The sequence below is a fragment of the Terrabacter ginsenosidimutans genome (assembly GCF_039539425.1).
In the GTDB taxonomy this organism is placed as follows: Bacteria; Actinomycetota; Actinomycetes; order Actinomycetales; family Dermatophilaceae; genus Terrabacter; species Terrabacter ginsenosidimutans.
Map to the genome: position 1 here is coordinate 506,521 of NZ_BAABDC010000003.1, position 49,571 is coordinate 556,091.

43 protein-coding genes (1 of these 43 running past the window's edge) are annotated in these 49,571 nt (G+C 72.2%); 19 read left to right on the forward strand and 24 right to left on the reverse strand.

Going from position 1 to position 49,571, the window contains the following annotated elements; genetic code table 11:
• On the forward strand, positions 1-441 hold the 3' end of the coding sequence (locus ABD831_RS12615; protein WP_344946771.1) for an alkaline phosphatase D family protein. 1,251 nt of this gene lie to the left of the window's left edge; 441 of the gene's 1,692 nt are visible here — the last part of the coding sequence; the start codon falls outside the window, past its left edge; it ends in the stop codon at positions 439-441.
• A 40-nt stretch (positions 442-481) separates the two neighbouring features.
• A complete protein-coding gene (locus ABD831_RS12620; protein ID WP_344946774.1) occupies positions 482-1,306 on the forward strand; it encodes a lysophospholipid acyltransferase family protein in 825 nt (274 codons plus the stop codon).
• Here the strand turns inward: ABD831_RS12620 and trpS are convergent.
• Positions 1,300-2,460, reverse strand: coding sequence for a tryptophan--tRNA ligase (gene trpS / locus ABD831_RS12625; RefSeq protein ID WP_344946777.1), 1,161 nt, complete (start codon positions 2,458-2,460; stop codon positions 1,300-1,302). The genes ABD831_RS12620 and trpS overlap by 7 nt on opposite strands.
• 172 nt (positions 2,461-2,632) lie before the next feature.
• A complete protein-coding gene (locus ABD831_RS12630; RefSeq protein ID WP_344946780.1) occupies positions 2,633-3,562 on the reverse strand; it encodes a hypothetical protein in 930 nt (309 codons plus the stop codon).
• A 53-nt stretch (positions 3,563-3,615) separates the two neighbouring features.
• On the opposite strand from ABD831_RS12630, the gene ABD831_RS12635 reads away from it, so the two are divergent.
• The 8 genes from ABD831_RS12635 to ABD831_RS12670 all read left to right on the forward strand — a co-directional run bounded on the left by ABD831_RS12635 (position 3,616) and on the right by ABD831_RS12670 (position 10,216).
• Positions 3,616-4,494, forward strand: a complete 879-nt coding sequence (locus tag ABD831_RS12635) for a Fic family protein (protein WP_344946783.1) — start codon at positions 3,616-3,618, stop codon at positions 4,492-4,494.
• Between the two features lie 695 nt (positions 4,495-5,189).
• Entirely contained in the window at positions 5,190-6,026 is an 837-nt protein-coding gene (locus tag ABD831_RS12640; RefSeq protein WP_344946786.1) for a nucleotide-binding protein, read from the forward strand.
• Positions 6,023-7,219, forward strand: coding sequence for a TadA family conjugal transfer-associated ATPase (locus ABD831_RS12645; protein ID WP_344946789.1), 1,197 nt, complete (start codon positions 6,023-6,025; stop codon positions 7,217-7,219). The genes ABD831_RS12640 and ABD831_RS12645 overlap by 4 nt, the downstream gene beginning before the upstream one ends.
• 31 nt (positions 7,220-7,250) lie before the next feature.
• Positions 7,251-8,231 (forward strand): hypothetical protein, encoded by a 981-nt coding sequence (locus ABD831_RS12650; protein WP_344946792.1) that lies wholly within the window; start codon positions 7,251-7,253, stop codon positions 8,229-8,231.
• Positions 8,228-9,010 carry a type II secretion system F family protein gene (locus ABD831_RS12655; RefSeq protein ID WP_344946795.1) on the forward strand — a complete coding sequence of 261 codons (783 nt, stop codon included), beginning with the start codon at positions 8,228-8,230 and terminating at the stop codon, positions 9,008-9,010. The genes ABD831_RS12650 and ABD831_RS12655 overlap by 4 nt, the downstream gene beginning before the upstream one ends.
• 203 nt (positions 9,011-9,213) lie before the next feature.
• Entirely contained in the window at positions 9,214-9,417 is a 204-nt protein-coding gene (locus tag ABD831_RS12660; RefSeq protein ID WP_344946798.1) for a DUF4244 domain-containing protein, read from the forward strand.
• A gap of 86 nt (positions 9,418-9,503) precedes the next feature.
• Entirely contained in the window at positions 9,504-9,863 is a 360-nt protein-coding gene (locus tag ABD831_RS12665; protein ID WP_344946801.1) for a TadE family type IV pilus minor pilin, read from the forward strand.
• On the forward strand, positions 9,860-10,216 hold the full coding sequence (locus ABD831_RS12670) for an Rv3654c family TadE-like protein (RefSeq protein ID WP_344946804.1): 357 nt from the start codon (positions 9,860-9,862) through the stop codon (positions 10,214-10,216). The genes ABD831_RS12665 and ABD831_RS12670 overlap by 4 nt, the downstream gene beginning before the upstream one ends.
• Positions 10,217-10,250: 34 nt before the next feature.
• On the opposite strand, the gene ABD831_RS12675 is transcribed toward ABD831_RS12670, so the two are convergent.
• The 6 genes from ABD831_RS12675 to ABD831_RS12700 all read right to left on the reverse strand — a co-directional run bounded on the left by ABD831_RS12675 (position 10,251) and on the right by ABD831_RS12700 (position 17,338).
• The gene (locus ABD831_RS12675) at positions 10,251-10,715 is read right to left on the reverse strand and encodes an RrF2 family transcriptional regulator (RefSeq protein WP_344946808.1); all 465 of its coding nucleotides are present in this window, start codon (positions 10,713-10,715) and stop codon (positions 10,251-10,253) included.
• A gap of 345 nt (positions 10,716-11,060) precedes the next feature.
• Positions 11,061-12,071: a sulfate/molybdate ABC transporter ATP-binding protein gene (locus tag ABD831_RS12680; RefSeq protein WP_344946811.1), complete on the reverse strand. Its 1,011-nt coding sequence runs from the start codon at positions 12,069-12,071 to the stop codon at positions 11,061-11,063.
• Positions 12,068-12,874: a sulfate ABC transporter permease subunit CysW gene (gene cysW / locus ABD831_RS12685; RefSeq protein WP_344946815.1), complete on the reverse strand. Its 807-nt coding sequence runs from the start codon at positions 12,872-12,874 to the stop codon at positions 12,068-12,070. The genes ABD831_RS12680 and cysW overlap by 4 nt, the downstream gene beginning before the upstream one ends.
• On the reverse strand, positions 12,871-13,809 hold the full coding sequence (gene cysT, locus ABD831_RS12690) for a sulfate ABC transporter permease subunit CysT (RefSeq protein WP_344946818.1): 939 nt from the start codon (positions 13,807-13,809) through the stop codon (positions 12,871-12,873). The genes cysW and cysT overlap by 4 nt, the downstream gene beginning before the upstream one ends.
• The gene (locus ABD831_RS12695; RefSeq protein ID WP_344946822.1) at positions 13,806-14,849 is read right to left on the reverse strand and encodes a sulfate ABC transporter substrate-binding protein; all 1,044 of its coding nucleotides are present in this window, start codon (positions 14,847-14,849) and stop codon (positions 13,806-13,808) included. The genes cysT and ABD831_RS12695 overlap by 4 nt, the downstream gene beginning before the upstream one ends.
• A gap of 152 nt (positions 14,850-15,001) precedes the next feature.
• A complete protein-coding gene (locus ABD831_RS12700) occupies positions 15,002-17,338 on the reverse strand; it encodes a DEAD/DEAH box helicase (protein WP_425582817.1) in 2,337 nt (778 codons plus the stop codon).
• Positions 17,339-17,533: 195 nt separating this feature from the next.
• On the opposite strand from ABD831_RS12700, the gene ABD831_RS12705 reads away from it, so the two are divergent.
• The 5 genes from ABD831_RS12705 (at position 17,534) to ABD831_RS12725 (ending at position 24,192) form a co-directional block, all read left to right on the forward strand.
• The gene (locus ABD831_RS12705) at positions 17,534-17,905 is read left to right on the forward strand and encodes an anti-sigma factor antagonist (protein WP_344946825.1); all 372 of its coding nucleotides are present in this window, start codon (positions 17,534-17,536) and stop codon (positions 17,903-17,905) included.
• Complete coding sequence (locus tag ABD831_RS12710) at positions 17,902-19,533, forward strand: DUF7059 domain-containing protein (protein WP_425582820.1); 1,632 nt, start codon at positions 17,902-17,904, stop codon at positions 19,531-19,533. Before ABD831_RS12705 ends, ABD831_RS12710 begins: the two co-directional genes overlap by 4 nt.
• Before the next feature lie 51 nt (positions 19,534-19,584).
• Positions 19,585-20,262, forward strand: coding sequence for a TetR/AcrR family transcriptional regulator (locus tag ABD831_RS12715; protein ID WP_344946831.1), 678 nt, complete (start codon positions 19,585-19,587; stop codon positions 20,260-20,262).
• Positions 20,263-20,332: 70 nt separating this feature from the next.
• The gene (locus ABD831_RS12720) at positions 20,333-22,063 is read left to right on the forward strand and encodes an ABC transporter ATP-binding protein (RefSeq protein WP_344946834.1); all 1,731 of its coding nucleotides are present in this window, start codon (positions 20,333-20,335) and stop codon (positions 22,061-22,063) included.
• Complete coding sequence (locus ABD831_RS12725; RefSeq protein WP_344946837.1) at positions 22,063-24,192, forward strand: ABC transporter ATP-binding protein; 2,130 nt, start codon at positions 22,063-22,065, stop codon at positions 24,190-24,192. The genes ABD831_RS12720 and ABD831_RS12725 overlap by 1 nt, the downstream gene beginning before the upstream one ends.
• An 88-nt stretch (positions 24,193-24,280) precedes the next feature.
• Here the strand turns inward: ABD831_RS12725 and ABD831_RS12730 are convergent, their stop codons facing one another.
• Together ABD831_RS12730 and ABD831_RS12735 are read right to left on the reverse strand one after the other, a co-directional pair.
• A complete protein-coding gene (locus ABD831_RS12730) occupies positions 24,281-24,430 on the reverse strand; it encodes a hypothetical protein (RefSeq protein WP_344946840.1) in 150 nt (49 codons plus the stop codon).
• 104 nt (positions 24,431-24,534) lie between these two features.
• Positions 24,535-27,717 (reverse strand): AfsR/SARP family transcriptional regulator, encoded by a 3,183-nt coding sequence (locus ABD831_RS12735; protein ID WP_344946843.1) that lies wholly within the window; start codon positions 27,715-27,717, stop codon positions 24,535-24,537.
• Positions 27,718-27,988: 271 nt separating this feature from the next.
• Here ABD831_RS12735 and ABD831_RS12740 point away from each other — a divergent pair, with 271 nt between their 5' ends.
• Both ABD831_RS12740 and ABD831_RS12745 read left to right on the forward strand, forming a co-directional pair.
• Positions 27,989-28,534, forward strand: coding sequence for a peptidoglycan DD-metalloendopeptidase family protein (locus tag ABD831_RS12740; RefSeq protein ID WP_185744785.1), 546 nt, complete (start codon positions 27,989-27,991; stop codon positions 28,532-28,534).
• A gap of 261 nt (positions 28,535-28,795) precedes the next feature.
• Positions 28,796-29,326 (forward strand): NlpC/P60 family protein, encoded by a 531-nt coding sequence (locus tag ABD831_RS12745; protein ID WP_344946848.1) that lies wholly within the window; start codon positions 28,796-28,798, stop codon positions 29,324-29,326.
• Positions 29,327-29,444: 118 nt separating this feature from the next.
• On the opposite strand, the gene ABD831_RS12750 is transcribed toward ABD831_RS12745, so the two are convergent.
• The 14 genes from ABD831_RS12750 to ABD831_RS12815 form a co-directional block, all read right to left on the reverse strand.
• Entirely contained in the window at positions 29,445-30,122 is a 678-nt protein-coding gene (locus ABD831_RS12750) for a peptidoglycan recognition protein family protein (RefSeq protein WP_344946851.1), read from the reverse strand.
• 149 nt (positions 30,123-30,271) lie between these two features.
• Positions 30,272-30,703 carry a redox-sensitive transcriptional activator SoxR gene (soxR, locus tag ABD831_RS12755; protein ID WP_142179120.1) on the reverse strand — a complete coding sequence of 144 codons (432 nt, stop codon included), beginning with the start codon at positions 30,701-30,703 and terminating at the stop codon, positions 30,272-30,274.
• Positions 30,704-31,264, reverse strand: coding sequence for an AAA family ATPase (locus tag ABD831_RS12760; protein ID WP_344946860.1), 561 nt, complete (start codon positions 31,262-31,264; stop codon positions 30,704-30,706).
• A 136-nt stretch (positions 31,265-31,400) separates the two neighbouring features.
• Positions 31,401-32,297: a double zinc ribbon and FHA domain-containing protein gene (locus ABD831_RS12765; RefSeq protein ID WP_344946863.1), complete on the reverse strand. Its 897-nt coding sequence runs from the start codon at positions 32,295-32,297 to the stop codon at positions 31,401-31,403.
• Positions 32,294-33,583, reverse strand: a complete 1,290-nt coding sequence (locus tag ABD831_RS12770; RefSeq protein WP_344946865.1) for a VWA domain-containing protein — start codon at positions 33,581-33,583, stop codon at positions 32,294-32,296. Before ABD831_RS12770 ends, ABD831_RS12765 begins: the two co-directional genes overlap by 4 nt.
• Positions 33,576-34,925 carry a protein phosphatase 2C domain-containing protein gene (locus ABD831_RS12775; protein WP_344946867.1) on the reverse strand — a complete coding sequence of 450 codons (1,350 nt, stop codon included), beginning with the start codon at positions 34,923-34,925 and terminating at the stop codon, positions 33,576-33,578. The genes ABD831_RS12770 and ABD831_RS12775 overlap by 8 nt, the downstream gene beginning before the upstream one ends.
• A complete protein-coding gene (locus tag ABD831_RS12780) occupies positions 34,922-37,378 on the reverse strand; it encodes a serine/threonine-protein kinase (RefSeq protein ID WP_344946871.1) in 2,457 nt (818 codons plus the stop codon). The genes ABD831_RS12775 and ABD831_RS12780 overlap by 4 nt, the downstream gene beginning before the upstream one ends.
• Positions 37,375-38,649, reverse strand: coding sequence for a hypothetical protein (locus ABD831_RS12785; protein ID WP_344946874.1), 1,275 nt, complete (start codon positions 38,647-38,649; stop codon positions 37,375-37,377). Before ABD831_RS12785 ends, ABD831_RS12780 begins: the two co-directional genes overlap by 4 nt.
• A 5-nt stretch (positions 38,650-38,654) precedes the next feature.
• Positions 38,655-39,641: a glutamate ABC transporter substrate-binding protein gene (locus tag ABD831_RS12790; protein WP_344946878.1), complete on the reverse strand. Its 987-nt coding sequence runs from the start codon at positions 39,639-39,641 to the stop codon at positions 38,655-38,657.
• A complete protein-coding gene (locus tag ABD831_RS12795; RefSeq protein ID WP_344946881.1) occupies positions 39,638-40,972 on the reverse strand; it encodes a hypothetical protein in 1,335 nt (444 codons plus the stop codon). Before ABD831_RS12795 ends, ABD831_RS12790 begins: the two co-directional genes overlap by 4 nt.
• Positions 40,969-42,651 carry an AAA family ATPase gene (locus tag ABD831_RS12800; protein ID WP_344946884.1) on the reverse strand — a complete coding sequence of 561 codons (1,683 nt, stop codon included), beginning with the start codon at positions 42,649-42,651 and terminating at the stop codon, positions 40,969-40,971. The genes ABD831_RS12795 and ABD831_RS12800 overlap by 4 nt, the downstream gene beginning before the upstream one ends.
• 13 nt (positions 42,652-42,664) lie before the next feature.
• The gene (locus ABD831_RS12805; RefSeq protein WP_142179111.1) at positions 42,665-43,234 is read right to left on the reverse strand and encodes a hypothetical protein; all 570 of its coding nucleotides are present in this window, start codon (positions 43,232-43,234) and stop codon (positions 42,665-42,667) included.
• A 151-nt stretch (positions 43,235-43,385) separates the two neighbouring features.
• Entirely contained in the window at positions 43,386-44,654 is a 1,269-nt protein-coding gene (locus ABD831_RS12810; RefSeq protein WP_142179110.1) for a toxic anion resistance protein, read from the reverse strand.
• A gap of 396 nt (positions 44,655-45,050) precedes the next feature.
• Positions 45,051-45,830, reverse strand: a complete 780-nt coding sequence (locus ABD831_RS12815; RefSeq protein ID WP_344946894.1) for a dioxygenase family protein — start codon at positions 45,828-45,830, stop codon at positions 45,051-45,053.
• Between the two features lie 176 nt (positions 45,831-46,006).
• Between ABD831_RS12815 and ABD831_RS12820 the strand changes: the two genes are divergently transcribed.
• Together ABD831_RS12820 and topA are read left to right on the forward strand one after the other, a co-directional pair.
• On the forward strand, positions 46,007-46,465 hold the full coding sequence (locus tag ABD831_RS12820) for a GyrI-like domain-containing protein (protein WP_344946896.1): 459 nt from the start codon (positions 46,007-46,009) through the stop codon (positions 46,463-46,465).
• A 156-nt stretch (positions 46,466-46,621) separates the two neighbouring features.
• Positions 46,622-49,393 carry a type I DNA topoisomerase gene (gene topA, locus ABD831_RS12825; RefSeq protein ID WP_344946899.1) on the forward strand — a complete coding sequence of 924 codons (2,772 nt, stop codon included), beginning with the start codon at positions 46,622-46,624 and terminating at the stop codon, positions 49,391-49,393.
• Positions 49,394-49,571 lie beyond the last annotated feature (178 nt).

A 49,571-nucleotide genomic window follows, 5' to 3' on the forward strand; every position in this document is an offset into this window, starting at 1 on the left:
GTCGTGCTCACGGGCGACGTCCACGCGCACTGGGCCTCGGACCTCTACCTCGACTACGACAACCCCGGTGACGTCGTCGGCTCCGAGCTCGTCACGAGCTCCATCACCTCCGGCGGCAACGGCTACGACAGCCCGACCGGGCAGCACCCGTGGGCGGCGTGGAACCCCAACCTGCGCTTCTGGACCAACCTGCGCGGCTACGTCTCGACGACCATCACGCCGTCCGAGCTAACGGCCAGGTTCCGCTGCGTCCCGGCCGTCACGACGCCGGGGGCCGAGGCCTTCACGCGCGCCGAGTTCGTCATCGACGACGGCGTGCGCGGGCTGCGCCAGAGCGCCGACCACCCGCTGCCGACGACGTCCTCGCTGCGACGCTCGGGCCCGACGGACGAGCAGATCGTCGCCGACACCATCCGTGAGGAGACCCACGGCTCGGAGTGAGCGGGCCATCCGAACGGCACGGCTGTGACGAAGATGGGGTGTGACCGACCGGACCTACAGCCTCGTCATCCGTGCTGCGCTCGGAGTCTTCGCAGGGCTCGGGCTGCGCATCGACGTGCGCGGCGCCGAGCACCTGCCGAGCACAGGGGGAGCGGTGCTGGCCAGCAACCACGTGGGCTTCCTCGACTTCCTCTTCGTCGGGCTCGTCGGTCGCGAGCAGGGGCGCTTCGTGCGGTTCCTCGCCAAGCAGGGCGTCTTCACCCCACCCGTCGTCGGCCACGCCATGCGCGCCATGGGACACGTGGCCGTCGACCGGGCGCACGGTGAGGTCGCCCTGCGGCACGCCGTCGCGCGGGCGGGTGCCGGCGAGGTCGTCGGGATCTTCCCCGAGGCGACCATCTCGCACTCGTGGGAGCTGCGGCCCTTCCGGCCGGGTGCCGCGGCCGTCGCGACCTGGTGCACCGTGCCGCTCGTCCCGGTCGCCGTCTGGGGCAGCCAGCGCCTCCTCACCGTCGGTGGTCGCTTCAGCCTGCGTCGCGGCGCCGCCGTCACGATCGTCGTCGGCGAGCCGCTCACCCCCGCGCCCGACGCCGACCCGTATGCCGTCACGGAGCAGCTGCGTGATCGGCTGGACACGCTGCTCGGCGAGGCCATCGCGACCCACCCCGACCAGCCGCGCGACGACGCCGACCGCTGGTGGCTGCCGGCCTCCCGCGGCGGCACGGCGCCCGACCCGGAGGAGGGGCTCCGGCTCGACGAGGAGGGCATGCGCAGGACCGACCTCGCGGCCGAGGCGCGAAACCGTCGCTCCCGCAAGCGATCTCGGGTGCGACGCTGGTCGCTCACGGGTCCTTCCGCTCAGTAGCTCATCCCCATCACCGCACGCACCGTCGCGAGCGTGCGGTCCGCGACGTCGTTGGCCCGGGCGTTCCCCTCGTGGAGCACCGAGGTGACGTATGCCGGGTCGCGGGCGAGGTCGGCCCGGCGGGCCCGGTGCCCCGCCAGCGACTCGTTGACCGCGTCGGTGACGACGCGCTTGAGGGCCTGCGCGCCGCCGTCCCCGATGCGTTCGGCGACCGACTCCGGTGCCTCCTCGAGGAGGAGGCCCGCGATGGTCAGCAGGTTGGCGACGGCGGGACGACCGTTGGGGTCGAACGTGATTCGGCGCTCGGAGTCCGTCCGCGCTGCACGGATGCGGTCGGCCGTCTCGTCAGCGGTGTCGCGCAGGTTGATGACGTTGCCCTTGCTCTTGCTCATCTTCGTCCCGTCCGTGCCGAGCAGCAGCGGGACCTCGCTGAGCAGGGCCTCCGGCTCGGGGAACACGCTGTGCCCCGCGGCATACCTGCTGTTGAAGCGTCGCGCGACGGCGCGGGTCAGTTCGAGGTGGGGCAGCTGGTCGCGACCGACCGGCACGATCCGGCTGTGGCAGAAGAGGATGTCGGCAGCCTGGTGCACCGGGTAGGTCAGCAACAGCCCGGACAGCGGCCGCCCGTCGGAGAGGGTCAGCTCGTCCTTCACCGTGGGGTTGCGCCTCAGCTCGGCGTCGGTGACGAGCGACAGGAAGGGCAGCATCAGCTGATTGAGTGCCGGCACGGCGCTGTGGGTGAAGATCGTCGTCCGCTCCGGGTCGAGGCCCGCGGCGAGGTAGTCCAGCACGAGACCCCGCACGTTGGCGCCGATCTCGCCGACGGAGTCGCGGTCGGTGATCACCTGAAAGTCAGCGATGACGACGAAGGTCTCGACTCCCTTGTCCTGCAACCGGACCCGGTTGCGCAGGCTGGCGAGGTAGTGGCCGATGTGGAGCGGCCCAGTCGGTCGGTCGCCGGTCAGCATCCGGAACCGCGCCGGGTCCTCGGCGGCGTGCTCGTCGATGAGCGCGTCGAGGACGGCACTGCGGTCACGGGCCACGGCATACGTGCCGCACTCGTCGTCGTGCACGGTCGCGGCCGACGGTGTGGTCACCGGCGCCGTCGTGACGGCGGTGCTGGTGGTGATGGCGGTGGGGGTGGTGGTGCTCATGTGGTCTCTCCTGTCGTGGTGGAGGCCCACGGGAGAGACCTGGTCGCACGCCCTGTCGCCAGGGGACATGCGAGAAGCCGCCCGTGGGCGGCTCCGGATCTCGGGTTGGTTCGACGGGCCGCCTCAGCTGGGCAGCCACCACGCGCGGATCGGTGCGACGGTCGAACTCATGTCACTCAGGGTACGCGACGAGGACGCGCTCGGCGATCGCCGTCACCCACCGGCTCGGCTGCCCGGCAGGGTCGTCGGGCACATGGGTCACGCCGGGGTAGGCGCGGTTCGCGTTCCACCGTCCGTCGGGGCGCCGCCGCCTGCGCAGCAGCGCCAGGGCCTCGCCCATGCGGTCGTCACGTGGAACGTTCCCCGCAGCAAGGGAATCCAGCCCCCGGAGGATGTCGTAGTGCCAACGCGCCGGGACGTGCAGTCGCGTGAAGTCCGGGCTGATGACCTCCCCAGTGGTCTCGCTCCGCAGGAGCCGGTGCCGCAGGAGGAACTCCGCCGACGACGCATACGCCTCCTCCAGCTCGTCGCGGCGGTAGTGCGCCCCCGACCTCACGTAGTCCGTGATGCCCTCCATGACGCAGACGGTGGTGTGCACGGAGGAGTGCGTGACCCGGGCGCCGGGACGGTTGTGACGGCAGTTGAACCCGCCGTCGACGACCCGCTCACGCAGCAGGAAGTCGACGACGCTGCGCAGCTCGTCCTCCGCGGCGCCGAACCAGCTCGCGTAGCCCAGCGCCATGCCGTTGACGCAGGCATCGCTCGGCTTCGACGGGGGAGACGGGCTGACTCCGCCGTCAGTGGCCTTCTCGGTCTCGAGGATCAGCTGCACGGTGGCCACCGCCGCAGGGTGGGTGCGGGACAGGCCCATCCCGCGCAGCTGCAACAGCGTGTAGTGGCTCGAGGTCCACTTCGGCTGGTAGAAACCGCGGCCCCAATGACCGTTCGCGCCGCGCGCCGCCAGGATCGCCGCACCGGCCCCCTCGGTCGCGATCCGTGCCTGGAGCTCCGGGTCGTCCCGCCCCAGCAGGTCGCGCGTCGCGACATAGGCCACCGCCGCATCACCGGCCAGCAGCCAGGCGAGCACCTCCGACGTGGCCACCATCTCATCGTGGCAGGCCGGGCGACCCCGCGGGCGACCCTAGGCTGAAGGGCGTGCCAGACCCGACGCGTCCGACCCAGCAGACCGCCCTGATCGACCAGCTCGTCGCCCTGACCGACCTGCCCGACGTGCGCGAGCGCGCCGACGCCGCCCGCCAGGCCTGCACGCAGCTGCGGTTCCACGAGGCGCTGCGCCGCCGCATCCCCGAGGCGGCCGCCGAGTCGCGGGTCCGGGGCGCGCAGGCCAGCGCGGCCCTCGACGGCGCGGAGTTCCCCGTCGACGTCGTGCGCGAGCTGATGAGCGGCGCCCGCGACTGGCCCGAGGACCTCGACCCCGGGCTGCGCACGCTCAAGGGCGCCGTCGCAGCGACGGCAGAGAGCGAGCGGGTCGTCTCGCTCGTGCGCACCGCCCCGCTCCAGGCCCTGGCGCGGCTGCACGTCGCGGCCGCCTCACCCGTCGTCCGTGGTGACGCGCTGGGACGCCCTCGCACCGGCGACGAGGACTGCACCGAGCTCGTCGACCTCGGCGCGGCGCCCCCACCCACCGTCGTCGCCGCCCGCCTCGCCTCCCTGTCCGACGTCATCGTCGCCGCGGCCGGCAGCAACCGCGTCCCGGCCGCCGTCGTGGCCGCCCTCGTCCACGCCGAGATCGCAGCCGTCCGCCCCTTCGTCCACGGCAACGGCCTCGTCGCGCGCGCCATGGAGCGCGCTCTCGTCCAGGCACTCGGACTGGACCCCACCGGCGTCGCCGTCCCGGAGGCCGGCCACGTCGGAAACGGTGGGCCGGCCTACCTCGGTGCGCTCACGGCATACGCAAGTGGTGGCGCCGCGGGCGTGGGTCTCTGGCTGTCCCAGGCCGGCGAGGCGATCGTCCGCGGGGCCGCCGAAGGCCAGCGGATCAGCGACGCGGTGCGGGCGGGCCGTCTCACCTGAACCTCGGCTGGACGCCCGATGTGGCGATTCGTGCGGGATGTCCACGGGGGTGGACAGTTTCTTGGTCGGCCGGGCAGGTGGGGGGTGTCGCCGGGCCGCGGGTCTGGAGTAGAACGGACTCAGGAACCACATCGCCGAGAGGCGTAGATCCGGATCCACGTAGGACAGAAGTCTCGAGAAGAGGCCGAGTACCCACGCGAGAGCAGTTCACTTGGAACCGTCCACCCCCGGGCGCACAACCGGGGCGACACTTTGAGAATGCACGCCTGGTAGCCCGGAACTTCTCTGGAGGCCCCCCGACCATCTGGTCGGGGGGCCTCCGCCCTGTATGCGAAAATGTCCCGTCGCGAGGCCCGTTCCCAACGAATTTGCCGTGTCGTGACATAGCGCGAGAAATCACCGCGTGTCGTGACATCCCGGTTTGCAATCCGGGGTCAGAAGGCCCAACATTGTTGGTGGTGCTCCCCTCAGGGGTCGAGCACCGACGCGATCTGGCTCCTCCCCCCCGGCGCCAGTCTCGTGAGGTGGCCTTCGTCTTCCCCCGGACGAGGGCCACCACTATTTTCCGGGCACGTCGGCTCCGGTTCCGGGGGCTACGGGCGCGTTGTCCACACCTCCCCGGCGCCCACCGCGTCTGTCCACCGACGGGCGTAGGCCGCTGGGCGGGCCTGCGTGGGTGCACGACGGTGGGGCGCATGGGAAACGTCATCGCCTTCGTGCCGACCTCCGGTGGGGTCGGCTCCTCGACCCTCGCGGCCGCCGTGGCCGTCCGCGCCGCCGCAGCAGGGCGCGCGGTCGTGGCCGTCGACCTCGACCCGCTCGCCGGCTGCCTGGACGTCGTGTTCGGCCTGGAGCAGGAGCCGGGCTGGCGCTGGCCCGAGCTCGCTGACGTCGCCGGCGTGGTCGACGGGCAAGGCCTGGCCGACGAGCTGCCCGTGTCATGCGGCGTGCCGGTGCTCTCCGGGCGCCGCGACGCGCGCTGGGACCCGAGGTCCGCCAGCGGGTCCGGGCTCGCGTCAGACAGCAGATCCGACAGCACGTCCGACAGCACGTCCGACGGGTGGCTTGACACCCTGCCCGACGTCGTGGCCGGGCTGGCCGACGCGCACGACCTGACCGTCCTCGACCTGCCCCGCGACCCAGCCGTGCTCGACGCCGTCGCGTCCCTCATCGACGCGCTCGTGGTGGTGGTCGGCACCCAGGTGCCCCAGCTCGCGGCCGCCTCTGCGGTGGTGTCGGGCACGCGTGGGCTGCTGCGACGGCTGCGCGACGCGGGCCGTCCTTGGGAGGCCGAACCGCTGCTCCCGATCGAGCCCTGGGTCGTGCTGCGTGGCCGCCGCGTTGAGGCCGACCTCGAGGACCTCGTCATGGACGACCTCGACGTCCCCCTCGTCGCCACCATCGGAGACGACCGGCGCCTCATCGCCGAGGTCGCAGAGGGTCTGCCACCCGGCGCTCGCGGGCGCGGCGAGGTGGTGCGCGCTGCCGACGAGCTGCTGCTGCGGCTCACCGACCAGGCCGTCGCCGCATGAGCGCCGAGCCCCGCTCCGGCGGGACCCTCACCCCCGCCGTGTGGCAGCGCGTCCGGGCCGGGGTCGGGCCCGACGGGGCCGCCGTCGGGGCCGTGGCCGAGCAGGAGCGCGGCGCCCTCGGAGCGCACCGAGTGGCCGAGACGCGGTCTGCGCTCGCCTCACGGGTGCTCGGCGCCGGACCTCTCGACCCGTGGTTGGCCGAGGCGGGGGTCACCGACGTCGCCGTCAACGGCGACGGGCGCATCTGGGTCGACCGCGGCCGAGGCATGGAGATGGTGGGGGAGCGGCTCGACCCCGACGACGCCCGTGGCCTGGCCGTCCGCCTGGCCGGCATCGCCGGGCGACGCCTCGATGAGGCAAGTCCCTGGGTGGACGGGCAGCTTCCCTCGGGCGCCCGACTCCACGCGATGCTGCCGCCCCTCGTCGAGGGCGGCCCGCACATCACCATCCGCGTGCCACCGAGCGAGCCCGTGCCGCTGTCCGAGCTGTGCGCGCGGCAGATGCTGCCGACCGAGTGGGAGCCGGTGCTCCGGGCGCTCGTCGGTCAGAAGCTCGCGTTCGTCGTCTCCGGCGGCACCGGCGCGGGCAAGACCACGCTGCTGGCCGCCCTGCTCGGGTGCAGCGATCCTGTCGAACGCCTTCTCGTCGTCGAGGACGTCCGCGAGCTGACGGTCGACCACCCGCACCTGGTGCGACTCGAGGCGAGGCCGGCCAACGTCGAGGGCGCCGGCGAGGTCACCTTGACGACGCTCGTGCGCCAGGCCCTGCGCATGCGTCCCGACCGCATCGTCGTGGGAGAGGTCCGCGGAGCCGAGGTGCGAGAGCTCCTGGCCGCCCTGAACACCGGGCACGAGGGTGGGTGCGGCACGGTGCACGCCAACGCGCCGGCCGACGTCGTGGCCCGGTTCGAGGCGCTGGGAGCCCTGGCCGGACTGACCCCTGAGGCGGTCCGCGCCCAGCTGGCCGCGGCCATCGACGTCGTCGTCCATGTGACCCGTGACCGGGGCCTGCGCCGGGTCGCCTCGGTGGCGGCGCTCTTCCGGCGCGACGGCAACCCCTGCATCGTGCCGGCGCTCGAGTGGGACGGTCCCGGGCATGCGCCCCGGTTCGCCGCCGGGTGGACGGCGCTGGCCGCACGCCTCGGGCTGGATGTGGACCTCACGGGGTCGGTCCCTCTGGCGGACGCGTCATGAGCGAACAGCAGATCTGTGGGACGGGGCCGTCGTGAGCTGGGTCTGCTCGAACGCAGCCGTCGCGGACGCGGTCGGTGCGACCTTGGGGGTCGCGGGCCCGGGTGTGGCGGACGGCGCCCCCGCGAACATGGCCGTGGCGAACGTCGGCGCCGCTGGGGCCGTCGCGGCAGTGCTTCTCGGAGTCGCCGTCCTGGTGTGGCCCCGGCGGACGTCGGCGCGGTCGCCGATCGCGGGGCTTCGGCCCGTCGACGTCCTCCAGGCCGGCTCGGGCTCGGCGCCCGGCGCGCGTGGTGACGTCGGCCCGGACAGCGCCACCTCGAGCCTCTGGCAGCAGGATCCGGTCGACCTCTACCGGCAGTGGCGCCTGCGGCGTCGACCGGGTGACCTCGTCGACGACGTGCTCGACCTCCTGCGCGGGATCGGGCCGGCGCTCGGTGCCGGTCTGACCCCGGCCCGTGCCATCGAGCTGGCTGCGACCTCCACCCTCGGCGTCGAACGCGTGCGCCTCGCGCGGGAGTCGACGCGCCGGCAGGGCCGGCGGGGTGACCGCAACCGTGTCGATCTCCGAGCCGCGCGCGCCGACATCGACCAGCTCGTCGGCGCCCTGCTCGACGTGAGCGACCGCGCCGAGCCCACCTCGCCGGTCTGGGCGACGTGGGCCGACCGAAGCGCGTCCGCGGAGCTCGCCCTCGTCGCCGCAGCCTGGCGCCTCTCCGAGAGCACCGGTGCGCCGCTGGCCTCGGCGGTCGACCGCGCTGTCCGGGGCCTGCTCGACGCCCGCGCCCGACGCGGCAAGGTCGCCGTTGCCGTCGCAGGCCCGCGCGCCACGGTCACCGTGCTCACCCTGCTTCCGCTCACAGGTCCCCTCTTCGGGCTCGCCTGCGGCATCGACCCGGCCACGCTCTACCTCGGGTCACCCGTCGCGACGGCCAGCGCCGCGCTCGGTCTCGTCCTCGTGTGGGCGGGTCGGGTCTGGTGCACGCGGATGGTCCGCCGGGCGGTGCGGCCATGAGCCCTCTCGCCCCGTCCCACGCCCCGTCCGACGCGTTGGCCGTGGTCACGCAGGGCTCGATGCTCGCTGGGCTCGTCGCCGCCGGTCTGGCAGCCGCAGCCGTGCTCGTGCTCCTCGGCGGGCGCCACGAGGCCGACGGATCGAGCGGTTCGGTCTCCGCCGCCCATCCCGACGTCGGCGCTGAGGGCACTGGTGGCGCTGACACCGTGCCGAGCTCGCCACCATCATCCGCCCGCCGGCAGGACAGCCCAGTCAGCCCAGTCAGCCCAGACGGGCAGGGGCGAGAGGCAACCCGCGGGCGCGGCCTCCGGTTCCTTCGCCGTGGCCAGGATGACCAGGCTGAGGCGGACGACGCCCAGGTCTCCTCGGCGCTGGCCCTGCTGGCGCTGGCCTACCGCTCGGGCCTGCCCACGTGGGACGTCCTCGAGGCCGTCGCGGCAGGGCTCACCGGCCGGGCTTCGACGGACCTGCGACAGGTCGCCACCGCGCTCCGATGGGGAGCGAGCGAGGCAGAGGCCTGGGCATCGGTCGGGCACGTGTGGGCACCTGCCGCACGGGCCGTCGCCATCGCCCATCAGGCGGGTGTGCCGCCGGGAGCCATGCTCCTCGCTGCCTCCGACGACCTGCGCGAGGCCGAGCTCGAACGGCTGGAGATCTCGGCAGCCAAGGTCGGGGTGCGACTCGTCGCCCCACTCGGGCTCGTGCTCCTGCCGGCGTTCTGCCTCAACACGGTCGCCCCGCTCGTCATCGCTCTGGCCGGTGACCTCATGAGCGGGTGACCCGACGCAACGGGGGCAGAGGTGCTCGACACCGGTGCCCACAGCAGCCCGCGAGATCGCCCCAGCCCCACGACAGCTGCGACAGCCACGGGGCCGGCGACCTCGCTCGGCCCGCGACCGCCCAGCCCCCGTCATCCCTCGGACCCACGAGGACCACAGCCTCCCGGGCACTTCGGCCCGGGCGAGGAGAGAAGGAGACTCGCATGACTCACCGACTGACCCGCAAGCTCACCCATTTCGTGGCGCCACGGCCGCGCCCGGACAGAGGGATGACGACGGCGGAGTATGCCGTCGGCATCATGGCCGCCTGCACCTTCGCCCTGGTGCTGCTCGGCGTCGTCAAGTCCGACGCCGTGCGCAGCGCCCTGGCCGGAATCGTCCAGAGCGCGCTGGGGATAGCGGGGTGAGGTCACGCCGCCCTCGGCCCTCACCTGGTAGCGATCGCGGGGTGAGGTCATGCCGGTCTCGGTCCTCACCAGATCGGGATCGCGGGATGGTGACGGCCGAGCTCGCCGTCGCCATCCCGTCCGTCGTGCTCGTGCTGGCCCTGTGCCTCGTCGCTGCCAAGGCCGGTGTCGACCAGATCCGCTGCGTCGATGCGGCACGCGTCGCGAGCCGAGCAGCCGCGCGGGGAGATGATCCTGCGCGGGTCAGGGCGCTCGCGGCGGCGGCGGCACCGGACGGGGCGAGCGTCCAGGTCGACGGCGTGGACGGGGCCGCGGGCGGGGGACCGGGTGGCGGAGCCGGCGGCGCGGTCCGCGTCACCGTCTCGGTGCGCACGGGCGGATGGGGTGTGTTGCCGGCGTGGGACCTCTCCGCGTCCGCGGTCACTCCGGTCGAGTCGGCCTCGTGAGCGGGCGAGCCCGGTCAGCGCCGGAGGACGGGGCGGCCACCGTGCTGGTGCTGTCCCTCGTGGGTCTGGTCCTTGCGCTGACGGTCGGTGCCCTGGTCGTCGCGTCAGCCGTCGTCGCCAGCCAGCGAGCTCGACTCGCCGCAGACCTCGGCGCCCTGACGGGCGCCTCGGCCCTCCAGGACGAAGCGTCACCCGCGAGTGCGTGCGCGGCGGCACGACAGGTGGTCGGCGGGAACGGGGCTGCGACACAGAGCTGTTCGTCGGACGGTTCGGTCGTCGACGTGCGCGTCATGGTGCCTGTGGGGCTGTGGCCCGAGCCCGCCGTCGCGCGTGCTCGCGCCGGCCCAGAGTGATCAGGCGGCTCCCATGGGTGGGGCCGACCGGTGCTCAGCGGTTCTGCCAGGCGTCCGGCGCCGTGAGCAGCTGCCGCACCCGGCTGGGCAGGTCGCCGGTGCGGAGGTCCTCGATCGAGGTCTCGTCGAGCACCTCGCGCAGGCTCGCGCGCACCGCCACCCAGAGGCTCGGCAGGTGCGTGGCGACTCCGTGGTACTCCGTCTCGTGCGGCCGCAGACCGCGCACCTCGGCGAGGGGTCCGTCCACCGCACGGAAGATGTCTCCCACGCTGATCTCGTTGCGCGGGCGGCCCAGGACATAGCCGCCGCGCGCGCCGCGGCGGGACAGCACGAGGTTGCCGCGGCGCAGGTCCGCGAAGATCGCCTCGAGGAACTTGCGCGGCAGCTCCTGCCGGGTCGCGAGGCTGTCGATGCTGATCGGGCCCGAGCCCTCCGCGTCCGCCTCGGCGAGGATGAGCATCGCGCGGACCGCGTAGTCGACTCGTGCCGAGATGTCCACGCGTGCAGTCTGCCGCACCCGATGGATCCACCGCGCCAAAGGCTGTTTCCCGGACCTTCCCCTTGTCGACTGCCCAGTTCTCGGCGTGGGAACTGGGCACTCGACCGGTGGGCGGGCGGGGACCCGTCGGGACGTGGGCACTCGACCGGGGTGGGGCGGGTGTGACTGAGGCGGCGAGGTGTCGTCCCCTCGCCGCCTCAGTTCGTTCGGGTGTCCCGGTCTCCCGAGCCACCCACCCACGCCGCGTGGCGGCGAGGGAAGCTTCACGCAATAGGTTAGGCCGTCGCCCCTCGTGAGGGGGAGTCGTGTCTCACCTTGGGGGTGCCGCGGTCTGGACGCTCCGGCTCAGATCGCGAGCGCGGGGTCGTGCTCGACGACGCTCGACCGGGCGACGGCGCGCGCGTGGATCGTCTCGCCCTCGCGTAGCTGCAGCTCGGCTGCGTCGCGCCGGGTGATCTGGGCCGCGAACCGCTCGCCGGAGTCGGCGCGCAGGTCGACGCGCACCTCGAAGCCGAGCGGCACGACGCGTTCGACGACGGCGTCGATGACACCGGGGGAGTCGGCGATCTTGGCGTCGAGCGCGAGGGCCGTCGCGCGGTCCCGCTCCAGCACGATGTCGTGCGGCCGCACGAGCTGGCCGCCGAGCCGAGACACCGATCCGAGGAAGCCCATGACGAAGTCGTTGGCGGGGCGCTCGTAGAGCGTGACCGGGTCGCCGACCTGCTCGATGCGGCCCTTGTTGAGCACCGCGATCCGGTCGGCGACGTCGAGCGCCTCCTCCTGGTCGTGCGTCACGAGCACCGTCGTCACGTGGACCTCGTCGTGCAGCCGTCGCAGCCACTGGCGCAGGTCGGTGCGCACCTTCGCGTCGAGCGCTCCGAACGGCTCGTCGAGGAGCAGCACCTGCGGGTCGACCGCGAGGGCACGCGCCAGGGCCATGCGCTGACGCTGCCCGCCGGAGAGCTGCGCCGGGTAGCGGTGCTGGAAGCCCTCGAGTCCGACGATCTCGAGCAGCTCGTCGACCTTCTTGTTCGCCTCCGCCTTGGGCCGCTTGCGGATCGTCAGCCCGAAGGCGACGTTGTCGCGGACCGTCATGTGCTTGAACGCGGCGTAGTGCTGGAAGACGAAGCCGATGCCGCGCCGCTGCGGCGGCTCGGCCGTCACGTCGCGACCCTGGATCGTCACGGTCCCCGAGTCCAGGCCCTCGAGCCCGGCGATGGAGCGCAGCAGCGTCGACTTGCCCGACCCGCTCGGCCCCAGCAGCGCGGTCAGCGAGCCGCTCGGGATGTCGAGGCTCACGTCGTCGAGCGCGGCGAACGAGCCGTAGTTCTTCCGGGCGCTGTTCACGGTGATCATCGGTCGCTCCTCTTGCGGTCGAGCACGGTCATGAGCAGCAGCACGACGAGCGCGATGCCCATGAGGAGGGTGGCGGCGGCATACGCGCCGTAGGTGTTGTGGTCGTCGATGTAGCGCGAGTGGACGAGCAGCGTCAGGGTCTGCGAGACGCCGGGGAAGCCCGAGCTGACCATGATGACCGCGCCGAACTCACCGAGCGCACGCGCGACGGTCAGGACGACGCCGTAGCTCAGGCCCCACCGGATCGCCGGAAGGGTGATGCGCCAGAAGGTCTGCCACCCGCCGGCGCCGAGGGTCGAGGCGGCCTGCTCCTGCTCCGTGCCGATCTCGTGGAGCACCGGCTCCACCTCGCGCACGACGAAGGGCAGCGTCACGAAGATCGTCGCGAGCACCATGCCGGGAATGCCGAAGATGACCTGGAAGCCGGACCGGTCGACGGCTCCGAACCAGCCGCCCGCGCCCCACAGCATGATCAGCGAGACACCGACGACGATGGGCGACACCGCGAAAGGCAGGTCGACGACGGCCTGCAGCAGTCCGCGGCCGCGGAATCGCCCGCGCACCAGTGCGATCGCGGTCGCGACCCCGAAGACGACGTTGATCGGCACGGTGATCGCGACGATGAGCAGCGACAGGTTGAGGGCCGACCTGGCGGCCGGGGTCGAGATCGACGCGACGAACTCCGAGAGACCGGGCTCGAAGGTGCGCCAGAGGATCACGCCGATCGGCACCGCGAGCAGGAAGAAGAGGTAGCCGAGGGCGAGCACGCGCAGCGACAGGCGCGTGCCGCGGGAGACCCTCATGCGTCACGCTCCTCTCGTCGCTGGGTGCGGCTCGACACGACCCGGAGCACGAGCAGCGTGAGGAACGCGATGGCGAGCAGCGCGACCGAGACCGCGGCGGCGGCCTGCGGACGGTCGATCTCGATCTGCTGCTGGATGTACTGCGACGCCACCTGCGTCTCGCGCGGGATGTTGCCGCCGATGAGCACCACCGAGCCGTACTCGCCGATGGCGCGCGCGAAGGCGAGCCCGGTGCCGCTGAGGATCGCCGGAGCCAGCGTCGGCAGCACGATCCGGCGGAACGTCGTCCAGCCCGAGGCGCCGAGCGAGGCGGCGGCCTCCTCGACCTCGTGGTCGGCCTCGATGAGCACCGGCTGGACCGAACGCACGACGAACGGCAGCGTGACGAAGAGCAGCGCGACGACGAGGCCCCAGCGCGTCGCGTTGAGCTCGACACCGATGGGGCTGTTGGGGCCGTAGAGCGCGAGCAGCACGATGCTCGCGACGATCGTCGGCAGGGCGAAGGGGAGGTCGATGACGGCGTTCACGACGCGCTTGCCGCGGAACTCGTCGCGGACGAGCACCCATGCGACGAGCGTGCCGAGGACCGCGTTGAGAAGGGCCACGACCGCCGAGACGAGGACGGTGACCCAGAGCGCCGCCAGGGCCGTCGGCGCGGTCACTGCCTCCCAGAAGCCGGCGAGTCCGTCGTCGAACGCGGCGACCGTCAGCGCGGCGAGCGGCAGCAGCACGATGACGCTGAGCCACAGCGTGACGACGCCGACGCCGAGCGGGCGACGCAGGCCACCACGTCGCGTCCACGGTCCACGCCGCTGGTCCTGACGCTCGCCTGGTCGTATGCCGTCCGGCGCGGTCGTGTCCGGACGCGCCGGCAGGGGCGCCGCGTCCGTCTCCGGACGCGGGCCCCTGCGGTGCTGGTCGGTGTCCGTGGTCACTGCGTCGCCTGGTCGTAGATCTTGGCGATGTCACCGACGTCCTTCTTGAAGAGCGTGCTGTCGACCGTCTTCCAGCCGCCGAGGTCGGCGATCGTCCAGAGCTTCGACGGCGTCGGGAACTTCGACGCGTAGTCCTTGGCGACCGTCTCGTCGACGGGGCGGAAACCGGCCTCGGCGAGCAGCTTCTGTGCCTCGGGCGTGTAGAGGTAGTCGTCGAACGCCGTCGCAGCCGCGAGGCTCTTGGTGCCCTTGAGCACGGCCGCCGGGTTCTCGATCTTGAAGGTCGTCGGCGGCGTCACGTGCTCGACCGGGTCGCCCTTCTTCTCCACGAAGAGGGCCTCGTTCTCGTAGCTGAGGAGCGCGTCGCCGCTGCCCTGCAGGAACGTCTCGGTCGCCTCACGGCCGGACTTCGGCTGGACCTTGACGTGGTCCTTGACGAGCGCCGACACGTAGGCGAGACCGGCGGCCTTGTCGGCGCCCCCGTTGCTCTTCGCGGCATACGGCGCGAGGAGGTTCCACTTGGCCGAGCCGGACGAGAAGGGGTTGGGCGTGACGACCTCGACGCCGGGCCTGAGCAGGTCGTCCCAGTCCTTGATGCCCTTGGGGTTGCCCTTGCGGACGACGATCGTCACGACGGAGCCGAAGGGGATCCCCTTGTGCTCGTTGGCGTTCCAGCTGGGATCGACGAGCCCGGCGTCGACGAGTCGGGTGATGTCGGGCTCGACGGAGAAGTTGACGAAGTCGGCCTCGGCCCCCGCGGCGACCTTGCGGCTCTGGTCGCCGGACGCGCCGTAGCTCTGCTGGAACTGCACGCCCTTGCCGGCTGCGGTCCTCTGGAAGGCGGGGATGACGACGTCGAACCCGACCTTCGGCACGGCGTAGGCATAGAGGTTGACGGTGGTCGTCGTGGCGCCACCGGCGGCGGTCCCGGCGGCCGCGACGCTGTCGCTGGCCCCGCCACCGGCGCACGCCGTCAGGCCGAGGGTCGCGGTGACGGCGATGGCGGCGAGGGCGCTGTGGGTGAGGGACGGGCGGCGCATGTCGGCTCCTGAGGGGTGTCGTCCGGATGGGTCCTTTCCCTATCCGTTGCATGGGAGTTTCGAATAGCGCGACGTTACCGGTCAAATAACTCGACATTATGTCTCAGAGTGTGGGCGGCGCCCCGGGGCGCCGCACGGCGCGGCCGTCAGGGTCAGGGCGTCGCGGGACCTGTGGGCCCGGCCGGGCCGGCCGCGCGCAGTGCGAGGTCGAGCAGCGCGACCGCTCCACGCTTGTCGAGGGGCTCGTTGCCGTTGCCGCACTTCGGCGACTGGATGCACGACGGGCAGCCGCTGGCGCACTCGCACGACGCGATGGCCTCGCGGGTTGCGCTGAGCCACGGTCGGATTCGCCGGTAGCCACGTTCGGCGAAGCCGGCACCGCCGGGGTGTCCGTCGTAGATGAGGATCGTCGGCAGCCCCGTGTCCGGGTGCAGCGCCGTGGAGACACCCCCGATATCCCAGCGGTCAGCGGTCGCGAAGAGGGGCAGCATGCCGATCGCCGCGTGCTCGGCGGCGTGCGCCGCTCCGGGTATGCCGTCCTCCGCGACCCCGACGGCGGCGAGCTCCGCGACGGGCATCGTCCACCACACGGCCTTGGTCGCGAGCGTGCGTGGCGGCAGCTCGAGCGGGTGCTCCCCGAGCACCTCGCCGCCCGGGAGCCGGCGCAGGAACGAGGTGACCTGGTGGCGCACGCTGACGTGGCCGAACGAGCAGCGGAGGGCGCCCCACTCCTCGTGCTCGACCTCGTGGACGATCTGGAAGTCGCTGACCGACTGCGCCTGGGTCGTCCAGCCGGGGTCGCCGCGCACGGCGAAGGCGGCGTGGTCGTCGAGGTCGAGCTCGGTGATGACCCACGTCTGGCCCTGGTGCAGGTGCACCGCCCCGGTGTGCGCCTGAGAGTGCGCGGCGGCGTCGTCGACGGTGCCGACGACCCGACCGGTCCGGGTCTCGATGATGCGCACGGGCTCGCCCGCGCCGCGCAGCGAGAGGTGGTCGGCGGGACGGTCCTCCCGCCCCCAGAACCAGCCGCGGGGCCGCTTCTTGAGGATGCCGCGGGCCACGAGGGCGTCGAGCAGCACCCGCGTCTGCGGGCCGAAGATCTCGATGTCGGCCTCGGTGACCGGCAGCTCGGCCGCCGCCGCGGCGAGGTGGGGGGCGAGCACGTGCGGGTTGTCGGGGTCGACGACGGTCGCCTCGATGCCGCGGCCGAAGATGGCCTCGGGGTGGTGCACGACGAACGTGTCGAGCGGGTCGTCGGCGGCGACGAGCACCGCGAGCGACCGCTCCCCGGACCGGCCGGCCCGCCCGGCCTGCTGCCACAGCGACGACAGCGTGCCGGGCCAGCCCGCGAGCAGCACGGCGTCGAGCCCGCTGACGTCGACACCGAGCTCGAGGGCGTTCGTCGCGGCGAGGCCGAGCAGCTCCTTGGAGCGCAGCGACCGCTCGAGCTCGCGGCGCTCCTCGGGCAGGAACCCGCCCCGGTAGGCAGCGACGCGCCCCTCGTCGGTGACGGAGACCCGCTCCTTGGCGATGCGGGCCACCACCTCGACGCCGGCCCGGGACCGGGCGAAGGCGACGGTCTGCACGTGCTCGCGCACGCACCCGGCCAGCAGCTCACCGGTCTCGGTGATGGTGCTGACCCGCTGCGGCTGCCCGTTCTCGCCGACGAGCAGCGGCGGCTCCCAGAGGGCGAAGGTCATCGACGCACGAGGTGACCCGTCGCGCGTCACCGGGGTCACCGGCATACCGAGGAGCCGCGAGGCGTGCTCCTCAGGGTCGGCGACCGTCGCGGACGCGAAGACGAAGGTCGGCTCGGCGCGGTAGCGCGCGGCCACTCGCCGCAGGCGGCGCAGGACCGCGGCCATGTGGGCGCCGAAGACGCCCTTGTAGACGTGGCACTCGTCGACGACGACGTAGCGCAGCGCCCGCAGGAACGAGCTCCACCGCTCGTGTCCGGGCAGGAGCGAGTGGTGCAGCAGGTCCGGGTTGGTCAGCACGAGGTTGGCGTGGTCGCGGATCCAGCGGCGCTCGTCGGTGGGGGTGTCCCCGTCGTAGGTCGCCGGGCGCACCGACGGCAGCGCGAGCCGGTCGATGCGGCTCAGCTGGTCGGCCGCGAGGGCCTTGGTGGGGGAGAGGTAGAGGGCCGTCGCGCCGCGGCCGCTCGGGGCGCTCGCTCCCGACACGAGGTCGCTGAGCATGGGCAGGTGGTAGCCGAGGCTCTTGCCCGACGCCGTCCCCGTGCTGACGACGACGTGCCGTCCCGCGTGGGCGGCCTGCGCGACCTCGACCTGGTGCGACCACGGCGCCTCGATGCCCGACGCGAGCAGGGCCCCGAGGAGCGTCGGGTCGACCCACTCCGGCCAGTCCGCGTGGACGGCCTGCCGCGCCGGCACCTCGTGCACGTGCACGAGACGCTCGGGGTGGTCGCCGACGAGCGTGCGCAGGAGGTCCTCCGGCACGGGTCCCATGGGCGCTGGCTCCCCGTTCATGTGGAGCAACCGTATGCCGTCGGGGTACGGTAACCGTCGTGCGGGGCAGGTTACCGCGCAGTCGGTCAACCAGGGGAACGTGACTGGCGAGAACCCCCTCAGGTCTCGTCAGGAGTCGACCGGCCCGTGGCGCGGCAGCATCCTCGACCGAGGCAACCGGAAGCTTTTTGGCGTGTGGCACAGGAAGGGGCACAGGTGGATCTCTCGATCACCAGAGCCGACCATGGCACCCAGACCGTGGTGCACCTCGGCGGCGAGATCGACGTGTACACCGCGCCGCTCGTGCGCGAGAAGCTCGATGAGCAGATCCAGGCCGGCCGCACCCAGCTCGTCGTGGACCTCACGGACGTGACGTTCCTCGACTCGACGGGCCTCGGGGTGCTCGTCGGGCGGCTCAAGCTGACGCGCACGCGTGGCGGCGCGATGCGGCTCGTCGGCACCGACGACCGCGTGCTCAAGGTCTTTGCCATCACCGGCCTCGACAAGGTCTTCGAGATCCACCCGACCCTCGACGCCGCGCTCGCCGCGAGCGAGGCCGGGCCGAACGCAACGGGCGCGGGGTCCTGAGCGACACCCCGGTCGTCGACGAGGACCTGGTCGCGCTGCTCCGCGCGGACCTCACGGCGGCCCGCTTCACCGTTCACGGCGTCGCCGACCGGCTGGGTCCCGTCGCCTCCGCCGCGCTCCACCGGGAGCAGCCGCTGCCCGCGCTGCTCGCCACCGAGCGGTCCGGGACCCGAGACACGTCCGACACGTCTGACACGTCTGACACGGCTGACACGGCTGCGGACGACGCGTGCGGGGTGCTCATCCGCCTGTTCACGCTCGGCCGTCCCGTCCCCGCGTCCGCCCTGGCCTCGGCGCTGCCGACCCTGGGGGTCGAGGGAGCCGTCGCGCTCGGTCTCGTCCGGGTCGGCGGCGGTCGCGCCGGCGTCGCCGCCGGACGGTCGACCCCGCCCGAGCGCGAGGTCGCAGCGACGTGCGACCTGCGCCCCTACGGCGACGACGCCCACGACTGGTGGGTGGCCTCCGACCTCTCCGAGCTGGTGGTCGGCGGACCGCTGCGTCGCGACCACGTGCTCGGCATCGGCGGCGCCTCGACGACGCTCGCGTCGTGGACGGTGCGACGACCCGTCGAGCGCGCGCTCGACCTCGGCACGGGCTGCGGCGTGCAGGCCCTGCACCTGACGGGCCACGCCCGCGCCATCGTCGCCACGGACATCTCCGAACGAGCGCTGGCGTATGCCGCGTTCAACGTCGCGCTCGCCGCCTCCGAACACTCCGGCGCCGTGCCGCCGTTCGAGCTGCTGGCCGGCGACCTGCTGGATCCTGTTGCCGGGCAGCGTTTCTCGCTCGTCGTGAGCAACCCGCCCTTTGTCATCACGCCGCGTGACGAGGCTCTCCCGCTCTACGAGTACCGCGACGGCGGCCGCGCCGGAGACGCCCTCGTCCGGTCGCTCGTCCGTCAGGTCGGCACGGTGCTCGAGCCCGGCGGCATCGCGCAGTTCCTCGGCAACTGGGAGGTCCCGGCCGGGCGCACGTGGCGCGACGTCTGGGGCGACTGGCTCGAGGAGCAGGCCCGTGACGGCATCGCCCTCGACGCCTGGGTCGTCCAGCGCGAGTCGCAGGACCCGGCCGAGTACGCCGAGCTCTGGGCCCGCGACGGCGGCGCCCTGCCCGGCAGCGAGGCGCACTCGCAGATGTATGCCGCGTGGCTGCGGGACTTCGCCTCGCGTGACGTCGAGCGGGTCGGGTTCGGTGTCGTCACCCTGCAGCGCCCGGCGACCGACCGTCCGACGTGGCGTTCCCTCGACGAGGCCCACGGTCCGGTCTCGGCGCCGATGGGACCGGCGATCGACGCGGGACTGCGCGCCCGGACGTGGCTGGCCGAGCACTCCGACGACGACGTCCTCGACGTCGCGTGGTCGTGCGCGCCCGACGTCACGGAGGAGCGGCACGGCCGGCCGGGCGCCGAGGACCCCAGCGTCATCCTCGTCCGTCAGGGTGGTGGGCTGGGACGCGTCGTGCGCGCCGGGACGCTGCTCGCGGCATACCTCGGCGTCGCAGACGGGGAGCTGACCGCGCGGGCTGCGCTCGACGCCATCGCCGAGGTGCTCGCCCTCGAGCCCGAGCAGGTGCGTGCCGAGACGCTGCCGCAGCTGCGCGACCTCGTCGCCGACGGCCTGCTCGTCTGAACCTTCGTCAAACCGCTTGTGAGTGAGTGCTCACTCATTCAGAATGGTGCGGTGTCGACACGAGTTGAGGGATCCGCCCGACCCGCCCAGCGCAGGGCGGCCCCGATGGACCCCGACGACCGGCGCGACGCCCTCATCGAGGTGTTCGTCCGGCTCGCGCACCGCGAGGGCCGCAACCCGACCACGAGCGAGATCGCCCAGGAGGCGGGCGTGGCCGAGGGCACGATCTTCCGCGTCTTCCCGACCAAGGAGGTCCTCGAGCAGGAGGCCGTGCAGGCGGCGTTCTGCCCCGCCCCGGTGCGACGGCGCATCGCCGCCATCGACCCGGAGGGCTCCCTGCGCGACCGGCTGGTCGACTTCACCCGCATCATGCAGATGCGCTTCACCGAGGTCTTCGGGCTCATGGGCGCCCTCGGACTCACCCAACCGCCCAACCGCGGGCCGCACCAGGCCTGCTACGACGCGGGGCGGCACCTTCGTGGGCACGCCGACGAGGAGGAGCACGTGGCCGCGCACCAGCCCCTGCTCGAGGCGATCCACGAGCTGCTCGTCCACGACGAGGACCACCTCGTCGTCCCCGGCGCCGACGTCGTCCACCGCATCCGGCTGCTCACGTTCTCGGGCAGCCACCCCGGCATCGCCGACGGCAAGACGCTGACCCCCGAGGAGATCGTCGACACCGTGCTCTTCGGGCTCGTCCGCCGCACGCCGGACGGTGGCACGACATGACAAACCACTTGACCCTCACCTCGCGTGAGTCCGTAGCCTCACCTCCGTTCACCCGACGAAAGGCGCCCGCATGCTGATGCGTCTGCTCCGCACCCATCTGCGTCCCTACCAGGGCCAGATCGTGCTCATCGTGCTGGCCCAGTTCGTCAGCACGATGGCCTCGCTCTACCTGCCCAGCCTCAACGGGCAGATCATCGACCAGGGCGTCGCCAAGGGCGACACCTCCTTCATCATCAGCCACGGCGCCATCATGCTCGCCGTCAGCCTCGTCCAGATCGTCGCCTCGGTCGCAGCGACCTACCTCGCCGCCAAGGTGGCCATGGCGATGGGACGAGACATCCGCGGCAACGTCTTCGGAACCGTCGTCGGCTTCTCGGCGCAGGAGGTGACCCGCTTCGGGGCCCCGACCCTCATCTCGCGCAACACCAACGACGTCACGCAGGTGCAGATGGTGGCGTTCATGGCCTTCGCGCTGCTCGTGACGACGCCGATCATGATGGTCGGCGGCATCATCATGGCGCTGCGCGAGGACGTCGGGCTGTCCTGGCTCGTCGCGGTCGCCGTGCCGCTGCTCGGCCTCTGCGTCGGACTCGTCATCTCGCGCATGGTGCCGTGGTTCGGCCGCATGCAGACCTCGCTCGACGGGGTCAACCGGGTCATGCGCGAGCAGATCACCGGCATCCGGGTCGTGCGTGCGTTCGTGCGCGAGGCGCACGAGGAGGCCCGCTTCGCCGAGGCCAACGGGCGGCTCACCAACGCCGGCCTGCAGGTCGGACGGCTGATGGCCCTCGTCTTCCCGATCGTCATGCTCATCTTCAACCTCTCGACGGTGGCCGTGATGTGGTTCGGCGGCCACCGGATCGCCTCCGGCGACATGCAGATCGGCGAGCTGACGGCGTTCCTGTCCTACCTCGTGCAGATCCTCATGGCCGTCATGATGGCCACCTTCATGGCGACGATGATCCCCCGCGCGTCGGTCTCGGCCGGGCGCCTCGAGGAGGTGCTCGACACGGAGTCGACCGTCGTCGAGACCTCGAACCCGGTGAAGCTGCCGGTCGGCGCCGACGGGCTGTCCTTCACTGCGGTCGACTTCCACTACCCCGGGGCGGAGGCCGCGGTGCTGCACGACGTGACCTTCACGGCCGCGCCGGGACGCATGACCGCGATCATCGGCTCGACCGGTGCGGGCAAGACGACGCTCCTCGGGCTCGTGCCGCGGCTCTTCGACGCCTCGCGCGGCGTCGTCGCCGTCGGCGGGATCGACGTGCGCGACCTCGTGCTCGACGACCTGTGGAGCAGGATCGGCCTCGTGCCGCAGAAGCCCTACCTCTTCAGCGGCACCGTCGCGAGCAACCTGCGCTACGGCAACCCGGAGGCCACCGACGCCGAGCTCTGGGACGCCCTGCGCATCGCCCAGGCCGAGGAGTTCGTCCAGACGATGGGTGGCCTCGAGTCGCCGATCGCCCAGGGTGGCACCAACGTCTCCGGCGGCCAGCGGCAGCGCCTCGCCATCGCCCGGGCCATCGTCAAGCGGCCCGAGATCTACCTGTTCGACGACTCGTTCTCGGCGCTCGACCTGTCGACCGACGCGCGGCTGCGCCGGGCCCTGCGCCCGGCCACGGCGAACAGCACGGTCGTCATCGTGGCCCAGCGCGTGTCCACGATCGTCGACGCAGACCACGTCATCGTGCTCGAGGACGGCCGCATCGTCGGCCAGGGCACTCACGAAGAGCTTCTCGACACCTGCACGACCTACCAGGAGATCGTCGAGTCCCAGCGCAGCGCGGAGGTGGCGGCCTGATGTCCGAGGGAGTCAAGACCACGGAGGAGAAGGCCGCCGAGGCCCGGCGCGGTCCGGCCCGCCGCGGCGGCCCGCCACACATGACGATGGGCCAGCCGGCCGAGAAGTCGCTGAACTTCGGCCCGTCGGCCAAGCGCCTGCTCGGCCGACTCCGGCCGCACCGCGTCAAGGTCGCCGTCGTGCTCGTCTTCGCCGTCGTCAGCGTCGCGCTCAGCTCGATCGGTCCCAAGATCCTCGGCCGCGCCACCGACCTGCTCTTCGCCGGGGCCATCGGCGCTCAGCTGCCGGCGGGCGTGAGCAAGGAGCAGGTGGTCGAGGGGCTGCGGGCCAAGGGCCAGGACGGGTTCGCCGACCTGCTGAGCAACGTGGACTTCGTGCCGGGGCAGGGGATCGACTTCGACGCCGTCGGACGCGTGCTGCTGCTCGTCATGGCGCTCTTCGTCGCCGCCTCACTGCTCATGTGGGTCCAGGGCTGGATCCTGCAGGGGGTGCTGCAGCAGACGATGTACGACCTGCGCCAGGAGGTCGAGGCCAAGCTCAACCGGCTGCCGCTGCCCTACTTCGACAACCAGCCGCGCGGTGAGATCCTCAGCCGCGTCACCAACGACATCGACAACGTCGGCCAGTCGCTGCAGCAGACGCTCTCGCAGCTGCTCAACTCGCTGCTGACGGTCATCGCGGTGCTCGGCATCATGTTCTGGATCTCGTGGACCCTCGCGCTCATCGCGCTCGTCAGCATCCCCATCTCGATCGTCGTCACGACCGTCATCGCCAAGCGCTCGCAGAAGCTGTTCGTGCAGCAGTGGCGCAACACGGGCGAGCTCAACGGCATCGTCGAGGAGACCTTCACCGGCCACGGGCTCGTCAAGGTCTACGGCCGCCAGAAGGAGACCGCCGCCAACTTCAAGGTGAAGAACGACGAGCTCTTCGACGCCGCGTTCGGGGCGCAGTTCATCAGCGGCATCATCATGCCGGTCATGATGTTCGTCGGGAACCTCAACTACGTCGCCATCGCCGTCGTCGGTGGCCTGCGGGTCGCCAGCGGCACGATGAGCCTCGGTGACGTGCAGGCGTTCATCCAGTACTCCCGCCAGTTCACCCAGCCGCTCACCCAGGTCGCCTCGATGGCCAACGTGCTCCAGTCGGGCGTGGCCTCGGCCGAGCGGGTCTTCGAGGTGCTCGACGCCTCGGAGCAGCAGGCCGACGTCGCCGAGCCGGCACGCATCGTCGACCCGCACGGCGCTGTCGCGTTCGAGGACGTGTCCTTCTCGTACACGCCCGACAAGCCGCTCATCGAGGACCTGGACCTGTCGGTTCGGCCCGGGCAGACCGTCGCGATCGTCGGTCCGACCGGCGCCGGCAAGACGACGCTCGTCAACCTCATCATGCGGTTCTACGAGCTCGACGGTGGCCGCATCACGCTCGACGGCATCGACATCCGGGACCTGACGCGCCACGACCTGCGCTCGCGCATCGGAATGGTGCTCCAGGACACGTGGCTCTTCGGAGGCACGATCCGCGACAACATCGCCTACGGCCGCCCGGGGGCCAGCGACGAGGAGGTCATCGCAGCGGCGAAGGCCACCTACGTCGACCGCTTCGTGCACTCGCTGCCCGACGGCTACGACACGGTGCTCGACGACGAGGCGTCCAACATCTCGGCCGGTGAGAAGCAGCTCGTCACGATCGCCCGCGCGTTCCTGTCCGACCCGGCACTGCTCATCCTCGATGAGGCGACGAGCTCGGTCGACACGCGCACCGAGCTGCTCGTCCAGCACGCCATGGCCGCGCTGCGGTCGGACCGCACGAGCTTCGTCATCGCGCACCGTCTCTCGACCATCCGCGACGCCGACCTCATTCTCGTCATGGAGGACGGCCGCATCGTCGAGAAGGGTTCGCACACCGAGCTGCTCGCGACCGGCGGCGCCTACGCGACCCTGTATGCCGCGCAGTTCGCAGGTGCTGCAGCCGACCTCGACGACTCGGCCGGCGCTGCTGGCGCGCCCAGCGTGCCGGACGGCATACCCGAGATGGCTGGGGTCGGGGCCGGCGCACCCGGCCCGGCCGGGGGACCCGGGGTGCCCGCGCCCGACGGCGTGGTCCCTGCGGACGGCTCCGCCACGGACTGACGTCCAGGCGCGGACAACCCGCGCGAACGCCACTGCCGCGCCGACCAGCGGGTCGGCGAGGCAGCGACGTCTCCGGGAGCGAGCAGGCTCAGGCGGTGGGCGTCGGGTGGCAGGAGCCGTCGACGCTCTGGAAGGCGCACCAGGTCGGTGGTGCGGCCTGGGCGTTGCCGGCCGCACCCGACGTGCCGAACAGGCCGGTGACGATGATGGTGGCGGCGAGACGAGCGACAAGCTTCATGATGGTGACTCCCCTGCTTCGCGAGGCCCGTCCAGTGAGGGCCTTTCCTGGTGACACGGACCTTACGGAGGGTGCGCCAACAAACGGCTAACAACGGCCGTGCGTCACTGCCGGAGGTGGGGCGGCAGGCGAAGGGCGCCCAGCGGCAGGTCGAGGCGCCCGAGGATCGCACGGCACTCGGCGGCGGCGGGGTTGCCATGGCCCGGACGGCTGGCAGCCTCTGCCGAGCCGGCGTCGAGGCCGAGATGCTCCACGCACGCGGCCTCTCGGGCCAGGTCGCAGGCCAGCTCCAGATCGTCGCCCGCCGCACGTCGCGCGGCGACGAGGCGCCGCGCCCGCGTGTGGGCCTCACCCCAACGTCCAGCGGCCGTGTCGAGGTCGACACGCAGACGCAGGCCGTCGGGGTCCTCTCCCGAACGCGAGTGCGCGTCGAGCCCGGCACGGGCGGCCTCGTACGCGGCGTCGGCCCCGACGAGGTCGTCGTGGCCGAGATGGGTCCGGGCGAGCGTCAGCTGGCAGTGTGCCTCGCCCAGGTCGTCGCGCACCTCCCGGGCGAGCGTGAGGGCCTCGGTGAGCAGGACCTCGGCCTCCGCGAACCGGTCGAGGTCGATGAGACCCTCTGCGCGCGTGACGAGCCAGATGCACGTCGCGCGTCGCGAGCCCTGCCGGCGCGACTCGGTGACCATGGCGGCGAGGAGCGGGTCACCCTCGCCGGGGCGGCCCATGTTGCGCAGGAGCACGCCGCGGTGGGCGTCAGCCGTGGTGCGCGCCGCACGGTCGTCACGGGCCACCGCCAGCTCCGCCGCCTGCTCGTACCACCCCAGCGATGCCGCGAAGTCGCGTCGCACCATGGCGGCCCAGCCGAGCTGCGAGAGTGCCCGCTGCTCGAGCGGGGCGTCGCCGACGCGTCGGGCCGCGTCGAGGAAGCGGCTCGCGACGTCGGTCAGCTCGTCGTGGCGGTGCCCCTGGGCCAGGACGCCGAAGAGGGCGGCGAGCAGCTGCGCCGCGAGCCGCTGGTCAGCGTCGTCCGGGTAGTCGTCGAGCGCGATCCGGAGCACCCGCTCGCGCTCGTCGTCGTAGGCCCGGATCGTGAGGAACGTGCGGATCGACAGGGCGAGGCGCGCCGCCAGCTCGCGGTCGTCGCGAGCGACGGCGGCGTGGACGGCGCCGACGAGGTTGAGCCGCTCGGACTCGAACCAGTCGGCCGGGACCGTGGACGCCGCCCTCGCCGCGGGACCCGCCGCGGCGCCCGCCTCGGCGCCGTTGTCCACCGGGTCGCCCCCGGGGTCCAGCCGGGCGTCGGCGATGTCGGCCAGGCCGAGCCACCGGCGCGCCAGCTCGATGGCGAGGGCGTCGGCGTCCGTCGACGGCTCGGCGTCCTCCATGGCCTCGCCGGCGAGCTCCAGGACGAGGCTGTGCACGCGGAAGCGTGGCTGCCCGGCAGTGTCGCGTCCGGTCGGCTCGACGAGGTGCCGGTCGATGAGCTCGTCGAGGGCGCGGGCGTCGGCGCCCTGGCGAGCCCCGCCCGGACGTGACGCATCGTGCCCCTGGACGCCGGACGCAGAGCCGGACGTCGTCGGGCCCCCGCCGAGCAGCAGGGCGGCCACCCACCCGGGCCAGTCGCCGGACGGGGCCAGCGCCAGCCGCCGGAAGAGGACGCCGGCGGCGGGGGAGAGGTCCGTGACCGACGTCGTGATGCTTGCGCGCACGTCGATGTCACCCACCGACAGCTCGTCGAGCCGGGCGTGCTCGTCGCTGAGCCGGTCCCGCAGGTCCTCCAGCAGGAGGTGCTCGTTGGTCGCGAGCTTCGCGGCCGCCACGCACAGCGCGAGCGGCAGGTGCCCGCACAGCGTGCCGATCTGCGCGAGGACCCCGAGGTCGTCGTGCTGCGTCCCGGACAGCTCCGCGAGCATCGACGTCGCGTCCTCGGGCAGCAGCGGGGGGATCGTGTGCCGGTGCACGCCCGGCAGCCCGGCCAGCTTGCTGCGGGAGGTGACCACGGCCGCCGACCCGGGCGAGGTCGGCAGGAGCCTGCGCACCTGGGCCTCGCTCGAGGCGTCGTCGAGCACGACGAGCACGCGCTTGCGGTCGACCGTGCTGCGGTAGAGCGCGACCCGCTCGTCGGGGTCGGCCGGGATCGCTGCGTGCTCGACGCCGAGGGCCCGGAGGAAGCGGCCGAGCACCTCGTGCCCGTCGGCGACGCCCGAGGGCCCCGCACCGAGCGAGGCGTGCAGCGTGCCGTCGGGGAAGGCGTCGGCGAGCTGGTGGGCTGCTGCGACAGCCAGCGCCGTCTTGCCGACCCCGCCCACGCCTGCGAGGACGACGATCGACGGCGGACCCGACGTGGGCGCCTCCTCGCGGCACGGGGTGAGCTGCGTCGTGACGGAGTCGAGGATCGCGTCGCGTCCGACGAGGGTCCACGTCATCGCGGGCAGCTCGCGCGGGACGATCCGCGGTCGCGGTCGGGCGGGCGCGAGGGGCGAACCGCCGAGGATCTGGGTGTTGAGCTCGCGCAGGGAACGGCCGGGCTCGACGCCGAGCTCGTCGAGGAACTGGCGGCGGACCTGGCGGTAGGTGTCACTGGCCTCCTGGCGGCGTCCGGTCGCCGCGAGCGCCCGGATGTGGTGCTCGTGGAGCCTCTCGTTCCACGGGTCGGCCTGCAGGTGCTGTGAGGCGGCGCTCAGCACCTCCTCGTGGTGCCCGCCGGAGGCGAGCGACTCCAGGAGCAGCTCGACGGCGGCGATCCGTTCCTCGGACAGTCCCTGGATCAGAGCCTCCGTTCCGGTGTCGGAGCTGGCGGGGGCGGCGTCGCTGAGGGGCGCGCCACGCCAGAGTTCCACGGCGCGGGCGGCGGTGCGGGCCGTGTCCTCGTCTCCGGCGGCGCGCTGTGCCCGGGCCTGCGTGCAGAGGCTGCGGAAGTCGGCGAGGTCCAGCCGGTGGCGCGTCATGCGCAGCTCGTAGCCGAACGGCCGGGTCGTGACGAGGGTCGGGTCGTGGGCCGCCAGTCGGCGTCGCAGGCCCGCGATGAGGTTCTGGAGCTGCTGGCGGGCCGTCGGCGGTGGGTCGTTCCACAAGGAGTCGATGAGCTGCTCGGTGGGCACCAGCCGGTCGGCGCCCACGAGCAGGAGGGCGAGCACGAGGCGCTCGCGGCCGCTGCCCAGCCGAATGGGGGCGCCGTCGTCGTCGAGGGCCTCCACCGGCCCGAGCACCCGGAACTGCACAGGGCCATTGAACCCGACCTCGGGCGCGAGCGCGCACCACGCGGTGACGCGGCGGTCCCCGGCCATGGGCGCCCCGGTCCCGCGGTGCTCCGCAGGGGTCCGGGAACGGCATCAGGAATCGACGGACGACACCGCCGGAGGAAATGGGTTAACGAATTGTTAGCGGTGCTGGGGACATTCATTCCAAGCCACGACGCGGTCATCACGAAGCGTCTCTGGCAGTGAGGGGACACGCGTCACCTCGCGCCACGCAGGCCTCGTCCTCGCGGATGAGTCATCGCAGACGAGTCATTGCGAAACAGCCATCGGAACGCCACGAAATGAAGGAGCCAGTCCTATGAACATGTCCACTCGGATGAAGCGCACCGCCGTCGCCGTCGCCACGCTCGCCGCGGTCGGTGCGGGCACGGCCGTCAACGCCGTCAACGCCGACGCAGCCGGCAGCCGCCCGCTGCTCAAGGTGCCCTTCACCTGCCAGCAGGAGTGGCGCGGCCAGACCTGGCAGGGTCACAACCCGGACCGAGCCATCGACTTCAACCAGGGATCCGGCGACTTCGACCTCGGCAAGGCCGTCAAGGCGAGCGCCGACGGCCGCGTCTCCGCCGCCGGCAACGTGGGCAGCGGCTACGGCAACCGCATCATCATCGACCACGGCAACGGCTGGAGCACGCTCTACGCCCACCTCAACTCCATCAACGTCAGCGTCGGACAGAACGTCGCCGACACGACGACGATCGGCACGGTCGGCAAGTCCGGTGGCCAGGCCACGTCCCACCTGCACTACGAGCAGCGCGCCGACGGCAGCCCGGTCAGCATCAAGTTCGGCACGAGCACGTGGGTGGCCTACTACACGACCGACTACTTCACCCGCACCAACTGCTGAACGGTGCTCCCGCGGGCTCAGGGGTCCCGCGGGGATGCGTTCGACGGCGTATGCCGCTGGGTTGGCTCGTGCACGGCGAGCCCGCCCGGCGGCATACGCCATCGTGCCGACCTCCTTTTGCGCAGCCCGATCACGGCTTTTCCCGCGCCATTCTCGGGATTACCGGGTTGTTAGTCGCTAATGGCAGGTTCGGCATCACCAGAACATTTCACGCCGCATCGTGGGAAAGGCTCGCGACGGCACCCGAGAAGGAGAAAAGAAATGTCGACGATGTCCCGCCGCACCATGCTCCGATCGACCCTGGCCACGACGTTGATCGCCGTCGCCGTCACCGCCGTCCCCGCCGCGCCGGCCAGTGCCGCGCCCAACGACCCCATCAGCAGGGCCGACGTCATCGCGCGGGCCCAGAACTGGATGGACCGCAACGTCCAGTACAGCCAGACCGGCACGGCCACGGGTCCCGACGGCGTCTACAGCTGGCGGCGTGACTGCTCCGGCTTCGTCTCGATGGCCCTCAAGCTCGGTCCCACCGGGCTCAGCGCCCCGAACACGAACGCCCTCGCGACCTCCGAGTACAGCTTCGGCATCTCGCGGGCCAACCTCAAGGCGGGCGACTTCCTCGTCGACCCGGGCAACCACACCGTCCTCTTCCAGAAGTGGGCCAACACCGACCACACCCAGTTCTGGCTCTACGAGGAGTCCAACACCACGAGCGACATGAACCACCGCATCGCCAACCTCAGCTCCTACTCGGGCTACCTCGCCCGTCGCGCGAACAACATTCGCGACTGACCTCGGTCGACGGCGCAGCGCGACCGCACCACCACGACCGCACCATCACGACGCAGCGCCCGCCCTCGAGCAGGGGCGGGCGCTGCGTCGTGCCGTGTGCGAGGTGACGCGCGGGCGCCTACCAGCCGGTGCGCTCCAGCGCCTGGCGCACCGAGTCGCGGATCGAGACCATGTCCCAGCTGTAGGGGTCTGTGGAGCCGGTCGGGTCGGTCTCCTTGTGGGCGCGCACGTGCCGCTGGTCCCGACCGAGCCGGGCGACGATCGCGGCGGCGGCGACGATCGCCCTGGACTTCTGCGCGTTGGTCGCGTACTGCGTCGGGTCGTGCCCCGTCGCTGCGTACTCGACCTCGATGCCGATGTAGACCGTGTCGCCGTCACCCTCGGGCATCGGACCGCTGGGGGCGGCCCAGCCCGCGTGGCTCGCGCGACCGGCGGCGACGACCCAGCACTCTGCGTTGCGGTCGACGAGGACGTGGCAGAGCGGCCCGACCCGACCGGGCTCCCCGTCGACGAGCGTGTCGAGCGAGGGGTGGGGGTCGTCCGTCGTGGCGAACGTGGCCGTGTGGTGGAGCAGCACCCCTGAGGGCTCGAACTCGCCGGGACGGGCTCGCGACATCCAAGCGGCGGTCTCGTGCACGACGAGGCCGGCGCCGCGCAGGGCGTCCGCCAGCCAGGTCACGGACCTGGCGTCAGCCGGAGTCGGGCCGGCTCCCGGCACGGGTGGCGAGGTGGCGGTTCCGGTGCCGGCAGCATGGTCCTGCGCGGCCCCGGACCCACCGAGCGGCGGCGTGCGCATGCAGGGCTCCGTTCGGGTGCGGACCGGACGGTCCGGTCACGACCCGACGATCCCAACTCCCAGTAACAACGGGCTAACCCGGGACCGTCGTCGATGGTGCCCCGGATCCGCGGCGGACGGCATACGCCCTCGGTCTGCGCAGGCCGGCGTCAGGGCTCGAGGAGGACGGGCCCGGGGCCACGGTCGGCCAGCACGTCGGACGGGTTGTTGAGCGCGCAGGTGCGCAGGCTGAGGCACCCGCAGCCGATGCACGAGTCGAGCTGGTCACGCAGTCGTTCGATGCGCCGGATCTGCTCGTCGAGTCGGGGTCGCCACCCGCGTGAGAGCCGCGCCCAGTCCGCGGCGGTCGGGGTGCGCCCCTCCGGGAGCGTCGCGAGGGCAGCGCCGATCTCGTCCAGGGACAGCCCGATCCGCTGTGCGGCTCGGATGAAGGAGACCCGGCGGATGATGGCCCGCTCGTAGCGACGCTGGTTGCCGGCAGTGCGGACCGAGTGGATGAGACCGAGGTCCTCCCAGTAGCGCAGCGCCGAGGTCGCCGCGCCGGTGCGCTCGGCGACCTGGCCGATGGTGAGCGTCGACATCTACGCGATCCGTGCCTCGGCGAGGCGCGCGACGATCTCCTCGACGGTCTCGTCGGGCGTCTGCTGCGAGCTGTCGAGCCACAGCCCGATGTGCGGCGTCTCGGTGCGCATCGTGTGGTCGAAGTCGCGGATCGACCAGAGCTCGCCGTAGCCGACCTTGACCCGCTCGGACTCGCGCTGCATGACGGTGCTGACGTCGGGTGCGAGCATGACGAGGCTGAGGGGCCGGGTCGTCACCTGCTCGAGGAACCGCGTGAGGCTCGCACCGACGAAGAGGTCCTGCACGACGACGGTGAACCCGGCGTCGGCGTACGTGTCGGCGGTGCGCGCGGTGATGCGGTGGCGCAGGGCGAGCTGGCGCTCGGCCTCGGGGTCGCCGTGCGGCGACATGTCGACGCGGCCGCGCACCACGACGCGACGGAACTCGTCGCCGCGCAGGTGCACCGCACGCGTGAAGCGCTCCGCGAGGAGCTGGGAGACGGTCGACTTGCCCGCTGCCATGACGCCGGTGACGACGATGACCTGTGGGGAGTCGACGGAGTGGAGGGTCCGGTCGCTCACGTTGCACACCCTAGGGGGCGCCGCCCCAAAAATCGCCAGACCTCAGGTGACGTTCAACTACGACACCGATGGCGTATGCCGTCACCGACCACTCGATGCAAACCCTTCGTCGAGCGCTCAGCTCCCGACGTGGACGTCAGGCGTAGGCCTCGACCTCGTCGGGGGTCGCGCGGCGCACCACGACGCGGGTCCACGCGCCGACGTAGAGCCGGTCGTCGTCACTGAGCTCGGTCTTGGGTCCGACGGCAATGGCCATCACCGGCAGCGGTCCGGCCGCAGGCCCGACGAAGGTGCCGTTGGAGCTGCCGAGGTCCTCGACGAACCACCGCGTCCCGTCGGTGGTCAGCTGGGCGTGACGGCGGCTCACGCCGGGGTCGGAGGAGAGGTCGATCTCGGGTCGGGTGTTCTTGCTCGTGGACACGCGGCCGAGCAGGACGCTGCGGTGCCGGAGGGGCATGATCGTCGGCAGACCGGGCGAGGGGCAGGGGTCCTCGGCCTCCTGGGTCTGGTACCAGTCGGGGTCGACCCAGACCTCGGCCAGCCACTCGAACGACTCGGCCGCCTCTTCCGGCGCGGATGCCGGCCCAGCAACCGCTGCCGACCCGCCGGTGGGCGCCGGCCCGGGCACGGCCTCACCATCGGGCTCGGTGTCGAGCAGGTCGCCAGGACCGGCGGACGGGTCGCGCGGCATCGCGCCGGTCGTGAAGTCGTAGCCACAGGCCTCGCAGAAGAGGGCTCCGTCGGGGTTCTCCGTCTTGCAGTTGGGGCACTCGAGCACCGCCGGGCCGGCCGGAGCGGCAGGCGCCGGAGCCACACCCGGAGACGCAGCGGCGGACGCAGCCGAGGACGGGCCGAGGTCGAGCGAGGAAGCAGTCGAGGAAGCAGTCGAGGAAGGCCCGGGCGCGGCCGCCGGTGCGGCGCCACCCCCGCCGCCGGTCGTCGCAGGCTGGGCGCTGGCGTCGATGGGCGAGCCGCAGGTGTCGCAGTAGTCCTCGGCCTCCGACGTGTGGCCGTTCGGGCAGACCGCACTCATCGACGCACCCGGCTCGTCTTCGTCGAGGCCGTGTCGAGAGACATCTCGTCGATCTTCGAGGCGCCCTTCTTGAGCCGGACGGTGCCGGTGTCGGCGTCGTCGATCTCGACGACCTTCTTCAGGCGCGTCGTCATCTCGTCGTTGCCGGTGGCGTCGGCGAGCTGCACGGCTCGGCCGAGCTTGGCCGTCGCGACGTCGTCCTGTCCGGCTGCCTTGGCCGCGAGACCCTCCTGGATGACGGTGGCGAGCTCGGCCTGCCCGGTGTAGGCGGCGACCGCGGGGTCGATGCGGGTGGTCAGCGAGTCGTCGTTGCTCCACTTGGCCTTGACCAGTGCCTGCGCGACGGGGTCACCGCCGAGTGAGAACTGCACCCGGGCCGCGAGCTGCTCCTGCCCCAGCGTGCGCGCGGGGAGGCGCACGGCCACGTGGTAGTCGCGGCTCTCGTCGGACCACGCGCCCGTCGGGTAGGCGCCGGTGAGCGGGTTGACGACGGTGCGGCGCGACGTGAGGTCCTCGAGCGTCGGCGAGACCTGCTTGACGAAGAGCAGCTCGGCGCCCTGCGGGACCCACACGCGCAGCTCGGAGTTGGCGACTCCGCGCGACATCGACGCGCGCATCATCGCCTCGAACTCGGCGGCCATCTCCTCCGGGGCCGGGATGAGGTCCACGGTGCCGAGCAGTGCGGAGGCGATGCCGCGCACCTCGTCGACGCGCCACTGGTCGCCCACTCCGCGGCAGTCACACTGGAAGGCGCCGACGCAGCCGGCGACCGCAGCCTGCAGCGAGGCAGCGGTCTCTCCCTCGTTGACGCCGTCGGTCAGCAGGATCGCGTGACGCTTCGTCACGTGCGGGACCGTCTCGAAGATCTGGCGGGCGAGGGTAAGCCACGTGCCCATCGCCGTGCCGCCGTTGGCGCGCAGCCCCTCGATGGCGCGGTTGGCCTCGCCACGGGTGTGGGCCGACATCGGCACGAGGGCGCCCTGGTGGCTGTAGGGGTAGACGATCTGGGCCGTGCCGTTGCCCGAGACGATGGAGAAGAGCGTGCCGTCGACGATCTCGGCCAGCGCGGCCTTGGCAGCCTCACCGGCCGCCTGGACACCGCGGCGCCCCATCGAGCCGGACGTGTCGATGAGGATCACCTCGGCGGCCGACCCCGGGTCGGTCAGCCCGGCCGCGGCCGTCGCCGCGGACGCACCCGTCGAGGTCACCCGCACGATCGCGTGGACGTCGGTGCCCCCGTCGGGGAGGAACTCGTTCTGGAACACCTCTGCCGTGAAGTCAGCCATCCGTCGGTTCCCCTTCCACCGGCGCCGCCGATGCGGTCGCCTCGGTCGTCGTGCTCGATCCTCGCCCAGCCAGTCTGGCGAGGGCAACCGTGATGTTGTCGCGTCCACCCTGCTCGTTGGCGAAGTCGACGAGCGCCTGGGCCACCGCGGTGGGCGTGACGTCGACCCGTGCCGCGGCGTCGCGCAGCAGGCTGCGCAGCGCCTCGGCCTCGGAGCAGTAGTTCCAGAGGCCGTCGGAGCAGACCATGAGCCACCCCGGCGTGGCCGTCACCGTCGTCAGGTGCGGCGTGAGGTCATCGGGTGCGTCCCGCCCGAGCCAGCGCGTGATCGAGTGCGCGTGCGGACCGGTCTCCGCCTCGAGCCGGGGGACGCCGGCTGCCATCTGCTCCTGCGCGAACGAGTCGTCGCGTCCGAGCTGGCGCGCGGGCTCGTCGACGGAATCCGGAAGCCAGTAGACGCGGCTGTCGCCGACGTTGCCGGCGACGATGATGTCGTCCTCCACGACCGCGGCGACGAAGGTGCACGACGGCGGGTTGGGGACGTCCTCGACGACGGCCGCCACCACGGCTTCGTTGGCCTGGGCGACGGCGCTGGTGAGCGCCCGTCCGGCACCCGCCGCCCACGCGTCCGGGGTGCCGGCGCCCTTGGGGAACGGCTGGTCGAGGACGGCCCGCGCCGCCTTCGCTGCGGCGAGTGAGGCGATGTGCGAGTCGGTCGCCATCGAGACGCCGTCGCAGACGACGAGGACGGCGCGCGAGCCCGGGGCCTCGGCGGCGCTGAGCGACATGGCGTCCTCGTTGCGGGCGTGGCGCCGGCCGATGTCGCAGACGCCGCCGACCCAGGCAGCCGGGGATTCGACGAGGTGGTCGCGCGGGTTGGGTGGGGGAGTGCCGCAGTGGTCGCAGTAGCCGTCGACGATACGCCCCTGGCCGCACGCGTGGCAGGTCAGCTCGTCGTCCGCGGGCGCGACCGCCGAGGAGGGCACGGCTCCGGTCCAGCCGACGTCGAGCGGTGACTCCTCACCCGCGGGCGCGGTCTGCGGTGTCGCCGTCGCGAGCACTGCACCGTCCTGGCTGTCGACCTGGGCTGCCGCGGGCAGGCCCGGTGACGCCGTCGTGGCGGCCCGAGGTGCGACGACGAGGTCGGCCCCGCAGGCCTCGCAGAAGCTCGACTCGGCCGGGTTCGCCGTGCCACAGACCGGGCAGTCGCGCGACGCCGTGGGCGGCGTGTGTGTCGTGGGCGCCGCGGGTGCGGACAGCCCCGCCGGTCCCGCGCTCGTCGCAGGTTCGGGTGCGGGCACAGGAGCGGACTGGGGCGCTCCCGTCGTCGGGATGTGGGTCACCAGAGGCTCCAGGGTCGGATGGCGTTGGCCTCGTCGACGAGGGGAACGCGCTCGGACAGGTCGGGGGTTCGCTTGGCCAGCTCACGCAGGGCCTCCTCGAGCCCGACGCGCAGACCGTTGGGGGTGCCCTTGTGCTCGCCGAGGCGGACGTCGGCCTTGTTGCCGCTCTTCTCCACCGTCACGAGCGCCTCACGGTAGATCAGCGTCGTCAGCTCGGCTCGGCGCCGCGCCGACAGCGACGTGTCGTCGAGCGTACGCAGCGCCTCGGCGAGGTCGGGCAGCCCACGGTTGGCGCGGGCGAGCAGCTCGGCGAGGCCCGCGCGAGCCGTGCGGTAGGCGCTCGACTGCATCGGGACCAGACGGTACGCCGCCACGGCGCCGTCGACGTCGGACCGTGCAGCCCGGATGCGGGCGAGACCGAAGGCCGCCATCGGCACGTAGGTGGCGTCGGTGCGGGCGCAGGCGACGTAGAGGTTCTCGGCGACGGCGTCGTCGCCGGCCTGCTCCGAGGCCTGCGCGAGGGCCAGCTTGGGAGCCAGCTCGCCGGGGACCTGGCCGTAGACGGCGTTGAAGGCGGCCTGGGCGGCGCGGGAGTCGCCCCGCTCGAGCGCGGCGAGGCCCTGCACCCAGACCGCGCGCCACTCCCACGGGTCGGCCTTGAGCAGCTCGCCCGCGGTGGACTCGGCCACGTCGGGCTGTCCGGCGTCGAGGGCCGTGCGGGCCTGCTCGAGCAGCACCTCGGTCGTGCGGACGGCCGCCCGCGACAGGACGGCGAGCCGCTCCTCGGCGGTGCCGGAGACCGTGGTCAGCCAGCCGGTCTGCGGGTCGTGCGGGTCGCGGCGCAGTGCGGGCAGGTTGCGCCAGTCGTCGGGCTCGACACCGGGGGTCGGCACGTCGAAGAGGAGCGAGCTGACCGTCGTCGTCGCGGCGCCGGCCCCCCGGTCGAGGGCCACCACCTCGCGGAGCACACCGATCATCTGCGAGCGCAGCTCGTCGGCCGAGACGAAGCGGTCGTCACGGTTGGGCGCGCAGGCCTTGGCGACGAGTCGGTAGAAGGAGTCGTAGCGCTGGAAGACCGGCACCGTGTCCTGCGCGGGCAGCACGTTGAGGTAGGTGGTCTGGTAGCCGCGGAACTCCATCGTCAGCACGACGAGCGTGCGGCCGATCGTGTAGATGTCCGACGCGGCGGACACGCCGAGCTCGGCGACCTCGGGTGCCTGGTAGCCGACGGTGCCGAAGATCGCCGAGTCCTCGTCGTCGGCCCGACGCACGCCACCGAGGTCGATGAGCTTGACCTCGTCGCCGACCTGGATGATGTTGTCGGGCTTGAAGTCGCAGTAGACGAGCCCGAGGTCGTGGAGGTACTGGAACGACGGCAGGATCTCGAGGATGTACGCGAGGGCCTGGTCGACCGGCAGCGGGTCGTACTTCCCGGCGGCCTGCAGGCGCTGCTTGAGGATCGACTTGAGCGACGTGCCACCGACGTACTCCATGACGATGTAGCCGGCGTCGTCGTGCGTCACGAAGTTGTAGATCTCGACGATGCTCGGGTGCGACACCTGGGCGAGGAAGCGCTGCTCGGCGATCGCGGCGGCGAGGGCGTCGGGGTCGGCCGAGTTGAGCAGGCCCTTGAGCACGACCCAGCGGTCGGAGACGTTCTTGTCGCGCGCGAGGTAGATCCAGCCGAGACCGCCGTGGGCCAGGCAGCCCGCCACCTCGTACTGGCCGGCGACGAGGTCGCCGGCCTTGAGCTTGGGGTCGAAGGAGAACGGGTGACGGCACTTGGCGCAGAAGCCGGTGGTCCGGCCCGGCTTGCCGTCACGTCCCCGACCGACGGGCTCGCCGCACTTGGGGCAGTAGCGCTTGCTCTCGGGGACCGACGGGTTGGTCAGCAGGGCCTTGGCGGCGTCGATCTCGGGGGCCGGGCGCACGGTCGTGATGCCGCCTCCGAGGCGCGCCGAGCGGAGGCGCTGCGAGCCTCCGGTGCGACGCGTCGCGATGGACCCGGACTCGCGGGCTCGCTTGGAGCCCAAGGCCGCCGACGCGAGGTTGCTCGAGGCAGCCGACCTGGTGGAGATCTCGGGGCCGACGCCCGCGGTGCCCGTGGAGACGGCCGATTCGGCGCCGGCGCCGTCAGGGCTCGGCTTCTCGGCAGCCGCGTAGCCGGCGGCGCTGAGCTGGTCGGCCGGCGTGCCGCAGACGTTGCAGTAGCCGGCCTCGATGGTGCCGCTGCACCCGGGCTGCTGGCAGGCCCCACCCTCCGGGATCGCCGGTCCGTCGGGCGCGGCCGGGGCAGGCATGGGGGCAGGAGCTGCCTTCAGGCCTGCTGCCGGACGGGCGGGACCACTGGCACCTGCGGGTGCAGGGACCGGGTTGGACCCTGCGGCCATGCCGCACACGTCGCAGTAGCCGTCGACGATCGTTCCGGTGCAGCCCGGCTGCGTGCAGGTCATGGGCGTGGCCTCTGGGGTCGGGGTGCAGGGGGACGGGGAGCGGGAGCACTCGCGGCAGGAGGACTCGAGGCGGCAGGCCCCGGGACGGGACGTCCGGCGCGCGGCTGGGGTCGGGTCGCCGTGTCGACGTAGGCCGAGAAGGCGGCGGCCAGGGCGCGGGCCCGGGCGATCGGCAGGGGACGTGCGGCGAGGGTCTCGTCGAGCCGCCGCCGCAGCTCGGCCACGTCGTCGACCACCTCGGGCGCCAGCGTCGCGGAGGCGGCCATGGCTCCGACGGCGCCGACGAGGCCGACGACCTCGTCGCGCTCGGCCAGGCCTGCGGCATACGTCTCGTGGGCGAGGTCGAGCGCGCGCGAGACGCGCTCGAGCTTGGCGCGGTATGCCGTGAGCTCGGCTGCCGCCTGCGGCACCGGTCCCAGCGCGCGCACGTTGGGGATCGCGAGGTGCGGGGCCGGGGTGATGGCTTCGAGGCAGGCGCGCTCGAGCGCGCGGATCGCGGCGGCGCGGGCGTCGAGCTCCTCCACCTGCTGCTGGGTGCGCACGCGGCTGCGGGCGGCGGAGGCGCGCTCGGCCGCGGCGACGATGAGGTCGCGCTCGAGCACCGCGACGTCGATCTCGAGCGGCCCGATGATCCCGCCGACGTCGGCTCCTCGGCGGGCCCGTTCGACGAGGTCGTCCATGCGACGGTCCAGCCTCGCGAGCTTCTCGGTGGCGTCGTCGCGCTGCGCACCGGCGGGCACGAGCGGGACCTGGTCGCGGGTGCGCTCGATTCCCGCGCGCACCAGCGTGATCCGCTGCGTCGCCTCGGCGGCTCCGGGAGCGAGGGAGGCTCGCGCCTGGAGGGTGCGGGTCAGTGAGTCGAGCAGCCGGCACGCCTCGGGGAGGCTCACGGCGAGCGAGCCGCTGGAGGGCAGCGACAGGTGCTCGGTGGTGTTGGAGTCGAGCCGGCCGTGGATGAGGGTCGAGAGGCGCTCGGCCTCGACCGGGCCGACTCGGCCGCCGTCGAACGTCGTCTCGAGCAGGGTGAGCCGGTCGCTGACGGCCTTCCAGAAGGTCAGGGCGACGGTGAGGTCGTTGGTGATGGCGACCTGCTCGGCCTGCGAGAGCTTGAGCACGGCGCGGTCGACCTCGCCGAGGTCGGCCCGGCGCTGGGCGACCCACTCGCGCAGGGCGAAGAGGTACGTCTGCGCCTCCGCGGCCTGGACGGGCACGCCGAGACGGCCGGGCGCCGTGGGGGCGACGGTGCCCGGGTCGGACTGGCTCTGTGGCACTGCGGTCATCGTCCGTAGACCGGTGTCGGGGGCGCCGGCGCGGGACCGAGCGGCGCCGCCAGCCAACGGTTGTAGATGGCCTTCCACTGCCCGTCGGCCTCGAGGTCGGCGATGACCCTGTTGACGTAGCGGGCGAGGTAGGTGTCGTCCTTGTTCAGGCCGAGACCGTAGGGCTCGACGGTGATCGCCTTGGCGCTCGTGATGACGGTGTTGGGGTCCTGCGCGGCGAGGCCGGCGAGCACGGTGTCGTCGCCGGTGATGGCGTCCGCCTTGCCCTGCTGCAGCAGCACGAGGCAGCCGGTGTGCGTGCCCGCCGTGACGACGACGGGGCCCTTGACCTGCTGGAGCTTGGTCAGCGACGTCGTCCCCGTGGGCGCGCAGACCTTCTTGCCCTTGAGGTCGGCGAGGCTGAGGTCCTTGGCGCCGGGCAGGGCCTTGCTGACGAGGACCTTCTGGCCGGAGCGGTAGTACTCGGCGGAGAACGCGATGTCGTTCCAGCGCCCGCACGTCATCGACATGTTGCGGGCCACCATGTCGACCTCGCGGCTCTTCAGGAGCGGGATGCGGTCGCCGGCCGTGATGACCCGCAGCTGCACCTTGTTCGGGTCGCCGAAGATCGCCTTGGCCACGGCACGCGCCATGTCGATGTCGAAGCCCTCGATGCCACCGGTGAACGCGTTGCGGGCTCCGAAGAGGTAGGTGTCCGCGGAGATGCCGACGGTGAGGTAGCCCTTGTCGATGATCCTGCGCATCGACGCGTCGCTGATCGCGGCCCGGCTCGGCAGGTTGGGCAGCGGGTCGTAGGACTGGGTCGCGTTGTCGCACGTCGGTGCGGCGACAGCGGGCGCGCTGCTCGAGGGCTTGGACGGCGACGTCGTCGGCAGCGGCGTCTCGGCGTACGTGACCCCCGAGCAGCCGGCCAGGGCGCCCAGGCCCACGACGGCGACGAGGGCGGGGAGGCGGCGGCGAAGCACCGTCGGCAGGAGGCTCATCGGTACTCCTCGATCCGCTGGCCGATACCTCGGACGACGAGCCACGACGCGACGAGCGCTGCGAGAGCGACGATGACGGCGATGAGCGGCGCGCTGCCGCCCAGTCCCTCCAGGCTCGAGACGGTGGTCTTGGCGGCGTCGTCGCGGGCTTGCGTCACGGCGACGTCGAAGTCGCCGAAGGTCCTGGCTGCACCGTCGGCCGCGGTGCTCGTCGACAGCTTGACGGCGTCGTCCCACCGGCCACCGTCGTCGAGCGAGCGGACCTTCTGGTGCGAGGCGACGTAGTCGTTCCAGAGGGCGCTGAGGCTGGTGTCGCTGAGGCGTCCGAGGTCGGTCTCGACGGTTGCCTGGTCGTTCTTCCACGACTTCTCGTTGGCGGCCCCGGAGCCGCGCTTGATGAGGGTGAGGCTCTCGTTGGCGCGGGCGTCGTTGGCGCCTGTCGTGGCGTTCGCGAGGGTCACGGCGCTCTGGAAGTCGCCCTGCGCGACGTCCCGGGTCGCCCTGCCGATGCCCGTGATGGTCGTCGCCGTGACGAAGAGTGCGACGAGGAGCAGGGCGATCGCTCCGGTGAGCGACAGGTTGAGGTAGCGGTGGGTCCGCTTCGCGAGCCAGACGGCGAGCGCGACGAGCCCGATGAGGGAGACGACGCCGACGAGCAGCTGCAGGCTCGAGTTGCTCCGGTCGAACTCCTTCTGCGAGCGGTCCTCGTTGGCCTTGACGATCTGCGTCACGATCGGGATCGCGTCGGCGCGAAGGCCCGCGCTCGCCTGCGTGAGGTACTGCGCACCGACCGGCAGGCCGAGACGGTTGTTGCTCCGGGCCTGCTCGACGAGGGCGGCATACGTCTGCACGCGCTGGGCGAGCACGCCGAGCGCCTTGCCGTCGGCGGGCTGGGCGGCGGCGGCCACCGCGATGCCGGACGCGACCCGACCCATCGCGCCTTCGTACCTGGCGCGCGACTCCGGCGACTCGAGGCCGCCCACGAGGAAGGCGTTGGTGGCGACGGCGTCGGCGCGGAGGAGGTCGACGTGGATCGACTGGGCGCGGACCACCTGGGCGGTGTTGTTGGCCGCACGCTCCACGGCGGCCTGGGAGGCGAGCAGCGCGTTGGCGCTGACCGCGCCGAGCAGCACGGCCGCGATGACGCCGAGGAGGCCGAAGAGGCGCATCCGCCCGGGCGTGCCGTGCAGCAGGCGGTCGGCGATGCCGCGGGCCCCGGGGACGCCGCCGGAGAGGCTTCCCGCGATGGTGCGCGGCTGCTGACCTGCGGGCGCGCGCGACGAGCCGCCCGCCGGGATGGCGACGGGGATGTTCGTCGTCGGTGCGCTCATGCCGTGTCCTCGTGCTCGTTCGCGCTGGTGTGGTCCTGCTGGTCGTGCTGGTGGTGCTGGACCTGCTGGTCCTGCGAGTCGTGTTCGTCTGCGTCGTGATCGTCCGAGACTGCCTCATCGGTTCCCGCCGGACCATCAGGGTCTGCCCTGACCTCCGCCGGATGCCGCGGCTGGTCCGCGAGGTCCCCGGTGGAGATGTCGGTGGGGATGTCGGTGGGGATGTCGGTGGGGAGGTCGTCGGGGGCGTCGAGGTGGTCCGGCCGGTCGGGCTCGTCGGGCTGCTCGATGAAGTCGCCGGCGATGAGTAGACGCAGGTCGTCGCGGCTCGGCTCCTTCGCGTCCTTGAGGCGCCACGCGTGGCGGCCGACGGCGTGCTCGAAGAGGTTGCGCGAGAAGCGGCCGTTGCCGAAGGCCGGCGTGCGCGGCGTCGCCTCGAGCTGGTGCCGGACGTGGGTGCGGGCGTCATCGGTCAGCTCGTAGTCGCTGCCGCCGGCGATGGAGTCGAGGATGGCGAGCAGCTCGTCGTCGGAGTAGTCGTCGAACTCGATCGTCGTGGTGAACCGGCTCGCGAGGCCCGGGTTCTGGGCGATGAAGCCGACCATCGGGTCGGGGTAGCCGGCGACGATGACGACGAGGTCCTCGCGGTGGTCCTCCATCTCCTTGACGAGGGTGTTGACCGCCTCCTGCGCGTACTGGTCGCCCGTCAGGGCGTAGGCCTCGTCGATGAAGAGCACGCCGCCGGTCGCCTTGGCACAGACCTCGGCCGTCTTCATCGCGGTCTGCCCGACGTAGCCGGCGACGAGCTCGCTGCGGTCGACCTCGACGAGCTGTCCCGTCGGCAGCAGGCCCAGGGCCTTGTAGATGCCGCCGACGAGCCGGGCCACGGTGGTCTTCCCGGTGCCCGGGTTGCCGACGAAGATCAGGTGACGGCTCATCTTCGGGGCCTTGAGCCCAGCCTCGGTCCGCATCTTCTCGACGGTGAGCAGGGCCACCTGGCGGTGGATCTCCTTCTTCACCCGTGCCAGCCCGATCATCGTGTCGAGCTCGGCGAGCAGCTCCTCGACGGACCTCTCCGGCTCGGCGGGCTCCTCCGGCTCCGCCGGCGGCTGGGCCGGCTCGGCAGCTGCGGTGGCACCGACCGGGCCGCCCTGCGCGACAGAGGGATCCACGTGTCGTGGGTCCATCGGGCCGGGGACGCTCGGCCGCATCGGGTCGGGTGAACCGAGGCCGATCCCGGGGAACGCCGGCACCCGTTGCGAGGGGAGGCGGGCCGCGGCGAGGTAGGCGCCCGATGCGGCCGCCGCGTTGGCGATGACCCAGATCGGAGCCGTGCCGAGCATGACGGCGGAGGAGGCGACCTCGGTCAGGGCCTCGGCGTACTCCGGGGCGAGGGAGTGCTGCGCGTCGACGAGCGTCTCGAGCAGCTCGGTCGGGGCCCCCCGCCAGCGCCGCCCACGCGACGCGGCCTCGAAGAAGGCCTCGTTGATCGAGGCGACGTCGGTCAGGCCCGGGTGAGCGACCTCGGCCCACGCCGGCGCCGCGCCGGGCACGGCCTCGGCGAGGGCGGCGGCCACGCGCAGTCCCTCGTCGCGCGCCGCGGCCGGGTCGAGACCGGCCTCGGCCGCGACCTCGCTCAGCTGCACCAGGCTCTCGGCGAGGCGTGACTCGTCAGTGCTCATGCGGCGGGCCTCCTCATTGTGGTGGGGCCAACGGGCCGGGTGACGTGGCCGGGTCGGGTGGGGGCGCCACCTGGACGGGGTCGGGGCCGAGCCCCAGCGCGCCCCCGGTCGAGGCCTGCCCGAACTTCTGCTCGAGGAACGCCCCGTGCACGATGATCGCCTCGGCGTCGGCACGGCATACGGCGTCGTAGACCTTGTCCATCGTCGTACCGAGCAGGTCGAGCTGGTCGACGAGGAGCATGACCGAGCTCTTGCCCGCCGCGATGGGACGGGTGTCGGCCCAGTCGCGCGGCAGGCGCAGGTAGTTCCCGATCGCGACCGGGAGGTAGTCGGTGGCGGTGGCCATCACGCTGAAGCCCTGGCTGCTGCCGAGCCCGAGGTTGTCCAGGCGCGGCAGGGTCTGGCGCACGATGCGGGTGACGCGCAGCAGGCGCGACAGCACGACGCCGGGCACCCGGCCCTCGCGGGCCTGCTGCTCGATGGCGTCGAGCGCCCCGAGCAGCTGCTCGGTGGTCGGTGGTCCCGAGCGCACCGGCTCGGGTGCCTCGGGCCGGTCCAACCCGAACCACGACCGGATTCCCACTGCGTTGTTTCCCCTCTGGTGTGTCGGGCGCCGACCGTCGACGGCCACGCACATCCTGCTCTCCGGGTCGCCACCTGCCTCGCGCCCCGTCCCCGGTGGTCGAACCTGCGCCGGACCCCGGTCGAACCTCAGCTGGACCTCGAGCAGGTGCTCACCGGCCCGATCCGAGGTCGAGCAGACCGGGTGCGGCGTTCTCGGCCCGGCGAGCGTCCTGCTTCGAGACGCGGTCGAGGTAGGAGCGCGACTTGGCGACCTCGGTCTCGAGCGTCCCGATCGTCGCGGCCATGTTGTCGAGGGCGCGGACCTTGAACTGGTCGATGGTGTCCATCGTCTCGTAGATGTTGGCGAACGCCTTCTGCAACGACTCGATCGACAGCGTCGCGCTGGCCGACTGCTCCTGGATGCGGGCCGAGTTCTGCTTGAGGGCCTCCGACGTGCGCTCGATGATGCCCGAGGTCGTCGTGTTGAGGGCCGTGATCTGGTCGAGCACGAGCTGCTGGTTGTTCAGGGCCTGGGCCACGATGACCGCGGTGCGCAGGGCCGAGACCGTCGTCGTGGTCGCGCGGTCGACGCCCTTGATGAGCTCGATGTTGTTCTTGATGATGATGTCGATCGCGAGGTAGTTCTGGATCGAGACGGCGAGCTGGGTGAGCAGGTCCTGGTGCTTCTGCCGGACGTAGAAGAGGACGTCCTCGCGCAGCGCCTTGGCCGTGTCGGGGTCGGTGGCCTCGACGGTCGCGACCTGCGCGGCGAGCTTGGCGTCGAGCCGCTCGGCGACGTAGACGTACTGGTTGAGCCGGCCCATCGACTCCCAGAGGTTCTTCTTCTCGAGGTTGAGGGCGACGTTGTCCTTGACGAGCTCGTCCTGGCCGGACTGGAGCGCGTGGAGGACGCCGTTGAGGTGGCTCTGCGCCGACTGGTACTTGCGGAAGTAGTCGGTGACCTTGTCGCCGAAGGGGATCATGCCGAGGAACTTCTTGGCGCCTGTGGCCTGGCCCGGGTCGAGGTCCTCGACGGTGCGGCGCAGGTCGAGGAGGGTCTTGCCGACCTTCGAGTTGCCCGACAGGCCGCCCTCGTTGAGCGCCTTGACGGGCATCTGGAGCATGCGGTTGCTGCTCTCGGCGGCGAAGCGCACCTCGTCGTTGCCCATGCTGCGCACGTCGGCGGCCTTGGTCTCCCACTCGGGGGAGCGGGCTGCGGCCTTGCTGAGCGACGCGAGGTAGGTGTCGACCTTGGCGTCGAGACCGGGCAGCGCGGCCTCGGGGACCGCGGGGGCCATCTTCGGGGCGGCCGTCTCGGCCACGGGGGCGGTCGGTGCCGGAGCCGTGAGGATGAAGGCCTCGCCGGGTGGCGGCTCGAGGGGAGCGACCTGGGCGGGCGCGGCTGCGGTGGCCTGCTGGGCGGCGGGCTGGTCAGTCATGTGAAGCGGGTCCTTCCCTCGCGTGCCGGCCGCGTCGGCGACGCGACCGAAGTCCCTCGCCCGCCGAGCACGAGACCGCTGGACTGACCGTGGGAGGTGCACCGCGGAGGGGGCACGACACACGCCTGCGGCGCGCTCGTCGGGCGTACGGCCACTCTACGTGCCGTGCGCCTGCGACGGGCGGGCGAACGGGTGGGTTCCGTGGCCCCGCGGACCCCTTCGGCCTCCGGGTGGAGAGGGTGCGACCGCGGCTCGGAGTCAGGGGAGGTTCCGAGCCGCGGCCGCGATCGTGGGGCCCCACACCCTCTCGAACGGGTGGGGTTACCCGCCGGTTCCCGCCGGTTCCCGCCGGTCCCCTCCGGCCGGAGCCCAGTCGCCGGAGTCGTTCCTCGCGGCTCAGCCGAACTGCCAGGAGCGCTTGCTCAGGCCGAACCAGAAGCCGTCGATGACGCTCTTGTTGTCGAGGCCGCCGGACTCGTAGGCCGCCCCGAGCGTGACGAAGAGCGGTGCGAAGTGCTCGGTGCGTGGGTGGGCCTCGTGCGCGGCCGGTGCCTTGTCGAGGAAGTCGAGCAGGCTGTCGACGTCCTGGGCCTTCATGGCCTCCTGGGCCCAGTGGTCGAACTCGGCGCTCGCGCGGGGCGGCAGGCCGTCGGCGCCGGCGTGCGGGTTGAACCAGCGCAGGTTGTGGGTCGTGAAGCCGGAGCCGACGATCATGGTGCCCTGCTCGCGCAGCGGCGCGAGGCGCCGGCCGATCTCGAAGAGGCCGCGCGGGTCGAGCGTCGGCATCGACATCTGGAGCACGGGGACGTCGGCGTCGGGGAACATCTCCTTGAGCGGGACGTAGGCGCCGTGGTCGAGCCCGCGCGCCTCGTCGCGGTGGACCCGGTGCCCGGGCCACGTCAGCAGCTTCGTCACGTCGTCGGCGAGCAAGGGTGCGGCGGGGGCGTCGTAGGTGACGTCGTAGTACTTCTGGGGGAAGCCCCAGAAGTCGTAGGTCAGCGGGGCTCCGGTCGTCGAGCCGAGCGTCGTCGGCGCGTCCTCCCAGTGCGCGGAGACCATGAGGACGTCCTTGGGCTTCGGCAGGTCCGCGGACCAACCGGCGAGCTCGCCCGTCCAGCGCTCGTCGTCGGCGAGCGGCGGTGCGCCGTGGCTGAGGTAGAGGACGGGGGCAGACATGGCGGTTCCTTCCGAATTTATTGAACTCTAAACTATCAGAGGAACGTGGTCGTGCGGATCATCATTCCGCACGTCGTATGCCGTGAGGTGGCCTCTGGGCCGAAGTCCCTCCTCCCGCTCCGGGGCAGGGCCCTTCGGCCCTGTCGATGCCGCGTCCACGGGGTGACGCTGGATCGATGAACGAGATACGTACCGTCGAGCTCCCCGAGCAGCCCACCGCGGTCCTGCGGGACAAGGTGGCGACGGACGAGCTGCCCGCCTTCTTCGCCCGCGCCTTCTCCGCCACCGCTGCGGTCCTCGGGCAGCAGGGACAGGTCCCTGCCGGCCCACCCTTCGGGCTCTACCACGGCATGCCCACGTCGGTCGTCGACGTCGAGGCCGGCTTCCCGGTGGCGACCCCGGTCGCGCCCGACGGCGAGGTGGTGCCCGGCACGCTGCCGGGTGGGCAGGCCGTCGAGGCCGTGCATGTCGGGCCCTACGACACCATGGGCGAGACCTACAGCCAGGTCGAGCAGTGGATGGTCGGCCAGCGGCTGGTCCCGGGCCCCGTCGTGTGGGAGAGCTACCTCAGCGACCCCGAGCGCGAGCCCGACCCCGCCACCTGGCGCACCGTCATCCACTGGCCGGTCGCCTGAGGGCGTCCGCCGGACGGCCCGGGCGACACGGCATACGCCCTCGTCGCCGGATGCCGGGAGACCGCACCCGGCGCGGGCTGTTACGGTCGGTCCGCGTCCACGTCGGGGCAGCGACGAATCCGCTGCACGTGAGATGCGGGAAGTTGAAGGTGCACCATGGCCGCAGGCAAGGGGCGCAAGCTCGTCATCGTGGAGTCGCCAGCCAAGGCGAAGACCATCGCCGGCTACCTCGGGGGTGACTTCGAGGTCGAGGCGTCCGTCGGTCACATCCGCGACCTGCCCAACCCGTCCGAGCTGCCGGCCGACATGAAGAAGGGCCCGTTCGGCAAGTTCGCCGTCGACGTCGACAACGGCTTCGAGCCGTACTACGTCGTCGACCCGGACAAGAAGAAGAAGGTCGCCGAGCTCAAGCGGCTGCTCAAGGACGCCAGCGAGCTCTACCTCGCCACCGATGAGGACCGCGAGGGCGAGGCCATCGCCTGGCACCTGCTCGAGGCGCTCAAGCCGCGAGTTCCCGTGAAGCGCATGGTGTTCCACGAGATCACCCGCGAGGCGATCCAGCGTGCCGTCAACGACACCCGCGAGATCGACACCGCGATGGTCGACGCCCAGGAGACCCGCCGCATCCTCGACCGTCTCTACGGCTACGAGGTGAGCCCGGTCCTGTGGCGCAAGGTCCGCCAGGGCCTCTCGGCCGGCCGAGTCCAGTCCGTCGCGACCCGCATGGTCGTCGAGCGCGAGCGTGAGCGCATGGCGTTCGTCCGCTCCTCCTACTGGGACGTCGAGGGCGAGTTCACGCCCGACAGCGCGAGCCAGCAGTTCACCGCGCGCCTGTCGTCCGTCGACGGGACGCGCGTGGCCACCGGCCGCGACTTCGCCGACGACGGGCGCCTGACCGGCAAGGGCGTCGTCCACCTCGACGAGGCGCTCGCGACCCGGATCGCCGAGGCGTGCCTGCCCCTGAAGGCTCGCGTCACCGACGTCCAGGAGAAGCCCTACACCCGCCGCCCGTCGGCGCCGTTCACGACCTCGACCCTCCAGCAGGAGGCCTCGCGCAAGCTGCGGATGTCGTCCAAGAACGCGATGCGCGTGGCGCAGCGGCTCTACGAGAACGGCTACATCACCTACATGCGTACCGACAGCACGACGCTGTCGGACGCCGCGACGACCGCCGCGCGCAGCCAGGCCCGCGACATGTACGGCGCCGAGTACGTCCCCGACAGCCCCCGCCGCTACGAGAAGAAGGTCAAGAACGCGCAGGAGGCCCACGAGGCCATCCGTCCCGCCGGTGACCGCTTCCGCTCGCCGGCCCAGGTCGCGGGCGCGCTGCGCGGCGAGGAGTTCGCACTCTACGAGCTGATCTGGAAGCGCACCGTCGCCTCGCAGATGGCCGACGCCCGCGGCTCCACCGCGACGGTCAAGCTCGCCGTCGACACGGCGATCGAGGGCGCGCAGTCGGTCGAGTTCAGCGCCAGCGGCACCGTCATCACCTTCAAGGGCTTCCTCGCCGCCTACGAGGAGGGCCGCGACGACGAGGCCGCCGCGAAGGCCGACGCCGCCGCCGAGGAGCGCCGCCTGCCCAAGCTCTCCGCAGGGGTGGCCCTCGAGGTCGTGCGTGCCGAGGCCGACGGCCACGAGACGAGCCCGCCGGCCCGCTTCACCGAGGCCACGCTCGTCAAGGCCATGGAGGAGCGCGGCATCGGCCGCCCGTCCACGTATGCCGCGACGATCGGCACGATCCAGGACCGTGGCTACGTCTTCACCAAGGGCCAGGCCCTCGTGCCGACGTGGCTCGCCTTCGCCGTGACGCGCCTGCTCGAGGAGCACTTCGGCAACCTCGTCGACTACGAGTTCACCGCCTCGATGGAGGAGGACCTCGACCGCATCGCCAACGGCGAGGAGGGGCGCGTCGAGTGGCTGAAGCGCTTCTACTTCGGCGAGGAGGCGACCACGGCCGCGGGTCTGCGCAGCCTCGTCGAGGACCTCGGTGAGATCGACGCCAAGGAGATCAGCACGATCCCCATCGGCGACGGCATCGTCGTGCGGGTGGGCCGCTACGGCCCGTACGTCGAGGAGCTCGTGCCCGCGGGGGTCGACCTCGCGACGGGCGAGGTCGCCGACGGCGCCGAGGTCCCGGCCACCCCGCGCCGAGCGACGATCACCGACGACATCCCGCCAGACGAGATGACCCCCGCGATGGCGCGTGAGCTGCTCGAGGTCGCGGCCGACGACGGCAAGGTGCTTGGCAAGGACCCCGAGACCGGTCGCGAGATCATCGCGCGCGCCGGTCGCTACGGCCCCTACGTCACCGAGGTCATCGAGGACGACGAGGCTGGTGGCAGTGACAAGCCCAAGGCCAAGAAGGCCGCCAAGGCCAAGCCGCGCACGGCCTCGCTCTTCAAGGACATGGAGCTCGCGACCCTCGACCTCGAGTCGGCGCTCAAGCTGCTCTCGCTGCCGCGCGTCGTCGGCAGCGACGCCGAGGGTGTCGAGATCACCGCGCAGAACGGGCGCTACGGCCCCTACCTCAAGAAGGGCACGGACTCGCGCTCGCTCGTGAGCGAGCAGCAGCTCTTCGACATCACGCTCGAGGAGGCGCTCGCGATCTACGCGCAGCCCAAGCAGCGCGGTCGCGCCGCCGCGACGCCGCCGCTCAAGGAGCTCGGCCCCGACCCGGTCAGCAGCAAGCCCGTCGTGGTCAAGGACGGCCGCTTCGGTCCGTACGTCACCGACGGCGAGACCAACGCGACGCTGCGCAAGGACGACGACCCGAGCTCGATCACCCCGGAGCGTGGCTTCGAGCTGCTCGCCGAGAAGCGCGCCAAGGGCCCGACGACCCGCAAGCGCGCCGTGAAGAAGACGGCCAAGAAGACCGCGAAGAAGACGACGACCCGCACGACGAAGAAGGCCGCCACCAAGAAGGCGTGACCCACCCCGTCGAGTGAGCGCTCCGTCCCACCTCCGTGGGGCGGAGCGCTCGGCGGTTTCAGGGCGTCGGCGCAACGGTGAGTAGTTCGTTGAGTTTAGAGGCGGGGGTCTGGAAGCCGAGGGTGGCTCGGGGGCGGGTGTTGAGCAGCTGCTCGACGCGGGCGATTTCCTCGTCGGG

Excerpts from the sequence above, each read along its gene's own strand:
- trpS (WP_344946777.1), bottom strand. The coding sequence starts at position 2,460 with ATGAGCACCACCACCCCCACCGCCATCACCACCAGCACCGCCGTCACG.
- ABD831_RS12640 (WP_344946786.1), top strand. The coding sequence starts at position 5,190 with ATGGGAAACGTCATCGCCTTCGTGCCGACCTCCGGTGGGGTCGGCTCC.
- ABD831_RS12645 (WP_344946789.1), top strand. The coding sequence starts at position 6,023 with ATGAGCGCCGAGCCCCGCTCCGGCGGGACCCTCACCCCCGCCGTGTGG.
- ABD831_RS12655 (WP_344946795.1), top strand. The coding sequence starts at position 8,228 with ATGAGCCCTCTCGCCCCGTCCCACGCCCCGTCCGACGCGTTGGCCGTG.
- ABD831_RS12660 (WP_344946798.1), top strand. The coding sequence starts at position 9,214 with ATGACTCACCGACTGACCCGCAAGCTCACCCATTTCGTGGCGCCACGG.
- ABD831_RS12665 (WP_344946801.1), top strand. The coding sequence starts at position 9,504 with ATGGTGACGGCCGAGCTCGCCGTCGCCATCCCGTCCGTCGTGCTCGTG.
- ABD831_RS12680 (WP_344946811.1), bottom strand. The coding sequence starts at position 12,071 with ATGATCACCGTGAACAGCGCCCGGAAGAACTACGGCTCGTTCGCCGCG.
- cysW (WP_344946815.1), bottom strand. The coding sequence starts at position 12,874 with ATGAGGGTCTCCCGCGGCACGCGCCTGTCGCTGCGCGTGCTCGCCCTC.
- ABD831_RS12695 (WP_344946822.1), bottom strand. The coding sequence starts at position 14,849 with ATGCGCCGCCCGTCCCTCACCCACAGCGCCCTCGCCGCCATCGCCGTC.
- ABD831_RS12700 (WP_425582817.1), bottom strand. The coding sequence starts at position 17,338 with ATGAACGGGGAGCCAGCGCCCATGGGACCCGTGCCGGAGGACCTCCTG.
- ABD831_RS12720 (WP_344946834.1), top strand. The coding sequence starts at position 20,333 with ATGCTGATGCGTCTGCTCCGCACCCATCTGCGTCCCTACCAGGGCCAG.
- ABD831_RS12725 (WP_344946837.1), top strand. The coding sequence starts at position 22,063 with ATGTCCGAGGGAGTCAAGACCACGGAGGAGAAGGCCGCCGAGGCCCGG.
- ABD831_RS12730 (WP_344946840.1), bottom strand. The coding sequence starts at position 24,430 with ATGAAGCTTGTCGCTCGTCTCGCCGCCACCATCATCGTCACCGGCCTG.
- ABD831_RS12735 (WP_344946843.1), bottom strand. The coding sequence starts at position 27,717 with ATGGCCGGGGACCGCCGCGTCACCGCGTGGTGCGCGCTCGCGCCCGAG.
- ABD831_RS12740 (WP_185744785.1), top strand. The coding sequence starts at position 27,989 with ATGAACATGTCCACTCGGATGAAGCGCACCGCCGTCGCCGTCGCCACG.
- ABD831_RS12745 (WP_344946848.1), top strand. The coding sequence starts at position 28,796 with ATGTCGACGATGTCCCGCCGCACCATGCTCCGATCGACCCTGGCCACG.
- ABD831_RS12750 (WP_344946851.1), bottom strand. The coding sequence starts at position 30,122 with ATGCGCACGCCGCCGCTCGGTGGGTCCGGGGCCGCGCAGGACCATGCT.
- soxR (WP_142179120.1), bottom strand. The coding sequence starts at position 30,703 with ATGTCGACGCTCACCATCGGCCAGGTCGCCGAGCGCACCGGCGCGGCG.
- ABD831_RS12765 (WP_344946863.1), bottom strand. The coding sequence starts at position 32,297 with ATGAGTGCGGTCTGCCCGAACGGCCACACGTCGGAGGCCGAGGACTAC.
- ABD831_RS12770 (WP_344946865.1), bottom strand. The coding sequence starts at position 33,583 with ATGGCTGACTTCACGGCAGAGGTGTTCCAGAACGAGTTCCTCCCCGAC.
- ABD831_RS12780 (WP_344946871.1), bottom strand. The coding sequence starts at position 37,378 with ATGACCTGCACGCAGCCGGGCTGCACCGGAACGATCGTCGACGGCTAC.
- ABD831_RS12790 (WP_344946878.1), bottom strand. The coding sequence starts at position 39,641 with ATGAGCCTCCTGCCGACGGTGCTTCGCCGCCGCCTCCCCGCCCTCGTC.
- ABD831_RS12795 (WP_344946881.1), bottom strand. The coding sequence starts at position 40,972 with ATGAGCGCACCGACGACGAACATCCCCGTCGCCATCCCGGCGGGCGGC.
- ABD831_RS12800 (WP_344946884.1), bottom strand. The coding sequence starts at position 42,651 with ATGAGCACTGACGAGTCACGCCTCGCCGAGAGCCTGGTGCAGCTGAGC.
- ABD831_RS12810 (WP_142179110.1), bottom strand. The coding sequence starts at position 44,654 with ATGACTGACCAGCCCGCCGCCCAGCAGGCCACCGCAGCCGCGCCCGCC.
- ABD831_RS12815 (WP_344946894.1), bottom strand. The coding sequence starts at position 45,830 with ATGTCTGCCCCCGTCCTCTACCTCAGCCACGGCGCACCGCCGCTCGCC.
- ABD831_RS12820 (WP_344946896.1), top strand. The coding sequence starts at position 46,007 with ATGAACGAGATACGTACCGTCGAGCTCCCCGAGCAGCCCACCGCGGTC.
- topA (WP_344946899.1), top strand. The coding sequence starts at position 46,622 with ATGGCCGCAGGCAAGGGGCGCAAGCTCGTCATCGTGGAGTCGCCAGCC.